The organism is Streptomyces sp. NPDC001292, assembly GCF_042896465.1.
In the GTDB taxonomy this organism is placed as follows: Bacteria; Actinomycetota; Actinomycetes; order Streptomycetales; family Streptomycetaceae; genus Streptomyces.
The window spans coordinates 167,423-223,629 of the sequence record NZ_JBIAXG010000003.1; the positions used below are offsets into that span (position 1 = coordinate 167,423).

Genomic DNA, 56,207 nt, shown 5'->3' on the forward strand with positions numbered 1-56,207 from the left:
GCCCCCCCCCCGGGGCCCCTCGCCTGGCACTGAGCCTTTCCAGGATTTAGTGTTCCTTTCCGCCCCCCCCCCGGGGCCCCGGGGGGCCCCCCCCCCCCCCCCCCCCCCCCCGGCCTTTTCCACGTCAGGGACGATCGGGATAATGATCGTCCTGTTGTCGGTGCGGCCCGGTACGCTCGAAAGCACGATGACAGAGGACCTCTCACCGGCCGAGCGGTACACGGCAGCGCGCAGGCGAGCTGCCGAGCAGGCCACCGCGCTCGCGGGTTTCCGCGAGATGTACGACTTCGGCCTCGACCCGTTCCAGATCGAGGCCTGCCAGGCGCTCGAGGCGGGCAAGGGCGTACTGGTCGCCGCGCCCACCGGCTCCGGCAAGACGATCGTGGGCGAGTTCGCCGTCCACCTCGCCCTCCAGCAGGGCAGGAAGTGCTTCTACACGACGCCGATCAAGGCGCTGTCGAACCAGAAGTACGCCGACCTGTGCCGCCGCTACGGCAGCGGCAAGGTCGGCCTCCTGACCGGCGACAACAGCCTCAACTCCGAGGCCCCGGTGGTCGTGATGACCACCGAGGTGCTGCGGAACATGCTCTACGCCGGCTCCCAGACCCTGCTCGGCCTCGGCTATGTGGTCATGGACGAGGTGCACTACCTCTCCGATCGCTTCCGCGGCGCCGTGTGGGAGGAAGTGATCATCCATCTGCCCGAGTCGGTGACCCTGGTGTCCCTGTCGGCGACCGTGTCCAACGCCGAGGAGTTCGGCGACTGGCTGGACACCGTCCGCGGGGACACCGAGGTGATCGTCTCCGAGCACCGGCCCGTGCCGCTGTTCCAGCACGTGCTGGCCGGGCGCCGGATGTACGACCTGTTCGAGGAGGGCGAGGGCCACCGGAAGGCCGTCAACCCCGACCTCACGCGCATGGCCCGCCTGGAGGCCAGCCGCCCTTCGTTGCAGGACCGCCGGCGCGGCCGCGCGATGCGTGAGGCCGACCGCGAGCGGGAGCGCAGACAGCGCTCCCGGGTCTGGACCCCGGGCCGTCCCGAAGTCATCGAGCGCCTCGACGCCGAGGGCCTGCTGCCCGCGATCACCTTCATCTTCAGCCGTGCCGCCTGCGAGGCCGCCGTCCAGCAGTGCTTGTACGCGGGCCTGAGACTCAACGACGAGCAGGCGCGGGAGCGGGTCCGCGCCCTGGTCGAGGAGCGCACCGCCGCCATCCCGGCCGAGGACCTGCACGTCCTCGGTTACTACGAGTGGCTGGAGGGCCTGGAGCGCGGTATCGCCGCCCACCACGCGGGCATGCTGCCGACCTTCAAGGAGGTCGTCGAGGAGTTGTTCGTGCAGGGTCTGGTCAAGGCGGTCTTCGCCACCGAGACCCTCGCCCTCGGCATCAACATGCCGGCCCGCTCGGTGGTGCTGGAAAAGCTCGTGAAGTGGAACGGCGAGCAGCACGCCGACATCACCCCTGGCGAGTACACCCAGCTCACCGGCCGCGCCGGCCGCCGCGGCATCGACGTCGAGGGCCACGCGGTGGTGCTGTGGCAGCGCGGCATGAGCCCCGAACACCTGGCGGGCCTGGCCGGCACCCGCACCTACCCGCTGCGTTCCAGCTTCAAGCCGTCGTACAACATGGCGGTCAACCTGGTCGAGCAGTTCGGCCGGCACCGCTCGCGCGAGCTGCTGGAGACCTCCTTCGCGCAGTTCCAGGCGGACAAGTCGGTCGTCGGGATCTCCCGGCAGGTGCAGCGCAACGAGGAGGGCCTCGAGGGCTACAAGGCCTCCATGACCTGCCACCTCGGCGACTTCACCGAGTACGCGCGGCTGCGCCGGGAACTGAAGGACCGCGAGACCGAGCTGGCCCGGCAGGGCACGGCCCAGCGGCGTGCCGAGGCCGCCGTCGCCCTGGAGAAGCTCAAGCCGGGCGACGTCATCCACGTCCCCACCGGGAAGTTCGCGGGTCTGGCCCTGGTGCTGGACCCGGGCCTGCCCGCGGGCCGTTCCAACGGCCACCGCGGCCTGGAGTACCACGACGGCCCGCGCCCGCTGGTGCTGACGGCCGAGCGCCAGGTCAAGCGGCTTGCGGCCATCGACTTCCCGGTGCCCGTGGAGCCGCTGGAGCGGATGCGGATCCCGAAGTCGTTCAACCCGCGCTCCCCGCAGTCCCGCCGTGACCTCGCCTCCGCGCTGCGCACCAAGGCTGGGCACATCCCGGCGGAGCGGCACCGCAAGCGGCGCTCTCAGGCGGCCGACGACCGCGAGATCGCCCGGCTGCGCGCCGCGCTCCGCGCCCACCCCTGCCACGGGTGCGACGACCGTGAGGACCACGCCCGTTGGGCCGAGCGGTACCACCGGCTGATGCGCGACACCAAGCAGTTGGAGCACCGCATCGAGGGCCGTACGAACACCATCGCGCGCACCTTCGACCGGATCGTCGCGCTGCTGACCGAGCTCGACTACCTGCGCGGCGACGAGGTCACCGAGCACGGCAAGCGGCTCGCCCGGCTGTACGGCGAACTCGACCTGCTGGCCAGCGAATGCCTGCGCGAGCGTGTCTGGGAGGGCCTGAGCCCGGCCGAACTCGCCGCCTGTGTCTCGGCGTTGGTGTACGAGGCGCGGGTCGGCGACGACGCCATGGCGCCCAAGCTCCCCTCGGGGAAGGCGAAGGCGGCGCTCGGCGAGATGGTGCGGATCTGGGGCCGGCTGGACGCCCTGGAGGAGGACTTCCGCATCAACCAGACCGAGGGGGTGGGTCAGCGCGAGCCCGACCTCGGCTTCGCCTGGGCCGCGTACATGTGGGCCTCCGGCAAGGGCCTGGACGAGGTGCTGCGCGAGGCGGAGATGCCGGCGGGCGACTTCGTGCGCTGGTGCAAGCAGGTGATCGACGTGCTGGGCCAGATCTCGGCGGCGGCGCCGGTGGAAGGCTCCTCGGTGGCCAGGAACGCGCGCAAGGCGGTGGACGGGCTGCTGCGGGGGGTCGTGGCCTATTCCTCGGTCGGGTAGGCCGAGTCGGACGATCACATCGATCACATGGTCCCGGTGGACGTTGCCGGGGCCATGTGATTTTCGTATGCCCGTACTGCGTCACTGTACGTGTTCGAATCGAGCCGGGATGCGCAAAGCCTCGAGCGTACTCCTGCCGTACGCCCCGTTTCAGGCCCTTGCCGAATATGACATGGCGATGATCCGACCGGATTATGCTCGCCCGCGGCGCAGCGAGTTGAGGTTGTTCGTGAGCTTGCTCCCAAGCGTCCTCAAACATGCTGAAATTCCCGTCGGTTTCATGACACACCCCCACTGGAAGCTGCCCGAACCCAGCCGATTCTTCTCAGAGGGCTTACATGGTGAGTGTTCAATCGCCCCCCGGTGGCCGTGAACTTCCCTACGCGCGCGTGCTGTTGCTGCCCACCATGGTGATGGCGGCGGCCACCGGGGCCGCCGTCGCCCTGGTGACGGACTCGGCCCGCCTCGCCGTCGTCTGCTGCGGCGCCGTCGCCACCCTGCTGGTGCTCACCACGGGCGCCGAAGCGGTGCGCCGCGGACGCATCATCCGGGACCAGCGCGCGGAGCACGTCCGGCGCACCGCGGACCTGGAGGGGCGCCTGGCCGCCCACGACCGGGAGATCCACCGCCTCGCCTCGGACATCCTCCCCGCCGCCATCGACCACCTGCGCGGCAGCCACACACCTGCCGAGGTGATGCGCGGCGTCGTCGACGGCCACCCCGAGTGGCGTGCGATCCCCGAGTCGCAGCGCGCGGTGGTGCGCATGATCCTCAAGATCGTGGACGACGAGGAGAACATCCGCGACTCCAGCCAGCGAGCCTTCGTCAGCATCGCCCGGCGCGTCCAGGCGATCGTGCACCAACAGGCCAGGGAACTGAGGGAGATGGAGGAGGACCACGGCCGCAGCCCCGAGGTCTTCGACGACCTGCTGCGCATCGACCACGGTACCGCGCTGATCGGCCGCCTGGCCGACTCCGTCTCCGTCATCGGGGGCGGTCGCCCCGGCCGCCAGTGGCCCAACCCGGTCACGCTCTACAGCGTGCTGCGCGGCGCCATGTCCCGGATCCTGGAGTACCGGCGCATCGAGCTGCACTCCATCGCCAAGGTCAACATCAAGGGCATCGACGTCGAGCCCGTCATCCACGCCGCGGCCGAACTCCTCGACAACGCCACCCGCTACTCGCCGCCGCAGACCAAGGTGCACGTCACGGCCGTCGAGGTGCAGACCGGCGTCGCCATCGAGATCGAGGACGGCGGCGTCAGCCTGAACGAGGAGACCCGCGCCCGACTCGAGCGGCTGCTCGAGGCGGCCAAGGCCGGGGTCGACCCGCTGGACCTCAGCGACACTCCCCGCCTGGGCCTCGCGGTCGTAGGACGCCTGTGCGCGAAGCACAGGATGCAGGTCTCCCTGCGGGCCTCCGCGTACGGCGGTGTTCGCGCGGTCCTCGTGGTGCCCAGCGACATGACGACCACCGATCCCGCTCCGGGACTCGCCCACGGCATCGGCGCCACCTCCGTTCCGGCTCCGGGTGAGGACGCGCTGGCGGGCCCCGAGCGCGCCCCGAAGAGGCGCCGCCCCACCAGCCCCCGCGTCCCCGCCGCGGTGTCCCTGGTGGACGACGAGGTCCCCGAGGTCACCGAGTGGACGGCGGGCGGCCTGCCGCAGCGCCGCAGCCGGGCCAGGACCCCGCTGAGCCGGCGCATCGCCGAGCAGGCCGCCGCCGAGCGCGCCGAGCGCGCCGAGCGCGCCGAGCGCGCCGAGCGGGAGGGCGGGACGGTGCGGGCCGTGTCCGGACCCGGGCCCGCGCCCACGAGTGAGGATCCCGAACCGGGCCTGTGGGTCGAGGCCTTCTGGGACGGGCTGAAGAAGGACAACCCGGGCCCGGACCCGACCGCGTTCACACAGGATCCGACCGCGTATATCCACCTGATCGAGGAGCCGGCCCGAGCCGAGGCCGACGTCCGGGCCGACGACGAGGGGGACCTCAAGTGATCCAGCAGCGAGCCAACTTCGACTGGATGCTCAAGGAGCTCGACGACAGCGTGCCGGGCATCGAGATGATCGTGGTGCTCTCGGCCGACGGCCTGCGCATCGCCCGCTACGGCGGAGACGCCGACGCCGCCGACCGGGTCGCCGCGGCCTGTGCCGGACTGCAGAGCCTCGCGAGCGCCGTCGCCGTGGAGATCCCGAACAGCGACGGCCGGATGAAGCTGGTCGTCATCGAGATCGACGGCGGCTACTTCTACCTCATGTCCACGGGGGCCAACGCCTATCTCGCGGTGCTCGCCGACATCCGCACCGAACCCGGCCTCATGAGCGCCCGCATGCGCGACCTCGTGGTTCGCATCGGCGCCCACCTGACCAGTCCGCCGCGGCGGGGCGGGCAGACCGTATGACTCCTCCGCGACGGCAGAGGCTTTCCGCCCGGCACGAACCGCCACCGCCCCCCGAACCCGCCGCCGGGAAGGGCGAGGAGAAGAACCCCGAACGGCTGTACGTGGTCGCCGGGGCGGGCGAGGACGGCGCCCGCGCGGCCGTCGACCTGGTGACACTGATCGTGGCGCGCACCGAGCCGCCGCCGTCCGCCGCCCCGGAGCAGGCCGCGCTGGTGCGGCTGTGCACCGCCCCGCTGTCCGTGGCCGAGCTGTCGGCCTACCTCAACCTGCCGTTCAGCGCGACGACGGCCCTGATCACCGAGCTGCTCGCGGCCGGACTGGTGCAGGCCCGCGCGCCGATCGTCCGCCGGGCGGTCCCCGATCGTTCCCTCCTCGAAGCGGTGATGCATGGACTTCAAAGGCTCTGACACCCTCCCCGGCCCGCGCACCGAGGACCATCTGCCGCACACGGTCCAGACCGCGGCGAAGATCGTGATCGTCGGTGGTTTCGGGGTCGGCAAGACGACCATGGTGGGCTCGGTCAGCGAGATCAGGCCGCTCACCACCGAGGAGACGATGACCCAGGCCGGTATCGGCGTCGACGACGACTACGGCTCCGAGTCCAAGACGGCCACCACCGTGGCCATGGACTTCGGGCGCATCACCATCACGGACCAACTGGTGCTCTACCTCTTCGGCACCCCCGGCCAGCAGCGCTTCTGGTTCCTGTGGAACGGGCTGTTCGAGGGCGCGCTCGGCGCGGTGGTGCTGGCCGACACCCGTCGGCTGGAGGTCAGCTTCGACGTCATGGGCCGCCTGGAGGAGCGCGGCGTGCCCTTCGTCGTCGCCGTCAACTCCTTCCCGGACGCCCCCCGTCACCCGATCCCGGAGCTGCGCGCCGCGCTCGACCTGCCCGAGGAGATCCCGATCGTCGAGTGCGACGCGCGGCTCCGCGCCTCCAGCCGCGATGTGCTGATGACGCTGGTGCGCTTCCTGCACTCCCTCGCCGTGACGGGCTCGTTCACCTGATCCGCGCCGGTCGGCCCGTCCCGCACCCACACCTCTTCCGTTTTCCGAAAGCGACCGCTGTGACGCCTGAACCCCATTCCCCGACCGGTCCGGACGACTTCGCCCTCGACCCGCCCCCCGGCTGCCCCGCGCACGGTACCGGGCCCGGAGGGCTGCACCGGCTCCACGAGGCGCGGGACCTGAGAGCGCTCTACGAGCAACTCCGCGAGCAGTACGGCCCGGTGGCGCCCGTACTGCTCCACGACGACGTGCCGATGTGGGTGGTCCTCGGCCACGCCGAGAACCTGCGCATGGTGACCACCCCCTCGCAGTTCACCAAGGACAGCCGTATATGGACGCCGCTCAAGGACGGCAGCGTCAAGCCCGATCACCCGCTCATGCCGCACATCGCCTGGCAGCCGATCTGCGCGCACGCCGAGGGCGAGGAACTCAAGCGGCTGCGCGGCGCCGTCCAGGGCGCCCTGGAGTTCATCGACTTCCGCGCCCTGCGCCGCCACATCGGCCGGGCCACCCAGCGCCTGGTCAACCGGTTCTGCGAGACGGGCCGCGCCGACCTCGTCGCCCAGTTCACCGAGCACCTGCCCATGGCGGTGATGTGCCAGGTCCTCGGCATGCCGGAGGAGTACAACGACCGGATCGTGCAGGCCGCCCGCGACATGCTCAAGGGCACCGGGACCGCGATCGCCAGCAATGAGTACATCATGGGCTGTCTGCTGCGGCTCACCGCCCGCCGCCGGGCCCGGCCCGAGGACGACCTCACCAGCCACCTCATCGACCAGCCGGCGGGCCTGACCGACGAGGAGGTCGGCCAGCACCTGCGCGTCGTGCTCATCGGCACCTACGAGGCCACCGCCAACCTGCTGGCCAACACCGTGCGCCGGGTCCTGACCGAGCCCGGCTTCCGGGCCCAGCTCAACGGCGGTCAGATGACGGTGCCGGAGGCGGTCGAGCAGTCGCTGTGGGACGAGCCGCCCTTCAGCACCATCTTCGGCTACTTCGCCAAGCGGGAGACGGAACTCGGTGGCCGGCGCATCCGCCGGGGCGACGGGCTGCTGCTGGGCATCGCGCCGGGCAACGTCGATCCCCGGGTGCGGCCGGGCCCGACGGCGGACATGCAGGGCAACCGCTCCCACCTCGCCTTCGGCGGCGGCCCGCACGAGTGCCCCGGTCAGGACGTCGGGCGCGCCATCGCAGACGTCGGCGTCGACATGCTGCTGACCCGGCTGCCGGACGTCGGGCTCGACTGCGACGAGGCGGAGCTGCGCTGGACGGAGTCGATCGCCTCCCGCCATCTGCTGGAGCTGCCGGTGCGGTTCACCCCGCGGCCGCAGCAGGACGAGAGATCCAAGCCGAGCCACACCCCGCACCCGCTTCAGCCGGCGCGCCCGGCCTGGGAGGTCGGCACCGCGACCGCGCGGCAGCGGCCGGAGCCGTCCCCCGAGCCGTCGCCCGAGCCCCCGGCGGCGCCGGAGCCGGCGGGCGCCGGGGAGCCGGACACCGCACCGGCCGCCGGTGCGGTCCGCCCCCGGGGAGCCTGGCAGCGTTTCCTGCGCTGGTGGCGCGGCTACTGACCGGCCCACCCCGTGACGTCGGACCAGGCCCGGAGTACCCGCCCGCTGGTGAACCGGTGCTCCGCCCCCGTGACCGGATCCGTGAACTCCAGTGTCCGTGCGAGCAGTTGCAGGGGGCGCCGGAAGTCACCGGCCGGCACGGGGTCGGTCACCACCGGGTAGAGCGGGTCGCCCAGGATCGGCACGCCCAGCGCGTTCATGTGCACCCGCAGCTGGTGCGTCTGTCCGGTGGCGGGCACCAGCCGGTACCGCCCGAGTCCGTCGGCGCGGTGCTCGGCCAGCTCCACGCGCGTGACGGCGTTGGCCTCGCCCGCCACTTCACGGGCGGCCTGCACCCCGCGCTCCTTCACGATCCGGCTGCGCACGGTCCGTGGCAGAACCAGTGCCGGGTCGTACGGTGCCACCGCCTCGTACTCCTTGCGTACCAGCCGGTCGCGGAACAGCGTCTGGTAGGCGCCGCGCTCCTCGGGCCGCACCGTGAACAGCACCAGTCCGGCGGTGAGCCGGTCCAGGCGGTGCGCGGCGCTCAGAGTGGGGATCCCCAATTCCCGCCGCAGCCGTGCCAGCGCCGTCTCGGTGATGTGCGCGCCGCGCGGGGTGGTGGCGAGGAAGTGCGGCTTGTCGACGACGACGAGGTGCTCGTCGCGGTGCACGACCCGAAGCGGGAACGGCACCGGCACCTCCTCGGGCAGCTCCCGGTGGAACCACACGTACATCCCGGGCTCGTACGGCGCATCGGGCGCCACCGACCGTCCGTCGGCCCCGACGACCAGGCCCGCGTCGACCATGGCCCCGACCATTCCGGGCCCCGCCCCCGACAGCCGCTCCACCAGATACGCCCGCACGGTGGCCCACGCCCCCGCGGCGGGCAGCCGCACCCGCACCGGGTCCACCCCCTGGCGCTGCGGCAGGGGAGAGGGCGGGGTACGGGTCTTGCGTCGCATCGACCGAAGCCTACGAGGCCGCCCACGGCCCGGGAAAACCACTGCGCGGCGGCCCGTGCGTGGGCAGGATACGGGCCATGCCTCTTCTTACCAGCCCGGTACTTCCCGCCGGCACCTTCGCGCGCACCGCGCAGCCCACCCTGTCCACCGGCGACGGTCTCCTCCTGCGGCCCTGGACGCCCGAGGACGCGCCCGTCGTCCACGACGTCTTCCAGGACCCGGTCATGCACCAGTGGCACGCCAGGGCCGCCGAGTCCGAGGCCGAGGCGGCCGGCTGGATCGAGGAGTGGCGCGCCGCCTGGTCGGCGGACCGGGAGGCCCAGTGGGCGGTGGCCGACGCGGACACCGGCCGTCCGGTGGGGCGGGTCGCGCTGCGCGAGGTGCGGTTCGAGGACGGCGCGGCGGAGGTGGCGTACTGGACCGCTCCGGTGGCCCGTGGCCGGGGCGTGGCCTCGCGCGCCACCGCGGTGCTCGTGCACTGGGCGTTCGAGGACACCGGGTTCCACCGCCTGGAGCTCCTGCACTCCGTGCACAACGGGGCGTCCTGCCGTGTCGCCTCCAGGGCCGGCTTCGCCCTGGAGGGCACCAAGCGCAGTTCCGGCCTCCACGCGGACGGCTGGCACGACATGCATCTGCACGCCCGCGTCCGGGGGGATTGAGTGCGGAGAACCAGCTCGCCGGACCACGATATATCGCGTCTATTGACGTGGGTGCGGAGTCGCGATATGTTCGTCTCCGGATATTCGGAAGCGAGGTGATCGGGTATGGTCGGCGGGCGCGCCAAGTTGAGCAATCCGCTCGCGCTGACCGTGATGACCACGCTCTGGCAGAAGCCCATGCATCCCTACGAGATCGCGCAGACCCTGCGCCGCCAGGGCAAGGACGCCAGCACCAAGATCAACTACGGCTCGCTCTACACGGTCGTGCAGAACCTCGAGAAGCGCGGCTTCGTCGAGGTGGTCGACGTGGAGCGGCGGGGCAACCGCCCCGAGCGCACGATCTACGCGCTCACCGAGTCCGGCCGCGAGGAGATGACGCGGTGGCTGTCGGACCTCGTCGCCGTACCGGCCAAGGAGTACCCGATCTTCGAGACCGCGCTCTCGCTGCTGGGGGCCTTGCCCCCGGACGACGTCGTGCGGCTGCTGGAGGAGCGGCTGACCGCCCTGGAGATGCGAGTGGCGAGCGGACGGGCGGTGCTGGACAAGCTCTACGAGACGCTGCCGCGCCTCTTCCTCGTCGAGGTCGAGTACCACCAGCACATGGCCGAGGCGGAGACGGAGTGGGTCCGCGGCTTCGCCCGCGAGATCCGCGAGGGCTCGCTGCCGGGCGTCGAGAGCTGGCGCCGGTTCCACGAGACGGGGGAGATCCCCACGGAGTTCAAGGAAGCCGAGGAACGCCACTACCAGAAGTGAACCCCCGATGAAACAGACCCCGACAGGGCTGTTGCAGCAGCCCCGCCAGGGTCTCGAACCCCGAGCCGAATCCACCGTGAGGTTTCTCCGGGCGATCGAGGTGCGGCACACCCAGGATAGCCCGGCGCTCTCACGTGGATCACTCGGCGATCTTCGCCATCCATCCACTCCTCACTCATCCAGGAGAGCTCCGCCATGAGTCCCACCCGTGCACCCGCAGTCGAGTCGCGCCGGCTGACCAAGACCTATCCCGGCGAGGTGACCGCCCTGAACGGCATGGACATCACCGTCGAGCCGGGCACCGTCTTCGGTCTCCTCGGCCCGAACGGCGCCGGCAAGTCCACCACCGTCAAGATCCTCACCACCCTGGCCCGCCCCGACTCCGGCGAGGCGACCGTGGCCGGCCACGACGTGCTGCGCCACCCGGACCGGGTGCGGCGCGCCATCGGCGTGGTCGCGCAGGGCTCGGGCGCCGACCCGGTCGCCACCGGCCGCGAGAACCTCCGGCTCCAGGGCAGGCTCTACGGTCTGAAGGGCGCCGACCTGGACCGGCGGGTCGACGCACTGCTGGAGCGGTTCAGCCTCGCCGACGCCGCCCGCCGCCCGGTCAAGGGCTACTCCGGCGGTATGCGGCGGCGCCTGGACGTGGCGCTCGGACTGGTGCACCGGCCCGAGGTCCTCTTCCTCGACGAGCCCACCACCGGCCTCGACCCGGAGGCCCGTGCGGCGATGTGGGAAGAGATCGGCCGCCTGGCCGGCGAGGAGGGCCTGACCATCCTGCTCACGACGCACTACCTGGAGGAGGCCGACCGGCTTGCCGAGCGCATCGCCATCGTCGACCGCGGCCGGGTCGTCGTCGAGGGCACCCCGGACTCCCTCAAGGGCGAACTGCGCGGCGACGCGGTCCACGTGGAACTGCGCGAGGCGGCCGGCGAGGCCGGGCGTACGGTGCTCGCCGGCACCCTGGGCGCCCTGCCCGGTGTGCACGAGGTGCTGATCGACGGGCGCCGGATCAGCGCCCGCGCCGATGACGGAGCCGCCGCCGTGCCCGCGCTCCTCGCGGGGCTGGAGCGCGCCGGGGTCACCGTGACCGCGGCGACCGTGGCCCGTCCCTCCCTCGACGACGTCTACCTCCGCTACGCGGGCCGCCGTTACGCCGAGGCGGAAGCCGAGAGCGGAGCCGCCGGCACCGAGGCCCTGGCCTTCGCCGGAGGTGCGCGATGAGCACCGCGATCTCCCAGACCTGGTACATGACACAGCGTCAGCTGATGGTGTTCGCGCGCCAGCCGGCCTACGCGGTCATCACCCTGATCCAGCCGGTGATCTGGTTGTTCCTGTTCGGCGACCTCTTCAGGAAGGTCGTCGAGCTCGGCGGCTTCGGCACCACCTCGTACCTGGACTACCTGGTGCCGGGCGTGGTGGTGATGAGCGCGCTCAGCTCCAACATGTGGGCCGGCATGGGCACGTTGGAGGAGATCCAGCGCGGCACGCTCAACCGGTTCCTGACCACCCCGGTCAGCCGGGCCGCCCTGATGAACGGCAACGTGGTCCACAACGGCCTGGTCACCGCCCTTCAGTCGGTCGTCATCGTGCTGCTCGGCCTGCTGGGCGGAGCCGATTACCCCGGCGGCGTCGGCGGCGTCCTGGTCCTGGTGCTCGCTTCAGTGCTGCTGGGCACGGTCTTCGGGGCACTGTCCAACGCGCTGGGAATGCTGGTGCGGGAGCGGGAGTCCATCATCGGCATCAACACCTTCCTGCTGCTGCCGCTGACGTTCCTGTCCTCCGCCTTCATGGCCCCCGCGCAGATGCCCGCCTGGATGCGCCACATCGCCGACTTCAACCCACTCAACTGGGCGATGGTGGCGGGCCGTTCCGCGATGTCCGCGCATCCCGACTGGAGCGTCGTGGGAAGCCGGGGCAGTGCGCTGCTGGCCCTCGCGGTGGCCGCGGTGTGGCTGTCGATACGGACGTTCCGCTCCTACCAGCGGTCGGTCTGAGCCACGCGAAAGCGGCGGTACCGACCCGGGTACCGCCGCTTTGCGCATGGCTCACGTGGCCGGCGCCGCACCCTCCTGCTCCGCCTCGATCCGGGCGTTCCAGTCCCGCTTGGAGGCCTGCCAGCCGTCCTCGTCGTGGCCGAGCCGCCAGTAGCCGGAGATCGACAGGTCCTCGCGGGGAACGGCGTGCTCGACGCGCAGCAGCCGGCGCAGCTCCTTCACGAACCCGGCCTCACCGTGCACGAACGCGTGCACCCGGCCCTCGGGGAACCGCAGCGCCCGTATGGCCTCGACCAGCGCCCGGCCGACGGGCCGCTCGCCGCGGTGCAGCCAGACCACCTCCACGTCGGAGTCGATCTTCTGCTCCTCCTCGGGGCCCGCGACCTCAATGAAGGCGTGGGCCGTCGCACCCTCGGGCAGTGCCTCCAGGGAGCGCGCGATCGCCGGCAGGGCGCTCTCGTCACCGGCCAGCAGATGCCAGTCGGCACTCGCGTCCGGGGCGTAGGCGCCGCCGGGGCCCAGGAAGCGCACGGTCTCGCCCGGTCGCGCCAGCAGGGACCAGGGGCCGGCCAGCCCCTCGTCGCCGTGGATGACGAAGTCCAGGGTCAGCTCGCGGTGGCCGGGGTCCCAGGCGCGCACCGTGTACGTCCGGGTCACCGGCCACTGCTCGCGCGGGAACTCCTCACGGATCCGCTGCATGTCGAAGGGCTCGGGATAGGTGACCCCGTCGGGCGGGAACAGCAGCTTGACGTAGTGGTCCGTGCAGGTGTCCGCCGAGAAGCCGGCCAGGCCGTCCCCGCCGAGCACCACGCGCTGCATGCGCGGGGTCAGCCGTTCGGTCCGGACGACCTGCGCGGAGTGGGCCCTGCGCGGCTTGCGCGCCGGACGTTCTGCCATGACGGCCTCCCAGTTACCCTTGCTTAGGTTTACCTAAGCTAACATCTCGCCCCGGTGGGGCACCTCCCCCGTCCGGACTCCGGCAGTGCGCGTCGCCACGGCCGTCACGCCGACAAGGTGGCGAGCAGCCGCTGAAGGGAACCTCCCAGGCCCCAGCGGGCCGCCAGCTCCTCGAGCGCCGCCGGATCGCGAGGGGCGCGCGGCAGCGCCGTGTCCACGTCCGGCAGCGGGACGTCGGCGGCGACGCGCACGACCTTCGGCGCCACCGCGAGATACGGCCGCGCTCCGTCCAGCCGCCCGCGCTGCGACGGCGTGAGCTTCGTCTTCGGGTCGTCGACGGCCGCCATGATCCCGGCCAGGTCGCCGAACTCGGCGAGCAGCCTGGCCGCCGTCTTCTCCCCGATGCCGGGTACGCCCGGCAGCCCGTCGCTCGGATCGCCGCGCAACAGCGCCAGATCCGCGTACCCCCGGCCGTCGACCCCGTACTTCTCCCGCAGGGCGGCCTCGTCGGTGGCCTGGAGCGTGCCGACGCCCTTGACCGGGTACAGCACTCGCACCCCGCGGGCGTCGTCCACCAGCTGGTACAGGTCCCGGTCTCCGGTGACGATGTCGACCGGGCCCGTCGCCCGCGCGGTGAACGTGCCGATCACGTCGTCCGCCTCGTACCCCGCGACGCCCACGCGCGCGATGCCCACCGCGTCCAGGACGGACTCGATCACCGGGACCTGCGGGGACAGGGTGTCCGGCACCTCCTCCTCGTCCGGACCGCTGGTGTGCTCCACGGCCACCCGGTGCGCCTTGTAGGAGGGGATGAGGTCCACCCGCCAGGCCGGCCGCCAGTCGGCGTCCATGCAGGCCACCAGGTGATCGGGCCGGTGGTCCTTGACCAGCCGGTCGATGAAGTCGAGCAGCCCGCGCACGGCGTTCACCGGCGTGCCGTCCGGGGCCTTGATCGACTCCGGGACGCCGAAATAGGCGCGGAAGTACAGGGAGGCGGTGTCGAGGAGCATCAGTCGTCCGGTCACGCCTCGCATCATGCCGTACGGCACCGACAGTCACCGGACAGCCGGAAACCGTGGACATCGGGTGGACGGAAGGCGAGGGCAATGTGAAGCAGGCCACGTTCGGTTTGAGTCAAACGGGTCTGGGCAGGCGCGCCTCGGATGAAGGTGGTTGCTTTCTTCAACTGTTAGCGGCCCTCCCTATCCCGTCCCTGGCCCCGAGACAAGAGGTACGCGTGTCTTCAAGACTTCAGGCCCAGCACCTGTTCAAGGTGTTCGGCCGACGACCGGACGAGGCAGTGGAAAAGCTACGGCAGGGTGCCGACCGCGAGGATCTGCGCGCCGACGGCACCACCGCCGCCGTCATCGACGCCTCCTTCAGCGTCGACCCCGGCCAGATCTTCGTGGTCATGGGCCTGTCCGGATCCGGCAAGTCCACGCTCCTGCGGATGCTCAACGGGCTGCTGGAGCCGACCGCCGGCAGCGTCAGCTTCGACGGCCAGGACCTGACCGCGCTCAGCGACCGCGAGCTGCGCGAGGTCCGCTCCAAGAAGATCAGCATGGTCTTCCAGCACTTCGCGCTCTTCCCGCACCGCAGCGTCCGTGAGAACGCCGCCTACGGTCTGGAAGTGCAGGGCGTGCCCCGCGCCGAGCGCGAACGCCGCGCCGACGAGGCGCTCGCCCTGTGCGGTCTGGCCGGCTGGGAGTCCTCCTGGCCCGACGAGCTCTCCGGCGGCATGCAGCAGCGTGTGGGCCTGGCCCGCGCCCTGGCCACCGACGCCGACCTGCTGCTGATGGACGAGTCCTTCAGCGCACTGGACCCGCTGATCCGGCGCGACATGCAGGACCAGCTGCTCCAGCTCCAGAAGACGCTCAAGAAGACGATCGTCTTCATCACGCACGACCTCAACGAGGCCATGCGCCTGGGCGACCGGATCGCCGTCATGCGCGACGGCCGCATCGTGCAGACCGGCACCGCCGAGGACATCCTGCTGCGCCCCGCCGACGACTACGTCGCCTCCTTCACCCAGGACGTCGACCGGTCCCGGGTGCTGACCGCGGAGTCGGTCATGGACCGCGACGTGCGCGGCGACGAGGCGGACTGCGGCTGCGACACCGCGACCCCGCACACCCCGTTCACCGAACTGTGCGCGATCAGCGCCCGCGTGCCCCACCCGGTCGCCGTGCTGGACGAGCACCGCGACCTCGTCGGCATCGTCCCGCGCCAGCGCCTCGTCGGCTTCCTGGGTGACGAGCAGAGCAGCCAGGTGAGGTGCGACGCGCCACGGGACAAGGGCGGCGACAAGGCGGTGGCCCGTGCCTAGGATCCCGCTCGGCGACTGGGTCAACTCCGCGGTCGACTGGCTGCTCGGCCACATGTCCTGGCTCTTCGACTTCCTCAAGGCCGTCTTCACCGGCACCTACGACGGGATCAACGCCGTCCTCCAGGCGCCGCAGCCGCTGTTGCTCGCGGGCATCTTCGCCGTGCTCGCCTGGTGGCTGCGCGGCGCCTTCGCCGGAGTGCTCACCTTCGTGGGGTTCGCGTTCATCGACTCCATGGAGCTGTGGTCGGACGCGATGGTGACCTTGTCGCTGGTACTCGTCGCCACGATCATCGCGCTGGTGATCTCGGTGCCGGTCGGCATCTGGGCGGCCCGCTCGGACCGGGTCAGCGCCTTCGTCCGGCCGGTCCTGGACTTCATGCAGACGCTGCCCGCGATGATCTACCTCATCCCGGCCATCCTGTTCTTCGGCACGGGCGCCTCCGCGGGCATCGTCGCCACCCTGATCTTCGCCCTCGCGCCCGGTGTGCGCATGACCGAGCTGGGCATCCGCCAGGTCGACAAGGAACTGGTCGAGGCGGCCGAGGCGTTCGGCACCACGCCCCGCAACACGCTGCTGCGCGTCCAGCTGCCGCTGGCGCTGCCCACCGTGATGGCCGGCGTCAACCAGGTGATCATGCTCGGTCTGTCCATGGCCGCGATCGCCGGCATGGTCGGCACCGGCGGCCTCGGCGGCGACGTCAACGAGGCCATCGGCCAGCTCAACGTCGGCCTCGGCTCCGAGTCCGGCATAGCCATCGTGATCCTCGCGATCTACCTCGACCGCATGACCAGCGCCCTGGGCACCGAGGTCTCGCCGCTCGGCCGGCGCGCCGCCGCCAAGGCGCGGGCCGCCAAGGGCCTGAAGATCTGGTCGTACCGGCCGCAGCCGCAGATCGCCGTGATCGGCGTGGTGGTCCTCGCCCTGGTCGCGGGTGGCATGGGCCTCTTCGCGCGAGGCGGCGGCAGTGCGACCGCCGCCGGCGACGGCAGCGACGTCGGCCGCGGCAAGAAGATCACCATCGGATACATCCCGTGGGACGAGGGCGTCGCGTCCACCTTCCTGTGGAAGGAGATCCTCGAACAGCGCGGCTACCAGGTCGACGCCCGCCAGTTCGACGCCGGACCGCTCTACACCGCGCTCGCCCAGGGCAACGTCGACTTCGAGACGGACTCCTGGCTCCCGACGACCCACGCCCAGTACTGGAAGAAGTACGGCAGCCGGCTCGACGACCTCGGCTCCTGGTACGGCCCGACGTCCCTGGAGCTCACCGTCCCCTCGTACATGAAGGACGTGAACTCGCTCGACGACCTCAAGGGCAAGGCGGGCCTGTTCGGCGGGAAGATCACCGGCATCGAGTCCAGCGCCGGCATGATGGGCCTGCTCAAGAGCAAGGTCCTCAAGGACTACGGCCTGGACAAGGAGTACAAGGTCGTCGACAGCTCCACGCCCGCCATGCTGGCCGAGCTCAAGCGCGCCTACAGCAAGAAGGAACCGATCGTCGTCACGCTCTGGTCACCGCACTGGGCGTACAGCGACTTCGACCTGAAGAAGCTGAAGGACCCCAAGGGCTCCTGGGGCAAGGGCGACGGCGTGCACACGCTGGCCCGCAAGGGCTTCGCGGACGACGACCCGGTCGTCGGCACGTGGCTGAAGAACTTCAAGCTGACCGAGAAGCAGCTCACCAGCCTCGAGGCCGAGATCAACAAGGCGGGCAAGGGCCGCCAGCAGGACGCCGTGCGCACCTGGCTGAAGGACAACCCGGGCGTCGTCGACAAGCTCGCCCCGCTGCCCGGGGGCTCCACCGCCAAGCCGGCGGAGGCCAAGCGCACCCTGAACGTCGCCTGGTTCCCGTGGGACGAGGACATCGCCGTCACCCACCTGTGGAAGAACGTCCTGGAGCGCCGCGGCTACCGGATGAACCTGAAGCAGATGGACGTGGGCCCGGTCTACACCGGCCTGGCCGGCGGCGACATCGACCTCAACTTCGACGCCTGGCTGCCCTACGCCCAGAAGAACTACTGGGACAAGAACAAGGACAGACTCAGGGACCTCGGCACCTGGTACGAGCCGACCTCACTGGAGATCGCCGTGCCGTCCTACGTCAAGGACGTGAAGTCCCTGGAGGACCTCAAGGGCAAGGCGTCCACCTTCGGCGGGAAGATCATCGGCATCGAGCCGGGCACCGGCGAGATGACCCTGCTGAAGGACAAGGTCCTGCCCGGCTACGGCCTGGACAAGGAGTACAAGGTCGTCGACGGTTCCACGCCCGCGATGCTCGCCGAGCTCAAGCGCGCGTACGCCAAGAAGCAGCCCGTGGCCGTGGTGCTGTGGTCGCCGCACTGGGCGTACAGCCGCTACGACCTCACCAAGCTCGCCGACGACAAGAAGCTGTTCGGCGAGGGCAACACCGTGCGCACCATCTCCAGCTCCAAGTTCCCCGAGCAGTACCCGCAGCTCACCAAGTGGATCAAGAACTTCAGGATGAGCGAGGACGAGCTCGGCAGCCTCGAGAGCGAGATCAACCAGCGCGGTCAGGGCCACGAGGACGAGGCCGTCACCGCCTGGCTGAAGCAGCACCCCGACGTCCCGGCGCGGATGACCGCGCAGTAGCCGCCGCTCCGGACACCGCCGAGGGGCGGGCCCGCCCCGCATCGCCTGCGATGCGTGGGACGGGCCCGCCCCCGCGCGCTTGTCCACAGGAGGAATCCGGCCAACCACGCGGAGCAACCCCCACGCGCCCCGGGCCCGCGCGATCCTTACAGGGATGTGACGACGGCAGGAAACTGTTTGCCGAACATGCGTAGGGTGCAGAGAGGTCTTCAGAAGGAGTGCGCCCGGAACCGGGCCCGCGGGCAGCGGCCCCACGAGCAGCGGACCGACGAGCGAAGGAGGGAGCCGGAGCGATGGGCGACAACAAAGAGCGGCCCCTTCGAGTGGGCGCGGCCGTCCGGCGGCGCCGCCGCGCGCTGGGGCTCACCCTCGCCGTGGTGGCCGACCGCAGCGGTCTGTCGGTTCCCTTCCTGAGCCAGATCGAGAACGACCGGGCCCGGCCCAGCCAGACCTCCCTGGAGAAGGTCGCCGACGCCCTGCGCACCACCGCCGTGGAACTGCTGGCGGCGGCCGACCCGGCGTGCAGCGTCGACGTCGTGCGCGCCGAGGTCACCGAGCTGGAACCCGAACCCCGGGTGCGCTCCCTGGTGCGCGGCCACCACCAGCTGCACGCCTCGGAGTTCACCGGAGACCACGACGTCGGCCGCGAATTCCAGCACCGCAACGACGAGTTGATGTATGTCGCCGACGGCGCGGTGGAGATCGAGGCGGAGGGCCGGGCCTACCGGCTGGTGCGCGGCGACACGATGTACCTCACCGGCGGGGTGCGCCACCGCTGGCGGGCGACCGTGCCCGACACCCGGGTGATCGTGGTCGCGGTCGCCGAGCACATCGAGGCGGTACAGGACCGGTCGCGCTGATGCGGGTCGTCTCGCTCGTTCCCTCGCTCACCGAGGCGGTGGCCGTGTCCCTGCCCGGCGTACTCGTCGGCGCCACCGACTGGTGCACGCATCCGGCGGACCTCGACGTCATCCGGGTCGGCGGCACCAAGAACCCCAAGGTGGACCGGATCGCCGCCCTCGCCCCCGACCTGGTGATCGCCAACGAGGAGGAGAACCGGGCGCCGGACCTCGACGCCCTGCGCGCGGCGGGCATCGAGGTCCTGGTGACCGAGATCAGGGACCTGCCGCAGGCCTTCCGGGAACTGGCGCGGGTGCTGCGCGCGTGCGGCGGGAGCCGGCCCCGGTGGCTGGACGAGGCCGAGGCGGCCTGGTCGTCGCCGCCCGTGGCCCCGCGCCGCACGACGGCCGTCGTACCGGTCTGGCGGCGGCCCTGGATGGTGCTGGGCCGGGACACCTTCGCGGGTGACGTCCTGGCCCGCCTGGGCGTCGACCACCTCTACGCCGGGCACGCCGAACGCTATCCGCGCGTCCCGCTGGAGGAGCTGCGCGCGGCCGCCCCGGACGTCGTCGTGCTGCCGGACGAGCCGTACCTCTTCACCGCCGACGACGGTCCCGAGGCCTTCCCCGGGCTGCCCTGCGCGCTGGTCAGCGGGCGGTACCTGACGTGGTACGGGCCGTCACTGGCGCGGGCTCCACGGGTGCTGGGCGGGGCGCTGCGAGCAGCGCGCCACTGATCAGCCCGCGGGCGGTGTGCACGCCCGCAGCGGCCCAGGCGGTGACGAGGACGGCGTACAGACCGACCGCGAGGGCGCTGTAGGCGGCGAGGTGGGTGTGCCGGGCGAGGGCCGCGGCGCCGGTGACGCAGGTGCCCACCGGGAAGGTGAACGACCACCAGGTCATCGCGAAGCCCATGCCCTGGCGGGCGGCGCGCAGCACATGGGCGGCGGCGAAGGCGAACCACATCAGCGCGAAGCCCGTGACCGGGACGCCGTACAGGACGGCGAGCACGGCGAAGCCGCCGGCGTACGGGGCCGGTACGACACCGTGCGCCGTGTCCGCGAAGGCGCCGACGGCGGTGGTGGACTGCCCGAGCGGGCCGAGGACCAGGAACAGCGTCGGGGTGAGCGCGAGCGGCAGCGGGCCCGCCGTGAGCAGCCGGCCGAAGATCACCGGCAGTACGACCAGGGTCGCGAGCAGGCTGAGCCCGAACATCGCCACACACGCCAGGAGCAGGGTCGCCCGGGCCTGCCCGGCCGGCAGGTACGGCACGAGGGCGGGCCCCAGGGCGGCGGACACCATGGGCGCGACCAGCGGCAGCAGCCACACGGGCGTCGCCTGGTGCGGCTCGATCCGATGGTGCACGACCATCAGGTACGGCACGGCGACGGCGGCCACGAGCCCGACGGCCGTACCGGCGGTGAACAGCACGGCGTCCAGGGCGACCGCGGCCGGGGTGCCGATCCAGTCCCGCCCGACGGACAGGGTGCCGCCGCCGACCGCCAGCAGGGCCATGGACAGACAGCCGTAGAACGGCGCCGCCGTCGCGTCCAGCAGATGGGCGCGGGCCTGGTCGCGGTGGTGGGTCCAGTGCAGGGTGCGGGCGGCCAGCAGCGCCACGAGCACGACGAGGGAGAGGGCCCACACGGCGGTGCACACGGTGCGCAGTCCCGGGATGTGCGGCGGCAGCGCGGCGCCCGCCGTGCCGACGGCGGCGGTGCCCATGGCGGAGGCGTACCAGTTGGGGCCCAGATGGCGGACGGCGGGGACGTGGGGCCGGGCTGCGGCCTGCCGGGGCAGGGAGTGGGCTGCGATGACCATGACTCAAGGTTTTCCCGGTCCATACGCTCCCACCAGGGGGTTTGTGTCTATCACGACATAAGCTGGTCTTATGAGCAGCACCGAGAGGACCGAGGTGAACGGAGGAGACGGCGTGGGACGGCGGCCGGGGACCTCGCTGGCGCACCGGGTGCCCGACCTGGGCGCGCTGGAACTGCTGCTGGCGGTGGCGCGGCTGGGCAGCCTCGGCGGGGCGGCGCGGGAGCTGGGCATCACCCAGCCGGCGGCGAGCAGCCGGATCCGTTCCATGGAACGGCAGTTGGGCGTGGCGCTGGTGGACCGCTCGCCGCGCGGATCGCGGCTGACGGACGCCGGAGCCCTGGTCACCGACTGGGCGCGGCGGGTCGTGGAGGCGGCGGAGGCCTTCGACGCGGGCGCGCAGGCGCTGCGGGACCGGCGGGACTCGCGACTGCGGGTGGCGGCCAGCATGACGATCGCGGAGTACCTGCTGCCGGGATGGCTGATCGCGTTGCGCGCCCGGCGGCCGGACACGGCGGTGTCCCTGCTCGCCGGGAACTCGGCGGTGGTGGCGGAACGGCTGCTGGGGGACGAGGCGGACCTCGGTTTCGTGGAGGGCGTGTCGGTGCCGTCCGGTCTCGACTCCGTCGTGATCGGCCGCGACCGCCTGATCGTGGTGACCGCCCCGGCCCACCCGTGGGCCCGCCGCCGACGGCCGCTGTCCGCGGAGGAACTGGCCACCACGCCGCTGATCCTGCGCGAGAAGGGTTCCGGCACCCGGCAGGTGCTGGACGCGGCGCTGGGCGGCCTGGCGCGCCCGCTGATCGAGCTGTCCTCCACGACGGCGGTGAAGGCCTCCGCGGTGAGCGGAGCGGGACCGGCGGTGCTCAGCGAACTCGCGGTGGGCGAGGAGCTGTCCCTGCGCCGGCTCGTTCCCGTGCCCGTGGACGGCGTCACCCTCGAGCGCGCCCTGCGGGCGGTCTGGCCCACCGGCCACCGCCCGGTGGGCCCGGCCCGCGAGCTGCTGTCCCTGACACGGTCGTGAAGCGGGCTCGGAAAACGGACGAGGCCGGGAACCGGCTGAGACCAGGTGCCGCCGAACACGCCGACCACTTCCGCCTGCCCGTCGAGGTGCTGGACCAGCGTGCCGGCTCCCCGGGGCCGGTCACCAGCCGCTGGACCAGTTCCCCGGCGCGCTCGACGGGGTTGCGCGCGAGCCGGTCGCGGAGGAAGGCGTAGCGCTCACCGGAGTCGGGCTGGTAGAGCCAGGTCTTCTCGTGCCGGGAGGGGACGGCGGTGAGGAAGTGGTTGGTGCGCAGATGCGTTCCCTGCGCGACCTCGGGCACCTCGAAGACCCCCACCGGGCTGAGGTCGAGGAGCACGGCGCGGTCGGTGCGGAGGTCACGAGGCGCATTCCTGGGGCGTGTGCTGGAGGACGGAGCCGCCGACGACCGTGGCGAGGACGGGGTTGGCGGTCTGCTGTTCGGGGGTCAGGTCGAGGGGGTCGTGGGCGAACACGGCGAGGTCGGCCAGGTAGCCCGGCGCGATCCGGCCGAGCCGGTCGGCGGCGCCCGCCGCGACGGCCGGGGCACGGGTCATCCCGGCGTAGGCCTCCCGGGCGCTGATCCGCTGGCCGGGTTGCACGGGGGCGGCCTTCCGCTGTTCGACGGGCCGGCGCAACTGGGCGTCGGCGAGGGCGGTGCGAGGGTCCGCGATGCCGATGGGCCAGTCCGAACCGAGTGCCACCACGGCGCCGTGGTCCAGCAGGTCGCGGGTGCGCCAGCCGTGGGCGACCCGCTGCGGCCCGATCCGGCGGGACCAGTTGTCCTTCTGGTCGGCCCTGGTCATGCGGGTCGCGTGGACGGGCTGGAGCCCGGCGACGACGCCGAGTGCGGCGAAGCGGGGGAGCAGGTCGTCGGGGATCGACTCGATGTGCTCGATCCGGTGCGGGGCGGACGCGGCGTGGCCGGCCTCCTCGATCACGTCGAGCGCGGTGCGCACCGCCCGGTCGCCGATGGCGTGGGTGGCCGTGGGGACGCCGCGCTCGGTGAAGAACCGGACGGCCTCGCGGTAGCCCTCCACGTCCTTCCACAGCGGCCGGCGGTTCTGACCGAGGACGTCGGGGTGCTCGAACCAGGCGGAGCCGTTGTCGGCGGTGCCGTCCAGCATGAGCTTGGCGCCCGCGACGTGCCAGCGGCGCCCGGCGAGCCCCTGCTGGGCGGCGACGGCCTCCCAGACGTCCCGACCCGAGTCGGCGGGCACGAGCGGTGAGCAGCGCACCCGCAGAGGAAGGTCACCGTGCCTCTCGATCTCCCGGTAGACGTCCTCGGAGGGCGCGGTGAAGTCCAGCGCGTGCAGGCCGGTGAGGCCGGTCGAGGCGAACTCGCGCAGCCGGTCGGCGACATGGCCGGCCGCGACCGGGAGCGGTACCTCGGGACAGTGGTCGAGGACGAGGTCCATGGCCTGGAGTTCGACGATGAAGCCGGTGGGCCGGCCGTCGGGTCCGACGACGATCTCGGAGGCGTCGTCGAAGGTTTCCGCACCGGTCAGACCGACGCGGGCGACCACGGCCGGACTGACCACGAGGGAGTGCGCGTCGCGGGTCATGAGCGAGATCGGCACGCCGGGGAAGCGCCGCCCCAGCGGATGGCCGGTGGGCTCCCCGTCGAAGACGTTGATGTCGAGGTCGAACCCGGTCACCCACGCCTCGCGGCCCTGCTCAGCGATGCGGTCCTCGATGCGGGAGACCACCGCGTCGAGCGTGGTCAGGCCGCCGAGGTCCAGGCCGGTGCCCACCTCGATCGCCCCCCACACCGGATGGGCGTGGGCGTCGGTCAGTCCCGGGGTGAGGGTCGCCCCGGGGAATTCCAGCACGTCGGTGGCGGCGCCCGTCCAGTGGCGCAGGAGGTCGTCCCCGCCGACGGCGACGATCCGGCCGTCCTGGACGGCCACCACGGTGTCCGTGGTCGGGCCGGGCGTGGGGTCGAAGTTCTCGATCCGTGCCGCGCGCACGATGAGGTCGGCGTTCATGGTCGTTCTTTCAGTGCTGGGCGGTCGTGGGGGAAGCCGCTGTGGGAACGGTGCGGAAGGCGCGGGACAGTGCCCAGTACAGGGCCGCCGAGCCGAGGACGCCGACGGGTATGGCGAGGTTGAGGCCGTCCATGGCCGCGGAGACCGGGCCGGCCCAGAACGTGGAGCTGGCGCACAGCGTCGCCGCGGCGGCGCCGCCCAGGGTGGCGAGCACACCGGCCCAGTTGACGCCCCCGCGGTACCAGAAGGGGCTCGTACGGCTCTGGTCGTGGAGCAGTTCGCCGTCGTAGCGGTTGCGGCGCAGGACGATGTCGGTGGCGTAGACGGTCATGCACGGGCCGGTGATGATCACGACCAGCTCCATCATGGCGTTGACGGCGGTGAGGAAGTCGAAGACCAGGAGCGCGAACAGCGTCATGGTGGTGCCGATCACGCCGACGACCAGGACGGCGATCACCCGGGGCAGCCGCACGCCGATCGACTGCATCGACAGTCCGGAGCTGTAGGCGGTGATGCCGTTGTTCGCCACGGTGTTCACCACCACCGCGATGACGAAGACGGGCACGAACCAGTGCGGCATGACGCTCTCCAGCGCCGCCTGCGGATCGCTCATGTCGAGCGTGGTGGCCGCGAGGGCCCCGATCGTCGTGAACACGACGCTCGGCAGGAAGGCGCCGCACGCGGTCCACAGCGTGATGGCCCGCCCGCTGGTGTGCCGCGGCAGGTAGCGGGAGAGGTCCGGGCTGTTGGAGTACGACAGCGGGGCCGAGGCGACGATGGTGAAGCCGGAGGCCAGGACGACCAGGTGGCCGAGCCCGGTGAGCGGCTGGGCGGGCGTGTACGACCAGTCCGTGTCCCCGAGCACCATCACGCTCAGGGCGAGGAAGACCAGCGTGAGGACGATGGTCAGCGCCGTGTACAGGCGGACGATCGTCGCGTGCCCGTAGATCGCGACGAGGATGGTGGCTCCGGCGATCACGCAGACCACCGCGGCGTCCAGGGCGGCCGAGTCCGGCAGGCCGAGCCGTCCCGCCAGGCCGAGACCGGCCACGGAGGCCGCCGACCAGTTCAGCGCGAGGTAGAGCGAGGAGATCAGCCACCCGGTGAGGGCGACGACGGCCTTGTTGCCGACGACGCCGTACATGGCCCGGGAGACGACGGAGCCCGAGGTTCCCGCGGCGGGGCCGCTGACGGCGATGAACCCGGTCAGGAGCCAGAAGAGGTTGCCGGTGACGATGACGGCAAGCGACTCCGTCAGTGACAGCCCCATCAGGACGAGGGTCCCCCCGACCACGAAGCTGAGGTAGCTCACGTTCGGCGCGGCCCAGACGGAGAACAGCTCACGCGCCGTGCCGTGCCGCTCCGAGTCGGGCACGCAGTCGATGCCCCGGCTCTCGACCAGTCCGGCCCGGTCACGTCCGGGGGCGCAGGCGGCCACGTCGGGGCCCGCCGGGGAACGCGGGGAACGCTGCATGGGTGGTTCCTTCGAAGAGACGAAAAGACGGCACTGTCCTCGCCACCGAGGTGTCCGGGGGGTGCGGCCAAGGCGGAGCAGCCTTGTTGGTGTCGGCACCAATAGACTGTTGGTGCGCCATCCAATAGTGTGATCGGCATGACGTCAACCCCCCGGGCCACGCGGACGCGGAAAACGGCGGCCGAGCGACGGACCGAGATCCTGCAGACGGCCGCCCGCCTCGCGCTTGAGCGGGGCCTGGAGCGTGTGACGATGCAGCTCGTCGCCGACGAGCTGGGGGTACGCCCCGGCCTGATCAGCCACTACTTCGCGACCATCGACGACCTGCTGTGCGACGCGTTCGTCCGCGCGGTCACCCGCGAACGCGAGGCCCTGCTGCCGGAAGCCGAGGCCGCGCTGCCGCCGGCCCGGCGGCTGAGCCGCCTGCTGCGCCGTCTCAACGGCCAGGACTTCGTCGACCTCGGCCGGCTCTGGCTCAACGCCCGCCACCTCTCCCGCTACCGCCCGAACCTCCGGCACGTCGTCGCCGAGCAGGAGGCGATCATGCGGGACGCCCTGACGGCCGTGATCGAGGACGGTGTGCGCAGGGGGGACTTCACCACCGCCGACGCCCTCGGGGCGTGCGTGGTCATCCTCGTGGCGATCGACGGCCTCGGCGCCTACGCCAACGACGACACGCTGTTCACCCACCCCACGCTCGACACCCTGCTGTTCACCACGGCGGAGCGCGAACTCGGGCTTGCGCCGGGCACGTTGCGCGAGGACGACTGACGCGGCGGACCGCGCACACGGCCACGGCGCCCCGGACCGGCGACCGTTCGGGCCACCGTTCAGGCCACCGGGCCGACGAATCCGACGGGGCGGGTGCATAGAGTGCCGGGGTGAGCATGACGCCCCCACCCGGCTGGTACCGCGACCCCAACGCCCCCCACCTGGAACGCTGGTGGGACGGCACGGCCTGGACCGAGCACCGGCGCGCCCCCGGGATGCCCGGGCAGCCGTCCGTGTCACCGCCCACCGGCGCGAGCCCGTCCCGGACCAAGGTCGTGGCCCTCACCACCGCGGGTGCCGTCCTGGTCGCCGCGGTCGTCACGGGCGCGGTCCTGCTGGGCCGCGACGGCGGGGGCGGCGGCGCGGCGGACACGGCCACCGGCGCACGGTCCGCCCCGCCCACGAGCGCCCCCGCCACTGGGTCGCCGTCCCCGTCCGCCTCCGCCGACGACCCTTCCGCCGCCGACGACCCTTCCGCCGCCGACGATCCATCCGTCGCCGTCGACCAGCTCAACGGCATCACCCTGCCGCTGCCGGAGGGCTGGGAGAAACCGGAGAACCTCGCCCAGGACGACGTCGTCATGACCACCCACGGCGTCTACGACTGCCCCGCCGGGGTGGGGCTGTGCCGGCACGGCCTGGTCATCACCCGCACGGCGACCGCGGCCGAGGGCACCTCCTCAGAGACCCTGGCCAGGCGGGACATCCAGGACGCGGCCGACGAGGCGTACGAACGGAACGCGATCGGCCAGCGCCTCTACGGCGGGATCACCTCCCAGCGGACCGTCGCGTCCGGACAGGTCGCGGTCGCGGGCCGGGCCGGCTACTTCGTGCGCCGGCTGGTCAGAACCGCCAAGGGGCCCGGCGGCTACGTCGAGTCGCTCGCCTTCACGTCCAGCACCGGCACCCAGGCGCCGGTCCTCGTCCGCTTCGTCTTCGACGCCGGCCCGGACGGCCCGCCGCTGGCCGACATGGACAGGATCACCAAGGGCATCCGGCCCATCGGCGACGCTGCGACCGGCGGCGGCGTGGGCAGCAGCATCGGCCCTTCGAACTGAGCCGGAGACGGCGGGGCCGGGGCTGCAGGAAGGAGACCGCGGCTGCAGGAAGGAGACCGGCGCTGCAGGAAGGAGACCGCGGCTACAGGAAGGTGTGCCCCTCGCCCCGGTACGTCGGCACGGCCGCCGTCACGCGATCCCCCTCGACGAGGTGCAGCGTGTCGAACCGTTCGCACAACTCGCCCGCTTTGGCGTGCCGGAACCACACCTTGTCGCCGATCAGCAGGTCGTCGGCGGGGGAGCCGAGCAGGGGGGTCTGCACCTCGCCCGCGCCCTCCTGGGAGTCGTAGCGCAACCCCTTGGGCAGGTACGGCACCGGGAGCCGGTCCGCGCCGCCCGCGCCGGAGGCCGGGTAGCCGCCGCCCAGGACCGTGACGACCCCGACCCCCGGGCGCCGGACGACGGGCAGGGCGAACAGCGCCGCCGGACGGCCCCGGAACGACGTGTAGTTGTCGAAGAGCCGTGGGACGTACAGCCCGGAGCCCGCGGCGACCTCGGTGACGGCGTCCTCCGCCGCCGTGTGCTGCACACTGCCGGTGCCGCCGCCGTTGACGAACTCCAGGTCCGGCGCCACGGCCCGTACCGTCCGCACCACGGCGGCACGCCGCTCGGCGAGTTCCCTGCGTGCCGCGGCCTGCATCAGCCGGATCGCGCGCGACCGCAGCGGCCGTCCCGCGACCGCGTCGCCCACGCCCGCGACATGGCCCTCGTACGCCATGATCCCCACGAGCGCGAAGCCCGGTCGCCGGGCCACCGTACGGGCCATGTCGGCGACCTGGGCGGGGGAGTGCAGCGGGGAGCGGCGCGCGCCGACCCGCACGCGCCCGCCGAGCAGCTTCAGCGACGTGTCCAACTCCAGGCAGACCCGGACGACTTCACGTCCGCCCTCGCGTGCGGCGTCGATCAGGTCCAACTGCGCCGGGTCGTCGACCATCACCGTGACGGCGCGGGCGAGTTTGGGGTCGGCGGTGAGTTCGGCGCAGGCGGCGCGGTCGGCGGACGGGTAGGCGAGCAGCACGTCGTCGAAGCCGGAGCGGGCCAGCCACAGGGACTCGGCGAGGGTGAACGCCATGATGCCCGCGAAGCCGTCCTTCGCCAGGGCGCGTTCGAGCAGGGCCCGGCAGCGCACGGACTTGCTTGCCACCCGGATCGGCTTGCCGCCGGCCCTGCGGACGAGGTCGTCCGCGTTGGCGTCGAAGGCGTCCAGGTCCACGATCGCGACAGGGGCGGCGAGTTGGGCGGTGGCCCGGTCGTAACGGGCCCGGTCGGCGGCGCGCGCAGTCATGGACGCAGCCTGCCAGACCTGATTACCGCAGGGTAGGGGGATGTTCCGGGCAGATCCCCCTGCGCTCGTGGACTGGTTCCCGCCGGGCCCGGGCCAGCCCGTAGAGTGACGCGCACGTACGGCGGAGCCGAGGAGCGATTCCGGCCGCAGGGTTGAGCCGGGATGGCGGTTCGCTCGTACGGGTATGCGTGTCCGGTGACGGCGAGTCCGCCGGGCGGGGCGACGAGGACGGCCGTGCCCGGCGAGACGGCACGGGCACGAGGAAACGGGGGGTGCATGAGCACGGAAGCGCGCCACGCCCCCGTCCCCCCACGGCCCGTCGGGCCCGCAGGGGGCGACGGCGACTCGGACGCGACGGCACGCGCCACCGACGGCCTGCCCACCGGGGCGGTGCCCGGCGCGGACGGGGGCACGACACGGACGGTGCCCGACGGCGGTACGGCCGCGGAGGCGTGCGGCGCTTCGGCGGGCACCGGCTTCCCGCCGCCTCGTACCGGTTCCGCCACCGACGACTCCCGGACCACCCCCGCTTCCCGCCCCCGCTTCCCGGACTTCCGTCCCCCTTCCCGCCGCACCACGCCCCCCACGACACCGCCCCCGCCCCCCGCCACGGCCGGCTTCCCGGACACTACGCCGACGGTCGGCCAGGAGGCACCGCGCCGACCAGGCCCCGGCCGGGCGGGGGACCTCCCGCTCGGCACGCCGTCGGCTGAGAGACGCGCGGCGTCCGGCGACGGGCACTCGCGGGCCTCGGGCCGCCTTTCCGGCGCGCGGCCGGACTTCGGGCGTGAGGCGTCCGGAGCCGCTGCGGCGCCTGGGGCGTCCGCCGACACCCACGGTGGGGTTCCAGAGCGTTCTGCGGTGGCTGGGCGTGCGGCTCCCGGTGGTCGGGGTTCTGCCGACGGTGCGCCAGGGGGTGCCGCGTCCCGGGACGGGAGGGACGCAACTCGCTTCCCCGGTGAGTCGGCACAGGTGGGCCGGAGCGAGCGCGGAAACATACCCCCGCGTCCGGGGCACAGCCCCTCAACGGCGGCACGCGGTGGCGGCGCGCCGGCCGAGACCGCGTCGGAGACGACCGCGCGCCTGCGCCCCGCCCCCGTCCAGAGCCCCCCGGCGCCGAGCGCCCCGCCCCACCCGACGACCCCGCCCTCCACGCGCGACCCCAGGTCGGACGCAGCGAAGGGCCCCGCCACCGCCCCGGACGCCCGGGCCGAGCCCGCCCTCGGCGCCGACGCCGCGACCGGTCCCGTCGGCCCGGCTCGCCGCCCGAGCGCGCTGGGCCCGACCGGACGACCCGGCAGCCCCGGCAGCCCGGGCGAGGCCCAGAACCGTCCCCGCCCCACCGACCGGCCCCAGCGGCCGACCGAGTCGGCGTGGACCGCCGTCCCGCCGCGTCCGTCCTTCGACGCCTCGAGGCTCGTCGGGGCGGCGGGGACGAGCCAGAAGCAGCCGTCCGGCGCCTCCCCGGCTGCTCCCGTCGCCTCCGCCGGGACCCCACCGCGTGCGACGAGTGCTGCCGCGGCGCCTGACCCGGCGCTGTCCTGGAGCGCGGCCACGGCGCCGGGGACGGGGCTCGGCATGGGGTTCGGGGAGCCGGAAGGGTACGACCGGCGGGCGCGCGGTGCGCTGGTGCGGCCGCGGGTCGCCGTGGCGGCCGTCAGCATGGTGCTCGGGCTCGGGCTCATAGGCGGCGCCGTGACCGGCAGCTGGCTCACCGGGGAGCCGGGGAAGCCCGGTGCGGCGGGCGGCTTCGCCACGGCCGGCGCCATGTGGCACAGCGTCCCCGTCGATCAGCTCTTCCCGCCCACCGTGGACGGCCGCGGTGCCGGCCCCGGCGGAGCCGACCGCACCTGGACCCGCGTCGCGGTCGCCCCGGACAGCGACTGCGCGGGCGCCTTCGACCCGCTGCTGCGCAAGGTCCTCGCCCCCGTCGGCTGCGCCCGCCTGCTGCGCGCGACCTACACGGACGCCACCCAGAGCTACGTCACCACCGTCGGCCTGCTCTTCACCAAGGCCGACGCCTCCGCCATGACGTCCCTCGCCGCCCTCTTCGAGAACGAGGGGCTCGCCCGGCGCACCGACCTCGTGCCGCGCCCGTACGCGGCCAAGGGCACCGTCGCCGCGGCCTTCGGCGACGAGCAGCGCGCGTCGTGGACCGTCTCCGTGCTGACCGAGGCCCCGGTGGTCGTCTACGCCGTGTCCGGCTGGGCCGACGGCCGCGCGGCCGGCACCCCGCAGGCCGCCGCCGACGCGACGAAGTCCGGGGCCACCACCCCCGCCGCCCAGACAGGCCTCGGAAACGAGGCGCAGGGCCTCGCCGACCGCATCGAACGGGGCCTGCGCCAAACCGTCAAGTCCGCCACGGAGAAGCCGTCGTGACAGCCGCCGTGACGCCCGGGAACCGTACGCCGCGCAGGATGCTCGCCGTCGGCGTCCCGAGCCTGCTCCTCGCCGCCTGCATCGCCCTCGTGCCGTCCGCCGCCGCGCACGCCGACGGCATCCGCGCCCAGCAGTGGGCGCTCGACGCCATGCACACCCAGGAGGCCTGGCGCACCACCCAGGGCAAGGGCATCACCGTCGCCGTCCTCGACACCGGCGTCGACGACGACCACCCCGATCTGCGCGGCAGCGTCCTGCCCGGCAAGGACATGATCGGCTTCGGCGCGCGGCGCGGCGACCGCCCCTGGGCCCGCCACGGCACCGCCATGGCCGGCATCATCGCCGGTCACGGCCACGGCCCCGGCAACGCCGACGGCGTCATGGGCATCGCGCCCGAGGCCAGGATCCTGCCCGTGCGGGTGATCCTGGAGGAGGACGACTCCGCCCGCGGCAAGGCCCGTACCGCCCGCGGCGACGCCCTCGCCGACGGCATCCGCTGGGCCACCGACCACGGCGCCGACGTCATCAACCTCTCCCTCGGCGACGACTCGGACTCCGCGCACCCCGAGCCCGCCGAGGACGAGGCCGTCCAGTACGCGCTGAGCAAGGGCGCCGTCGTCGTCGCCTCGGCCGGCAACGGCGGCGAGAAGGGCGACCACATCTCCTACCCGGCGGCCTATCCGGGCGTGATCGCCGCGACCGCCGTGGACCGCTACGGCACCCGTGCCTCCTTCTCCACCCGCCGCTGGTACGCGACCGTCAGCGCGCCCGGCGTCGACGTCGTCATCGCCGACCCCGACCAGCGGTACTACGAGGGCTGGGGCACGAGCGCTGCCTCCGCGTTCGTCTCCGGCGCCGTCGCCCTCGTCAAGGCCGCCCACCCCGGCCTGACCCCCGCCCAGATCAAGAAGCTCCTGGAGGACACGGCCCGCAACGCCCCCGTCGGCGGCCGCGACGACTCCCGCGGCTTCGGCATGGTCGATCCCGCCGCCGCCATCAAGGCCGCGGGCCGCCTCAGGCCCGACGGTCTGACCGCGGCGTCCTACGGCGAGCGGTACTTCGGCCCCGGCCCCGACTCCGCCGAGGCGGCCGACACCGCCGCCGGCTGGGCGGGTCCCCTCGCGGGCGGTGCCGGGGGAGTGATGCTGGTCGTGGCGGTCGTCCTGTGGCGCGGCCGCCGCGAGGGCGGGGGCGACTTCCCGCTGTAGACCAGGGTCTTCCGGCCGTGGACCAGGGTCTTCCCGGCGTAGCCCGGGGCTTCCGGCCGTAGCCCGGATCGTCCGGTCGTAGCCCCCGATCACGCCTTCCGGCCGCACGCCGACACCGCCGCCCGGGCGGCCTCCTCCACCAGCGCGATGCCCCGCTCCTTCGTCGGGTTGCCGCTGGACAGGGCGGCCACCAGGTAGTCGTCGCCGCCGGCCGTCACCCGCCCGATGCTGTTGACGACCCACAGACCGGTCGTGCCGCGCGGCAGCCAGCCGTTCTTCAGGGCCCACCCGGGGCCGTCGGCGGCGGCCGACACCCCCCAGTCCTGGCCCGGGGCGATCCGCCCCATCAGCCTCTGAAGGTACGTCCGCGAGGCCTCGCTCAGCTCCGAGCGCTCCGAGGGGGCGCCGAACACCTGCCGGAGCAGGACGAGCTGATCGGCTGCCGTGGTCCGGGTCAGCCCCCACAGCGGACCGTCGCCGCCGGTCGTCTCCGTGAGTCCGAACCGCTCGTTCGCCGCGTCCAGGCCGTCGGCGCCGCCGATGACGCGCCACAGTGCCGACGCCGCGTCGTTGTCGCTGCTCTCGATCATCGCGGCGGCACACGTCCTCTCCAGTGCGGTCAGCCGCCGCCCCGCGTCCTGCGCCCGCAGCAGCAGGGCCGCCAGGATGTCGACCTTGACGATGCTCGCCGTGTCGAACACCGCGTCGCCGTACCCGGCGCTCGCCCCGGAGCCGAGGTGGCGGACCGCCACCGCCACGGTCGTACCCCCGGTCGCCGCCATCGGCCCTCCGCCCGCCGTCTCCACCGCCTCCCCGCTCGCGACCCCGTCCACCCGCCGCCTCCCAGCCCGCACCACGTCCGCCGCCGACGATACGGGGCCCGAACGTCCCGGGGGAGCCGTACCGGACGTGGGCCGGGGGACCCTGAGGAAGCGGGCACCGCCCCGGATAGGGTCGGCACCGTGGCGAAGAAGAACATTCCCGACTCCGGCTTCTCCGACGACGACGGCTCCGTCGACCCCGGGCTGAGCGCGGCGCTCACCGCCTGGGCCGGGGACCGCACCGTCGTGGGGCCCGTCCTGGAGGCGCTCGGGAGCGCACGGCTGCTCGTGCCCGTGGTGGCCGTCCTCGGCGAGGTGGAGGAGGACGAGAACGGGCTGCGCCGGGAGAAGACCAGCGAGATGGCCGTCCCCACCCTGAAGGCCGGTCACCGCACCGCCCTGCCCGCCTTCACCTCCACGGACTCCCTGGCCCGCTGGGACCCGGACGCCCGGCCCGTGGCCGTACGGCTGCACCAGGTCCTGGAGGCCGCCGCGCACGAGAAGGCGGACACGGTGGTGCTGGACGTGGCCGGACCGGTGCCGTTCGAGCTGACCGGGCCCGCCCTGCTCGCCCTCGCCGAGGGCCGTACGACGACCGACCCGCTGGCCGACCCGGCCGTCGTCACCGCCGTGCGGGAGGCCGTCGCCGCGGAGCCCGCCGTGCTGCGCGCCCACCTCGGGCGGGGTCAGGCCGACGGGACCCTGGCGCTGGTGCTCGACCCGTCCGTCTCCACCGCCCCGGCCGAGGCCGCCCGTGCCGTCGCCGAGCGGCTCGCCGCCAGCGAGACACTGAGGGCCCGCCTGGTGCGCGGCCTCGACCTGGCACTGCTGCCGGCCGGGGCGACGCCGCCGGGCGAGCCCTTGTACGTGAAGGAGCGGGGATCGGCTGCGTGACGCAGCGGTGATCGGCTGAGTCAGGAGACGGGATCGGCGGGGAGCGGCTCAGCCGTAGATCGGCCCGGTGTACTTCTCGCCCGGCCCCTGGCCCGGCTCGTCCGGGACGACCGAGGCCTCGCGGAAGGCCAACTGCAGCGACTTCAGGCCGTCGCGCAGCGGCGCCGCGTGGAAGGAGCTGATCTCGGTGGCGCTCGCGTCCAGCAGTCCGGCGAGCGCGCTCACCAGCTTGCGTGCCTCGTCCAGGTCCTTGTACTTGTCGCCCTCCTCGGTCAGACCGAGCTTCACGGCGGCGGCGCTCATCAGGTTGACGGCGACCGTGACGATCACCTCGACCGCCGGGACCTCCGCGATGTCGCGGGTCATGGCGTCGAAGTCGGGCTGCTCGGCGGGGCCGGAGGGGGAGGTCTCACTCATGCCCCACACGATAGGTGCAGGACGGGGCGCTCCCGCAGTGAGCCCTGGACAGCTTGAATTAGCCGTTCCCCATCGATGCTGCTAACCTTGTGTGACGACCGGCTGGACGCGTATGCCCAGGGCATACGGGCCCGGCCCACAAGTGGAGGCTTCGAACTCCCACCTGACCGCCCTCCGGGGCGGCGGGTCACCGGTCAGACGGATCCGCCCCAGCGGCGGCGATCCGTCCGAAAGTGCGCCCCGCGGTCACCGCGGCGGTCGCTCCGGTAGTTCGAGGAGCCCCGCCTGTGATCGTCCGGGGCATTTTTCGTGCTTCGGCGCGGTTAGGTCTGTCGAACACAGAGTACGCGGCTGTCCGCCAGACCGTCGCGTGGTGCTAACCGAGGAGGATCCATCAGCGCCGAGCCCCGCATCAACGACCGGATTCGCGTTCCCGAGGTGCGACTTGTCGGTCCCAGTGGCGAGCAGGTCGGCATCGTGCCGCTCGCGAAGGCACTGGAGCTTGCGCAGGAGTACGACCTGGACCTGGTCGAGGTCGCGGCGAACGCCCGTCCGCCCGTCTGCAAGCTCATGGACTACGGGAAGTTCAAGTACGAGTCGGCCATGAAGGCCCGTGAGGCGCGCAAGAACCAGGCGCACACGGTCATCAAGGAGATGAAGCTCCGGCCGAAGATCGACCCGCACGACTACGACACCAAGAAGGGTCACGTCGTCCGGTTCCTCAAGCAGGGCGACAAGGTCAAGATCACGATCATGTTCCGTGGTCGCGAGCAGTCCCGGCCCGAGCTGGGCTACCGGCTGCTGCAGCGGCTCGCGGAGGACGTCCAGGACCTCGGCTTCGTGGAGTCGAACCCGAAGCAGGACGGCCGCAACATGATCATGGTTCTCGGTCCGCACAAGAAGAAGACCGAGGCGATGGCCGAGGCCCGCCAGGCGCAGGAGGCCCGCAAGGCCGAGCGTCAGGGTCGTGGCGCGGCGGCCTCCCAGCAAGAGGCGCCGTCCGAGGAGCCTGCCGAGGCGTGATCCCGGGACCCCCGTCCCAGGATGTAACCGATACAAGAGCGACGCTCCACCGTGCCCGGTTCTCGCGACCGGGCATCGGAGCGCCACCTACGAGGAGAGAACGGCGCTATGCCGAAGAACAAGTCGCACAGCGGTGCCAGCAAGCGCTTCAAGGTCACCGGCTCCGGCAAGGTGCTCCGTGAGCGCGCCGGCAAGCGCCACCTGCTCGAGCACAAGTCGTCCCGTCTGACGCGTCGCCTCACCGGCAACGCCGAGATGGCCCCGGGCGACGCCAAGAAGATCAAGAAGCTTCTCGGCAAGTGACGCGGCGGCGCGTGATCGTCCGATCTCCGCGCGCCGTACGCCAGGACCGGGACCCAATCGTTTCCGGGCCGTGTGAGGACAACCACGGCCCCGCTACAAGGAGTTAATCAAGTGGCACGCGTCAAGCGGGCAGTCAACGCCCACAAGAAGCGCCGGGCGATCCTCGAGCAGGCCTCCGGCTACCGCGGTCAGCGCTCGCGCCTGTACCGCAAGGCCAAGGAGCAGGTCACCCACTCGCTGGTCTACAACTACAACGACCGCAAGAAGCGCAAGGGTGACTTCCGCCAGTTGTGGATCCAGCGCATCAACGCCGCTGCCCGCGCCAACGGCATCACGTACAACCGCTTCATCCAGGGTCTGAAGGCCGCGAACGTCGAGGTCGACCGCAAGATCCTGGCCGAGCTGGCCGTCAACGACGCCAGCGCGTTCGCCGCACTCGTCGAGGTCGCGCAGAAGGCCCTGCCGAGCGACGTCAACGCGCCCAAGGCAGCGTGACGCTGCGCCGGCCGGGCCGGCGCGATCCATACGGACCCGTGGGCTCTGCCTGCGGGTCCGTCGTATGTGCGCCGCGCGGTGCCCGAGGCGCGTCCGGCACCGCCCGGGACCGCCGGCTGATCGCCGTCGCGGCGGAACGTTCCTACCGAAGGTGAAGCTCTCCATGCCCCCCGCCACCCCTGACCTGATCTCCCCCCGCTCGCCCCGCGTCTCGGCAGCGCGGCGGCTGGCCAAGCGGAACTTCCGGGGCAAGGAGCGGCTGTTCCTCGCGGAGGGGCCGCAGGCCGTGCGGGAGGCGGCGACGCACCGGGCCGGCGACACGCCCACCCTCGTCGAACTGTTCGCCACGGTCGAGGCCGCCGAACGGTACGCCGACATCGTGGGGGAGGCCCGCGCCGCGGGGGCCAGGATCCACCTCGCCGCCGACGACGTCATCGCCGACATCTCCACCACCGTCACCCCGCAGGGGCTCGTCGGCGTCTGCCGGTTCCTCGACACCCCCTTCGACGACATCGTCGCGGCCCGGCCGAAGCTCGTCGCCGTCCTCGCCCACGTCCGCGACCCCGGCAACGCCGGCACCGTCCTGCGCTGCGCCGACGCCGCCGGAGCCGAAGCGGTCGTCCTCACGGACGCCTCCGTCGACCTCTACAACCCCAAGGCCGTCCGGGCCTCCGTCGGCTCCCTGTTCCACCTGCCCGTGGCCGTCGGCGTACCCGTCGGGCGGGCGGTCGCCGCGCTCAGGGACGCCGGGGTGCGCATCCTCGCCGCCGACGGCGCGGGCGAGCACGATCTGGACGACGAACTCGACCACGGCACCATGGGCGGCCCCACCGCCTGGGTGTTCGGCAACGAGGCGTGGGGCCTGCCGGAGGAGACCCGCGACCTCGCCGACGCCGTCGTACGCGTCCCCATCCACGGAAAGGCCGAGAGCCTGAACCTCGCGACCGCCGCCGCCGTATGTCTGTACGCGTCGGCCCGTGCGCAGCGCGGCTCCGGAGGATGCCGCTCCGCCGCCCGCAACCAGTAGGGTGACCAGCCCGGGGGCCTGCTGCACCGGCTGAGAGGTGGGGTGAGGGGATGAGTGTCGGCACCGGTCGCGCACCCGGAGCGCGGGACGCGCGACGACCACCCGCGGGCAGGGGCGGACACGCCGAGGGGTACGGGGCGCCCCGGCCGGACGATCCCGCCGAACTCGGCATCGACCCCGACGACCTGCCCGACGGCCTGGTGATCGCCGACGAGCACGGGCGGATCATCTGCTTCAACGCCGCCGCCGCCCGGATCAGCGCCGTACCCGCCGATCAGGCCCTGGGACAGCCCCTGGAGAAGGCCCTGCCGCTGGAGGACCTGGAGGGGCGCCGCTGGTGGCAGCTGACCGACCCCTACGGCGGCCTGGCCATCCGGGTGGGCCAGCCCGAACGCAACCTCCTGCTGCACGGCGGCCGGGAGGTCCTCGTCTCCGCGAAGTACGTCCGCGCCCACCCCACCGGCCCGGTCCGCCGCGTCGTCGTGTCCCTCCGCGACACCGAGGCCCGCCGCCGCACCGAGCGCAGCCACGCCGAGCTGATCGCCACCGTCGCACACGAGCTGCGCTCGCCCCTGACCTCCGTCAAGGGCTTCACGGCGACCCTGCTCGCAAAGTGGGAGCGGTTCACCGACGACCAGAAGCGGCTGATGCTGGAGACCGTCGACGCCGACGCCGACCGCGTCACCCGGCTCATCGCCGAACTGCTCGACATATCCCGCATCGACTCCGGCCGGCTGGAGGTGCGCCGCCAGCCCATCGACATGGGCGCCGCGGTCGGACGGCACGTCCAGGCGTACGTCGCCGCGGGCCAGCCCGCCGACCGGTTCCTGGTGCGCGTCGAGCAGCCGCTGCCCGAGCTGTGGGCCGACCCCGACAAGATCGACCAGGTGCTGAGCAACCTCGTGGAAAATGCCGTGCGCCACGGTGAGGGATCCGTCACCATCGATGTCACACCGGCGCCGTCCCCACGGGAAGGGGACGACGCGGGGAACACCGCCACGTCGGTCACGGTGAGCGACGAGGGGCCCGGCATTCCGGAGGAGTCCATGAACCGTGTCTTCACTCGCTTCTGGCGGGGCAGCAAGCGCGGCGGCACCGGGCTCGGGCTCTACATCGTCAAGGGCATCGTCGAGGCCCACGGCGGCACCATCACGGTCGGCCGCGCCCGAGGGGGCGGCGCGGAGATCCGATTCTCCCTGCCCGTGGGCACCCCGGCACACCTGCTCTGAGCACCCGCCGAGGACCCACGGGCGCATTCGCTTTCCCCGGCCCCGTTAGACTCGGCCTTTGGCACCTTTGTGTCCCGAAAACCGTGACGATCTGTCCGCGAGTCGGTGACGGGGACCTCCAGCCAGCCAATCGGAAGCACGGGAAGAGATGTCGGCACCCAATAAGTCGTACGACCCTGTCGAGGTCGAGGCGTTGAAACCGGAAGAGATCGAGCGCATGCGGGACGAGGCGCTCGCCGCCTTCGCCGCCGCGGACTCCCTCGACGCGCTCCACGAGGCCAAGGTCGCCCACACCGGCCCCGCCTCACCGCTGGCCCTCGCCAACCGCGAGATCGGCGCCCTGCCCCCGCACGCCAAGGCCGACGCCGGCAAGCGGGTCGGCATGGCCCGCGGCGCGGTGAACAAGGCCCTCGCCGCCCGCCAGGCCGAGCTCGAGGCGGAGCGGGACGCCCGTGTGCTGGTCGAGGAGGACGTCGATGTCACGCTGCCGTACGACCGCGTGCCGGCCGGCGCCCGCCACCCGCTGACCACGCTCTCGGAACGCATCGAGGACGTCTTCGTGGCCATGGGCTACGAGGTCGCCGAGGGTCCGCAGGCCGAGGCCGAGTGGTTCAACTTCGACGCCCTGAACATCGGCCCGGACCACCCGGCCCGAGGCGAGGCCGACACCTTCTTCGTGCAGGGCCCCGAAGGCGGCAGCGAGTCCGGCGTCGTCCTGCGCACCCACACCTCGCCGGTGCAGATCCGCTCCCTGCTCGAGCGCGAGCTGCCGGTCTACGTGATCTGCCCCGGCCGCGTCTACCGCACCGACGAGCTGGACGCCACCCACACGCCCGTCTTCCACCAGGTCGAGCTGCTCGCCGTGGACGAGGGCCTGACCATGGCCGACCTCAAGGGCACCCTGGACCACATGGTGCAGTCCCTGTTCGGCGAGGGCATGAAGACCCGGCTGCGGCCGAACTTCTTCCCCTTCACCGAGCCGTCCGCCGAGATGGACATGGTGTGCTACGTCTGCCGCGGCGAGTCCGTCGGCAACCCCGACCGGCCCTGCCGCACCTGCTCCTCCGAGGGCTGGATCGAACTCGGCGGCTGCGGCATGGTCAACCCGCGGGTGCTCACCGCCTGCGGCGTCGACCCGGAGAAGTACAGCGGCTTCGCCTTCGGGTTCGGCATCGAGCGGATGCTGATGTTCCGCCACAACGTCGAAGACATGCGAGACATGGTCGAGGGTGACGTCCGGTTCACCCGGCCGTTCGGGATGGAGATCTGATGCGGATCCCGCTTTCTTGGCTGCGGGAGTACGTCGACCTGCCGGCGACGGTGACCGGGCGCGACGTCCAGGCCAAGCTCATTTCGGCCGGCCTCGAGGTCGAGACCGTCGAACAGCTCGGCGCCGACCTCAAGGGGCCGCTCGTCGTCGGTCAGGTGCTGACCATCGAGGAGCTGGAGGGCTTCAAGAAGCCGATCCGCTTCTGCACCGTCGACGTCGGCCAGGCCAACGGCACCGGCGAGCCGCAGGAGATCGTCTGCGGTGCCCGCAACTTCGCCGCCGGCGACAAGGTCGTCGTGGTCCTCCCGGGCGCCGTGCTGTCCGGCGGCTTCGCGATCAGCGCCCGCAAGACCTACGGCAAGACCTCCCACGGCATGATCTGCTCCAGCGACGAGCTGGGCATCGGCGACGACGGCAGCCAGGGCATCATCGTGCTGCCGCCGGAGACCGAGGTCGGCAGGGACGCCATCGAGCTGCTGGAGCTGGTCGACGAGGTCCTCGACATCGCCGTCACCGCCAACCGCGGCGACTGCCTGTCCCTGCGCGGCGTCGCCCGCGAGACCGCCATCGCCTACGGCCTGCCGCTGCGCGACCCCGCCCTGCTCGACGTACCGGCGCCGAACGCGTTCGGCTACCCGGTGCGGATCGACGAGCCGCACGGCTGCGACCGCTTCACCGCGCGCACCGTCTTGGGCCTCGACCCCGAGGCGCGCTCCCCGATCTGGCTTCAGCGCCGCCTCCAGAAGGCCGGGATGCGCCCGATCTCGCTCGCCGTCGACATCACCAACTACGTGATGCTGGAGCTCGGCCAGCCGCTGCACGCCTACGACCGCAAGCTGGTCCAGGGCACGATCGGCGTGCGCCGGGCCGAGGAGGGCGAGGAGTTCACCACCCTCGACGGCGTCAAGCGCACGCTGCACGCCGAGGACCTGGTCATCACCGACGAGCGCGGCCCCATCGGCCTCGCGGGCGTCATGGGCGGCGCCAACACCGAGATCGCCGACCACGACGACACGGAGAACGCCACCACCGAGGTCGTCATCGAGGCCGCGCACTTCGACCAGGTCTCCATCGCGCGCACCGCCCGCCGTCACAAGCTGTCCTCGGAGGCCTCCCGCCGCTTCGAGCGGGGCGTCGACCCGCAGGCCGCCTCCGCCGCGGCCCAGCGCACGGTGGACCTGCTGGTCCTGCTCGCGGGCGGCACGGCCGACGCCGGTGTCACCGAGGTCGCCGCGCCCGCGGCTCCGCGCACGATCACCGTTCCTGCCGACCACCCGGACAAGGTCGCGGGCGTCGTCTACGGCCGTGAGACCGTCGTCCGCCGGCTCCAGCAGATCGGCTGCCAGGTGGAGGGGCAGGACGAGCTGGTCGTCACCGTCCCGTCCTGGCGGCCCGACCTGACGGACCCCAACGACCTGGCCGAAGAGGTCATCCGCCTGGAGGGCTACGAGAACCTGCCCTCCACGTTGCCCAGGCTCCCCTCGGGCCGCGGCCTCACCCACCGCCAGCGGCTGCACCGCCGGGTCGGCCGCGCGCTGGCCGGCGCGGGGTACGTCGAGGCGCCGACCTACCCGTTCGTCGGCGAGCAGGTCTTCGACCAGCTCGGCCTGGAGCCCGGCGACCCCGCGCGCCGCGTGGTCCGGCTGGTCAACCCGCTCAGCGACGAGGAGCCCGCGCTGCGTACCACGCTGCTGCCGGGCCTGCTCGGCGCGCTGCGCCGCAACGACGGCCGCGGCAGCCACGATCTCGCCCTGTTCGAGACCGGCCTGGTCTTCCTTCCCCGAGCTCTCGGCTCCGCTCGAGCAGGGGAGACCCCATTGCGCGAGGAGCAGCAGGTCGCCGCCCGGCCCCCCGTCGACCGGCGACCCACCGACGAGGAGCTCGCCGAGCTGGACGCCGCGCTGCCCGAGCAGCCGCGCCATGTGGCCGTGGTCCTCGCGGGCGCCCGTGAGCAGGCCGGCTGGTGGGGCAAGGGCCGCCCGGCCGACTGGACCGACGCGGTCCAGGCCGCGCGGACCGTGGCCGGCGAGACCGGGGCCGAACTGATCGTCCGCAAGGGCCAGTACGGGCCGTGGCACCCGGGCCGCTGCGCCGAACTCGCGGTCGCCGTGGACGGTGCCGAGCGGGTCGTGGGCCACGCGGGCGAACTGCACCCGCGCGTGCTCAAGGCGCTGGGCCTGCCCGAGCGCACCTGCGCGATGGAGCTGAACCTGGACGTGCTGGAGCAGGTCGGCGACGACACCCCGCGGGCGCCGGGCATCTCCACCTTCCCGGTCGCCACGCAGGACGTCGCCCTCGTCGTCGACAAGCCGGTCCCGGCCGCCGACGTCGAGGCCGCACTGCGCGAGGGCGCCGGTGAACTCCTGGAGTCCATCCGGCTGTTCGACCTCTACGAGAACGCCGAACAGCTCGGTGAGGGCCGCAAGTCGCTCGCCTACGCGCTGCGCTTCCGCGCGCCGGACCGCACCCTGACCGTGGACGAGGCGTCCGCGGCCCGCGACGCGGCGGTGGCGCTGGCCGCTGAGCGCACGGGGGCGGAGCTGCGTAGCTAGTTCCTGCGGAGCTGGTTCCTGCGGAGCCGGTTCCGGGGGAGCGTCGGGGGCTGCGAGTCCGTTGCCGACCGCGGGCAGTCGGTGGCCGGTCGCGCAGTTCCCCGCGCCCCTTTTCTCGAGCCGGCCTGCGTCGACGAGGCCGGCCTCGCCGACCGGAGCCGGGTCGCGCCCCCAACGGGCGTCTGCCGATACGCGGGTCCGCCGCGTGGGGCGATCAGCCCCACCGGCCCGCGGTCGGCAAACCACGCGCAGCCCCGAGCCATTGGCCGTGCCTGCACTCAGCGGAGCGTCGCCGTGCCGGGCCGCCATGCTTTACGAGGGGGAGCCGGCGGCCCGGACGGCCTCTTGGAGGAGGCGGTTCAGTCAACCGGCTGGGGACTCTCCGCGACAGCGCGCGTACAGCCCGGATCCGCGTGCTCCGTTCACACCCCGTGTGAAGGCGAACGCACTACGCTGTCGCCACCGAGCCACCGGGGGGCACCCATGCAGCCCAACACACTGCTCGACGCGATCCTGGACGAGGCCGGGATCTCGCACGCGGGCCTGGCAGCGCACGTCAACCAGGAGGGGCGGGCCCGCGGACTCGCGCTCCGGTACGAACACACCGCCGTGGCCCGGTGGTTGAAGGGCCAGCGGCCACGCGGCCAGGTGCCCGACCTGATCTGCGAGGTGCTGGCCAACCGGCTGCACCGGCCCGTCACGCTCGACGACATCGGCCTCGGCGTCCCCGGCGAGCCCTCCGCGCCGCACGGCACCTCGCTGTCCGGCTTCGTGGAGCGCGCCACCGCCCTGTGGCGCTCCGACGAGCAGCAGCGCCCGCACCTCCTCGGAGCCCCCGCCGTGACCGGCACGCCCGCCGTCATGCCGGTGTGGGAGTGGGAGAACCCGCCCGAGGACGTGGACGTCTCCCGCGGTGGCCGGCACCGGGTCACCCCGTCCGACATCGAGATGCTGCGCGCCGCCCGCACGCACTACGAGCAGATGTACCGCAAGGCCGGAGGCATCGCGACCCGCGGCCGTGTCGTGGGCTTCCTCAACGCCGAGGCCGCCCCACTGCTGCGCGGCAGCTACACCGACGCCACCGGCCGCCAACTGCACCGCGCCACCGGCGGGTTGCTGGCGATCGTGGGCATCTGCGCCTACGACTCCGACGCGCACGGCCTGGCTCAGCGCTACTTCCACCAGGCGCTGAGGCTCGCCAAGGCCAGCGGGGACCGGGGACTTGGCGCGTATGTGATCGCGCTGCTGGTCAACCAGTCGCTCTTCATGCGGGAGTACCGCCAGGCCGTCGCCTTCGCCGAGGCGGCGCTGCGCGCCGCCGGCCAGCACATCACCCCCGCCCTCGCCTCCGACCTGTACGCGATGCAGGCCAAGGCCTACGCCCACCTCGGCGACGGCACGAGCGCCCTGGCCTGCATCCGGCGCGCCGAGTCCGCCGCCGAACGCATCCGGCGCGGGTACGAACCCGACGAGACGGGCTACGTCCAACCGGGCCTGGTCAACGTGCAGGTGGCGGAGGCCCTGCTCAGCCTCGGCGAGCTGGCCGCCGCCGAGGAGCACGCCGCGGCCGCCGTCGACAACCCCGCGCACGACCGGGGCAGGGTGCACCGGCTGGCCATGCTCAGCACGATCGAACTGCGCCGGGGCAACGCCGACAAGGCGGTGGCCACGGCGGTGCGGATGGCCGAACAGGCCCGCGGGATGGAGTCGCAGCGGCTGCGGGACCGACTGCGTGCGGTGCGCGAGCACCTGGTGCGCAGCGACTGCGCCGGCACGGCGGAGGCGGCCGAACTGATCGACGGGGCCCTGCGCGTACCCCTGTGACGGCGGCGCGGTGCTCCCGGCGGCGCGCCGTACGCCTGCTGCCGGACCGTTCCGGCTGCGATATTGCCACTGACCCGACGGAAGGTGGCAGAACCGTGCAGTGGACGAAACAGAACGAACGAACTGTGTACGCAAACCGCTGGTTCACCGTCAACCTCGCGGATGTCGAGCTGCCGAACGGCCGGCACCTCGACCATTTCCTGATACGGCTGCGGCCCGTTGCCGTGGCCACGGTGGTGAACGAGGCGGGCGAGGTCCTCCTCCTGTGGCGCCACCGCTTCATCACCGACAGCTGGGGCTGGGAGCTCGCGGCGGGCGTCGTGGAGGACGGCGAGGACATCACGGCGGCCGCCGCCAGGGAACTCGAGGAGGAGACCGGCTGGCGGCCGGGACCCCTGCGCCACCTCATGAGCGTGGAGCCGTCCAACGGACTCACCGACGCCCGGCACCACATCTACTGGTCGGACGAGGGCGAGTACGTCGGACACCCGGCGGACGACTTCGAGTCCGACCGCCGGGAATGGGTCCCCCTCAAACTCGTTCCCGACATGGTCGCCCGCGGCGAGGTCCCGGCCGCCAACATGGCGGCCGCGTTACTGCTCCTGCACCACCTCAGGCTCGGGCAGGACACCCTGCCGTGATGCCTAACGGCCGAAGGACTGCCAGACCGCCACGACGAGGGAGCCCAGGGCCGTGAGGGTGGCGACCGCGGGCAGCGGCCAGCGCGAGTGTTCCAGTGCGACGAGCCGGGTGCTCACCTCGTCCAGCTCCTTGGCGGCCTCCTCGGTGCGGTGGCTGAGCAGCGCCAGCCCGCCCTCGACGCGGGCACAGGCCACGTCCAGCCGGCGCCGTAACTCTGCGAGTTCTCCGGGAACGACGGGATGCTCGGGATCGGCGGTCACAGGCCGCTCCTTTCCGTAGTCGTCTCACATCCCTTGCATGCGCATCAGGAGTCAACTCCCCTGGTGGCCCCCTGGGGAGCGTGTGTGAGCGGCATATGCGGGCCCGGAGCGCACACGGCGTGTGAATGACACGGGCCCGGCACCACCCCGGTGCCGGGCCCGCTGACCGTCGCTCTTCGTGGTCAGCCGTAGGTGTAGAAGCCGGAGCCGGACTTCCGGCCGAGCCGGCCGGCGTCCACCATGCGCTGGAGCAGCGGGGGAGCGGCGTACAGCGGCTCCTTGTACTCCTCGTACATCGAATGGGCGACGGAGGCCACCGTGTCCAGACCGATCAGGTCGGACAGCTTCAGCGGGCCCATCGGGTGGGCGCAGCCCAGCTCCATGCCGTTGTCGATGTCCTCGCGGCTGGCGATGCCCGACTCGAACATCCGGATCGCCGAGAGCAGGTAGGGGATCAGCAGCGCGTTCACCACGAACCCCGAGCGGTCCTGGGCGCGGATCGCGTGCTTGCCGAGCGCCTTCTCGGTGAACAGCTGCGCCCGGCTCAGCGTGCCCTCGGAGGTGGTGAGTGCCGGGATCAGCTCGACCAGCTGCTGCACCGGGGCGGGGTTGAAGAAGTGGATGCCGATCACCTGGTCGGGCCGCGCGGTGGCGACCGCCAGCCTCACCAGCGGGATGGAGGAGGTGTTGGAGGCCAGGATGGCGTCCGGCCGGGTCACCACCTGGTCCAGAACCTGGAAGATCTCGGTCTTGACCTGCTCGTTCTCCACCACGGCCTCGATCACCAGGTCGCGGTCGGCGAACTCCCCCAGGTCGGTGGTGAAGCTCAGCCGGGCCTGCGTCGCGTCCCGCTCCGCCTCGCTGATCTTGCCGCGCTCGGCCGCCTTGGCCAGGGAGTTGAACAGCCGGGTACGGCCTATCTCCAGGGCCTCGCCGGTGGTCTCGGCGACCTTCACCTCCAGGCCGGCCCGGGCGCACACCTCGGCGATGCCCGCACCCATCTGGCCGCAGCCCACCACTCCGACGCGTGCAATGTCTCCCGAAATGCCGGTCACATCGTCCCTTTCGCAGTTCCTACGGCTGTGGCAGGCGGCCTGTTGTGCGGTGCCTGCTCCGATCGTGCACGTTACCCCCGTGGTGGCCCTGATCGGTCGCCCGGGTCGTGCATGCTGGCCCCGAGAACGATCCGTGACCATACGGATCCACGGCGTACTGGGAGACCCCGGATGGCCCGAGTGACACGACGGTCGTTCACCGTGGCGGCGCTGTCGACCCTGGCGGTGACCGGCGACGCGGCCACCGCGGCGGGCGGCACCGGCACGGACAGGCGGGGCCGTGCCACGGTCACCGAGATGCGCGGCATGTGGCTGGCGACCGTGCGGAACCGCGACTGGCCCTCCCGCACCGGGCTGAGCGTGGCCCGGCAGCGCGGCGAGCTGACGGCCCTGCTCGACGTGGCGGTGCGCCGCCGGCTCAACACGGTGATCCTCCAGGTGCGCCCGGCGGCCGACGCGCTGTGGCCCTCGCCCCACGAGCCGTGGTCGCAGTGCCTCACCGGCACACAGGGCCGGGACCCCGGCTGGGACCCGCTGGGCACGGCCCTGGCGGAGGCGCACGCCCGCGGACTGCGGCTGCACGCCTGGTTCAACCCCTACCGGGTCGCCCTGCGCGACGACCCGGCCCTGCTGGCCGCCTCGCATCCGGCCCGCAGGCACCCCGACTGGGTGGTCCGCCACGGCGGGGGTCTCTACTACAACCCCGGTCTGCCCGAGGTCCGGGCCTTCGTGCTGCGGGCGATGCTCGACGCGGTGTCCCGGTACCCGGTGGACGGCGTCCACTTCGACGACTACTTCTACCCCTATCCGGTCGCGGGCCAGTCCTTCGACGACGACGCCGCCTACGACCGGTACGGCGGCGCCTTCGCGAGCCGGGCCGACTGGCGGCGCGACAACGTCGACCGGCTGGTCCGCGAGGCGGCCGCGGGCATCGCCGCCACCCGCCCCGGCACCCGGTTCGGGATCAGCCCCTTCGGGGTGTGGCGCAACGCCTCGGCCGACCCGCGCGGCTCGGACACCCGGGCCGGCGTGCAGACGTACGACGACCTGTACGCGGACACGCGCAAGTGGGTCATGGAGGGCTGGATCGACTACGTCGTCCCGCAGCTGTACTGGTCCATCGGCTTCGCCACCGCCGACTACGCCGCCCTGCTGCCCTGGTGGGCCGAGGCGGCACGGGGCAGCCGGACACAGCTGTACGTGGGGGAGGCGCTCTTCAAGGCCGGCGACCCCACGCAGGGGCCCGCCTGGCAGGACCCGGACGAGCTGTCCCGCCACCTCACCCTCGCGGCCGCGCACCCGGAGGTGCGCGGACACGTCCACTTCGCCGCCAAGGAGGTCGCGGCCGACCCGTCAGGGGCGATGGCGCGGGTCGTCGCCGACCACTACCGGCGGCCGGCGAGACCTCCGCGCTGACTCAGTGGTGTTCGTGCTCCTTCTTGTGGCGGACCTGGCAGTCGGGGCCCGGTGACATCACGGCCTCGTGCCCGTCCGGGAAGCGGACGCGGTAGGGCGGGTTGCCCTCCGTGCCCATGACCTCGACGATTTCGCTGATCTGGTCGTGCTGACCGACCACCCTGCCGTGCTGGACGAGCTGGTCGCCCACGGTTGCGCGCATCTGCGGGGCCTCCTGACCATGTGCGGGAGCAGCGGTCCTCGACTTCCGAGTCTACGGTGCGGAGCGCGGCCTGAACCGGTGAGCGGCCGGGCCGGTGTGCGGTCGGCACCGGTGTGAGCGCCGGTCAGCCGCGCGTCCGCTGGGTGACGGCGATGCAGACGAGCACGGCGACGGCCGTCACGGGGGCGGCCGTAGTGAGGTGCTCGCCGAGCAGCAGCACCGACCACACCAGTGTGAGCAGGGGTTGGGCCAGCTGCAACTGGCTCGCCTTGGGGATGCCGACGGCCGCCATGCCCCGGTACCAGACGACCAGCCCGAGGAACTGCGAGCCCGCCGCGACCCAGAGCAGCCCGGTCACGCTGTGGACGCCCGGATGCACGGGCTCGTGCGCCAGCGCGAGCGCGGCCGCGGGCACGGTGAGCGGCAGGCACGCCACCAGCGCCCAGCCGATGACCTGCCAGCCCGGCATGACGCGGGCCAGCCGGCCGCCCTCGGCGTAGCCGGCGGCGCACACCAGCAGGGCGCCGAACAGGTAGCCGTCGGCGGCGGTCAGCGCGCCGCCGCTCTGCTGCACGGTGAAGGCCACCACGGCCGCCGCGCCCGCCAGCGCCGCCGCCCAGAACGTGCGCGAGGGACGGATGCCGAAGCGCAGCGCGGAGAGCACCGCCGTGGTGAGCGGCAGCAGGCCCACGACGACGGCGGCGTGCGCGGTGGTGGAGGTCTCCAGGGCGAGCGTGGTGAGCAGCGGGAAGCCGAGGACCACTCCGGCGGCCACGACCGCGAGGCCGGGCCAGTGCCGGCGCGCGGGCGGCGGTACGCGCAGCGCCAGCAGGCAGCCGCCCGCGAGGACGGCGGCGAGCACACTGCGCACGGCCACCAGGGACCAGGGCCCGAAGCCCTCCAGGCCCCAGGCGGTGGCCGGGAAGGTCAGGGAGAAGGCGACCACGCCGAGGGCCGCCTGAAGGATGCCGGCGCGCGGGCGGGCCGGGGTGCCCACCGCTATCCGTGTCGGTGCGATAGCGCTACTCTGTGCTCTCATGCAACAGCGTAGCAGCGTCGCCGAACTCGCAGAACGTCTGCGGCGGGAACTGGACCGCTACTCACCCGGTGGAAAGCTCCCGTCGAGCCGGGTCCTCGTCGAGCGGTACCGGGTCAGTCCGGTGACCGTCTCGCGGGCCCTGTCGCAGTTGGCGGCCGAGGGACTGGTGGTCACCCGCCCCGGCGCCGGCGCCTTCCGCGCGCCGGCGCGCGGGACGGCCGCTCCCGCCGGCGACACCTCCTGGCAGGAGGTCGCGCTCAGCGCGGACGGCGCCGCCGACCTCGTACCCCGCACGGTGGACGCCTCCGGTGTCACGGTCTCACTGGCCGCCCCGCCGCCGGGCGTGATCGAGTTCAACGGGGGCTACCTGCACCCCTCGTTGCAGCCCGAGCGGGCCATGGCCGCCGCGCTGTCCCGGGCCGGCCGCCGTCCCGGGGCCTGGGGGCGGCCGCCGCTGGAGGGGCTGCCGGAGCTGCGCGAGTGGTTCGCGCGGGACATCGGCGGACCGGGCGGGACCGTCACCGCCGCCGAGGTCCTGATCGCCGCCGGTGGCCAGTCCGCGCTGACCACCGCCCTGCGCGCCCTGGCCCCGCCCGGCGCGCCGGTGCTGGTCGAGTCGCCCACCTATCCCGGCATGCTGGCCATCGCCCGGTCCTGCGGCCTGCGGCCCGTGCCCGTGCCCGTCGACGCGGACGGGGTGAGACCGGAACTGCTCGCCGACGCGTTCCGGGCCACCGGCGCCCGCGTGTTCGTCTGCCAGCCCCTGTTCCAGAACCCCACCGGCGCCGTCCTCGCCGCCGACCGGCGCGCGCGGGTGCTGCGGACGGCCCGCGAGGCCGGCGCCTTCGTCGTCGAGGACGACTTCGTACGGCGGCTCGCGCACGAGGACGCCGGAACCCTGCCGCCCCCGCTCGCCGCCGGCGACCCGGACGGGGTCGTGGTGCACGTCGGCTCACTGACCAAGGCCACCTCGCCCAGCTTCCGGGTGAGCGCGCTGGTCGCGCGCGGCCCGGTGCTGGAACGGCTGCGGGCCATCCAGGTCGTCGACACGTTCTTCGTGCCGCGGCCGTTGCAGGAGGCCGCCCTTGAACTGGTCGGCTCACCTGCCTGGCCGCGCCATCTGCGCGCGCTCGCCGCGGAGTTGAGGAGCCGCCGGGAGGCGCTGACCACCGCGCTGCGCGGGCACCTTCCCGAACTCGCCCTGCCGCACGTCCCGTTCGGCGGCTACCACCTGTGGCTGCGCCTGCCCGACGGCACTGGGGGCACCTCCCAGGCTTTCGGCTCTGGGGGAGAGGCCGCCCTGACCGCCGCCGCCCTGCGGGCGGGCGTCGCGATCAACCCCGGCCGCCCGTACTTCAGCGCCGAACCCCCGGCCGGCCACGTGCGGTTGAGCTTCGCCGCGGTCGGCGGCACGGCGGAGATCGCCGAGGGCGTGCGCCGCCTGCGGACGGCCTGCGCGGAGGTGCTGCCCTGAGATCCGGCCGGAGGCGCGGGCCGCTCGAACCCGCGGCGCGGCGTACCGGGGGCTCCGTGCTCGCGCGCGTAGTCCGTCGTCAGCAGCAGGCCCTTCGCGGGGCCGCCCACGCGCCACACCGTGCGCCAGCGGTCGGCGTCCAGGACGGTGAACTCGCCCCGGTAGAGGTCCGCCGCGCACGGATGCTCGGCCAGGTGCCACCCGGAGCGCAGGTCCAGGTCGTGGAAGGGCCGCCCGTCCGCGAAGCGCACGTCGGCCGTGCCCGGCACATTACCGGGCAGAAAGCGCAGCGTCCGCCCGGCGGGCCGGGCCACCCCCTGCCAGACGAACGTGCCGCACTCCCTGTGCAGCAGCCCGCCGCCGTCCGGGGCGCCGAAGGCCGTCGTACCGGTGAACTCCCCCGTCACGCCGCCCGCCAGGTCCCGCACCGACCGCCGGACCCGCCAGTTCCCGGCCAGGTACGCCAGCACGTCCGGCACCGGCAGGAACCCGTCCCGCCCCGCCCGCTCGACCTGTTCCACCCGCTCACCGTACGACGACCGGTCTCCATTCCGTTGCATAAACGTGCAGGAATACGTATAGTCATGCCATCAAGGAGGAGGGTTCATGGCTGTACGTGTGGCGGTCGCCGGAGCGAGTGGGTATGCGGGCGGAGAAGCGCTGCGCCTGCTGCTGGCGCACCCCGAGGCCGAGATCGGCGCACTGACCGGGAACTCCAACGCTGGCGAGCGGTTCGGCGCCTTGCAGCCGCACCTGCTGCCCCTCGCCGACCGCGTCCTGGAGGAGACCACCCCCGAAGTCCTCGCCGGGCACGACGTCGTCTTCCTCGCCCTGCCGCACGGCCGGTCCGCCGCCGTCGCCGAGCGACTGGGCCCCGACGTCCTCGTCATCGACATGGGCGCCGACTTCCGGCTGAAGGACCCCGCCGACTGGGAGCGCTTCTACGGCTCCCCGCACGCCGGCACCTGGCCCTACGGCCTTCCCGAACTTCCTGGTGGCCGCGCCGCGCTGGCGGGGGCCAGGCGCATCGCGGTGCCCGGCTGCTATCCGACCGCCGCCTCCCTCGCCCTCTTCCCCGCCTACGTGGCCGGACTCGCCGAGAACGAGGCCGTGATCGTCGCCGCCTCCGGCACCTCCGGCGCCGGCAAGGCGGCCAAGCCGCACCTGCTCGGCTCCGAGGTCATGGGATCCATGTCCCCCTACGGGGTCGGCGGCCTCCACCGCCACACCCCGGAGATGATCCAGAACCTCAGCGCCGCGGCGGGGGAGCGCGTCACCGTGTCCTTCACCCCCACCCTCGCGCCGATGCCCCGCGGCATCCTCGCCACGTGCAGCGCCAAGGCCCGGCCCGGGGTCACCGCCGACTCCGTGCGCGCCGCGTACGAGAAGGCTTACGCCGACGAGCCCTTCGTCCACCTCCTCCCCGAGGGGCGCTGGCCCGCCACCGCCTCCGTGTACGGCTCCAACGCCGTGCAGATCCAGGTGGCGTACGACCCCGCCGCGCACCGCGTCATCGCGATCAGCGCCATCGACAACCTGACCAAGGGCACCGCGGGCGGCGCGGTGCAGAGCATGAACATCGCCCTCGGCCTTCCCGAGGACCTCGGACTTTCCACGATCGGAGTCGCACCGTGAGCGACGCATGTGCAGCCACCGGGCCGCAGACGACCGGGGGTACCTCCCAGGCCGTCAAGGCACTGCGGGAGATGGCCGGACCGCTGCGCTGCACGGGCGGCAGTGACATCAGCCGCTACCGCGGCGGGGCGAACAAGGAGATGCAGTGAGCGTCACGGCAGCCAAGGGATTCCAGGCCGCGGGCATCGCCGCCGGGATCAAGGAGAACGGCAACCCGGACCTGGCCCTCGTGGTCAACACCGGGCCCCGCCGCGCCGCCGCGGGCGTCTTCACCTCCAACCGCGTCAAGGCCGCCCCGGTGCAGTGGTCCGAGCAGGTCCTCAAGGACGGCAGGCTCTCCACGGTCGTCCTCAACTCCGGGGGCGCCAACGCCTGCACCGGCCCCAAGGGCTTCCAGGACACCCACGCCACCGCAGAGAAGGCCGCCGACGTGCTCGGCGTCGGCGCCATCGAGGTCGCCGTCTGCTCCACTGGCCTGATCGGCGTCCTGCTGCCCATGGACAAGCTGCTGCCGGGCGTCGAGACGGCCGCCGCCCAGCTCTCCGAGCACGGCGGCGAGAAGGCCGCCATCGCCATCAAGACCACCGACACCGTCCACAAGACCTCCGTGGTGACCAAGGACGGCTGGACCGTCGGCGGCATGGCCAAGGGCGCCGGCATGCTCGCCCCGGGCCTGGCCACCATGCTCGTCGTGCTCACCACGGACGCCGACCTCGAGGCCGACGTGCTCGACCGGGCGCTGCGCGCTGCCACCAGGGTCACCTTCGACCGGGTCGACTCCGACGGCTGCATGTCCACCAACGACACCGTGCTGCTGCTCGCCTCCGGCGCCTCCGGGGCCACCCCGCAGTACGAGGAGTTCGCCGAGGCCGTACGGGCGGTCTGCGACGACCTCGGGCAGCAGCTCATCCGGGACGCCGAGGGCGCCAGCAAGGACATCAAGGTGGAGGTGGTGGGCGCCGCGACCGAGGAGGACGCCGTGGAGGTGGGCCGTTCCATCGCCCGCAACAACCTCCTCAAGTGCGCCATCCACGGCGAGGACCCCAACTGGGGCCGTGTCCTGTCCGCCATCGGCACCACCGGGGCCGCCTTCGAGCCCGACCGGCTGAACGTCGCCATCAACGGCGTCTGGGTCTGCAAGAACGGCGGCGTCGGCGAGGACCGCGGGAAGGTCGACATGCGCTACCGCGAGGTCCACATCGTGGCCGACCTTGCGGCAGGCACCGAGTCGGCGACGATCTGGACCAACGACCTCACGGCCGACTATGTCCACGAGAACAGCGCGTACTCCTCTTGACGTGCCCGCTTGGTTGTCGCGGGTCCTCGCCGTCGCCGGCGAGGGCCCCCGCCCCACAGGCGAGTGCTCGCCCCGGGATGTGCCCGGCACAAGTCTTACCTCGCCTCCGCAGGCCAGCACCGCCCGCCCGGCGGCTGATCCGAGATCTTCCCGAAAGTCGGTTATGACGGTCAATCACTCAGAAGAGGGAAAGTCCCCGACCCGTAAGCACACCGCCTTGCCCAAGGCGCAGATCCTCATCGAGGCGCTGCCCTGGCTGACCCGGCACCACGGCAAGATCGTCGTCATCAAGTTCGGCGGCAACGCCATGGTGGACGAGGAGCTGAAGGCCGCCTTCGCCCAGGACGTCGTCTTCCTGCGGCACGCCGGCCTCAGGCCCGTCGTCGTGCACGGCGGCGGCCCCCAGATCAGCGCCGCCCTCGACCGGCACGGCATCGTCAGCGAGTTCAAGGCGGGCCTGCGGGTCACCACCGAGGAGGCCATGGACGTCGTACGGATGGTGCTGGCCGGGCAGGTGCAACGGGAGCTGGTGGGCCTGCTCAACCAGCACGGCCCGTTCGCCGTCGGCCTCACCGGCGAGGACGCGCACACCATCACCGCCACCAGGCACACCCCCGAGATCGACGGCGAGCCGGTCGACATCGGGCGGGTGGGCGAGATCACCGAGATCGACACCGGCGCGATCCGGGCGCTGCTCGCCGACGGCCGCATCCCGGTCGTCTCCTCGATCGCCCGCTCCCAGGACGACGGACATGTCTACAACGTCAATGCTGATACGGCGGCTGCGGCACTCGCTGCGGCACTGGGCGCCGAGACCCTCATGGTCCTCACCGACGTCGAGGGCCTCTACGAGGACTGGCCGAACTCCGACGAGGTGATCAGCCGCCTGACCGCGAGCGAGCTGGAGAAGCTGCTGCCGGAGCTGTCCTCCGGCATGGTGCCGAAGATGCGGGGCTGCCTGCACGCGGTGCGCGGCGGCGTGACCACCGCCCGCGTCATCGACGGCCGGGTCCAGCACTCGATCCTGCTGGAGATCTTCACCGACGAGGGCATCGGCACGATGGTCGTGCCGGACGAACAGGGGGAGTCGTGAGCAACCAGGACCCGAACAACCAGGGCAACCGGGACATGGGCAACCAGGCACTGGCCGCGCGCTGGCAGGGCGCGCTCATGAACAACTACGGCACGCCGCGGCTCGCCCTCGTCCGCGGTGCGGGCGCGAGGCTGTGGGACGCCGACGGCCGGGAGTACGTCGACTTCGTCGGCGGCATCGCGGTCAACGCGCTCGGCCACGCCCACCCCGCCGTCGTCGAGGCGGTCGGCAGGCAGATCGCCTCCCTCGGCCACGTCTCCAACCTGTTCATCGCCGAACCGCCCGTCGCCCTGGCCGAACGGCTGCTCCAGCTCTTCGGCCGGGACGGCAAGGTGTTCTTCTGCAACTCCGGAGCCGAGGCCAACGAGGGCGCCTTCAAGATCGGCCGGCTGACGGGCCGGCCGCACATGGTCGCCACCGAGGGCGGCTTCCACGGCCGTACGATGGGCGCCCTCGCGCTCACCGGCCAGCCCGGCAAGCAGGAGCCGTTCCTGCCGCTGCCCGGCGAGGTCACCCACGTGCCCTACGGTGACGCGCGGGCACTGGCCGCCGCGGTCACCGAGGAGACCGCCCTCGTCGTCATCGAACCCATCCAGGGCGAGAACGGGGTCGTGGTGCCCCCGCCCGGCTATCTGAAGGCGGCCAGGGCCATCACGGCGGCCACCGGTTCGCTGCTGGTCCTCGACGAGGTGCAGACCGGAGTCGGGCGCACCGGGCACTGGTTCGAGTACCAGGCCCACGAGGGCGTCCTGCCCGACGTCGTCACGCTCGCCAAGGGCCTGGGCGGCGGGCTGCCGCTCGGCGCCACCGTCGCCTTCGGGCGCGCCGCCGACCTGCTCCAGCCCGGTCAGCACGGTACGACCTTCGGCGGCAACCCGGTCGCCTGCGCCGCCGGTCTCGCGGTCCTGGACACGATCGCGGGCGAGGGGCTGCTGGAGAACGTCAAGCGGCAGAGCGAGAAGCTGCGCGACGGGATCGAGTCACTGGACCACCCGCTGGTCGCCCACGTCCGGGGCGCGGGCCTGCTGCTGGGTATCGTGCTCACCGAGCCGCGCGCGCCCCAGGTGCAGCAGGCGGCTCAGGAGGCCGGTTTCCTGGTGAACGCGCCCGCCCCCGACGTCGTACGGCTGATGCCGCCGCTGAACCTGGGCGACGACGAGGTGGACGCCTTCCTCGGGGCGCTGCCCGGCGTCCTGGACGTGGCAAACGGGGACGGATGATCCGGAGATTGAGACGACGATGAGTCAGGCGCAGAACGGTCAGACCGAGGCCGGGCCGGCGGTGCCGCAGACCCGCACCGCACGCCACCGCCGGATCGTGGACATCCTCAACCGGCAACCGGTGCGCTCGCAGAGCCAGTTGGCGAAGCTGCTGGCCGACGACGGGCTGAGCGTCACCCAGGCGACGCTCTCCCGCGACCTGGACGAGCTGAACGCGGTGAAGATCCGCAATACCGACGGCGACCTGATCTACGCGGTGCCCAGCGAGGGCGGTTTCCGCACCCCGCGCGCACCGCTGGGGGAGTCGGTGAAGGAGGAGCGGATGCGGCGGCTCTCGCAGGAGTTGCTGATCTCCGCGGAGTCCTCCGCGAACCTCGTGGTCCTGCGCACGCCTCCGGGGGCGGCGCAGTTCCTCGCCTCGGCCATCGACCAGGCCGAACTGCACGACATCCTGGGGACCATCGCCGGCGACGACACACTGCTGCTGATCAGCCGGGACCCCAGCGGGGGACAGGCGCTGGCGGACCACCTGCTGAGGCTGGCGCAGAACGGCCAGTGACCCCGGCGCGGCGTCGGCCGGCCCTCAGCCCAGCCGGGCGGCGAGCCCGTGCGTGCACCTGACCTCGTCGCCCGCCGTGATCAGCAGCGCCTCCACGCCGGGCAACGACTCCAGCCAGGCCAGGCCCTCGCGGGAGCCCATGGCGAACGCGGCTGTCGCCCAGCAGTCCGCCCAGGTCAGGCTGGGGGCGACCACGGTCACCGCGACCAGGTCGGTGATCGCGGACCTGCCGGTGCGCGGGTCGACGATGTGGGCGCCGCGCTCGGCCGTGCCCGACGTCGCCACCGCCAGCTCGCCCGCACCCGCGGCGGAGACCACCGCCGCGAGTCCGCCGGGGCGCAGGGGGTCCGACACACCCACGCGCCAGGGCCGCTGCGCGTCGGGGGAGCCGGACAACTGCACGTCTCCGCCGCCGTTCACGCCGACCCCGCTCACCCCGGCCGCCGCGATCCGCCGGGCG

At 72.7% G+C, this 56,207-nt stretch carries 51 protein-coding genes and 1 pseudogene (1 of these 52 cut by a window edge); 37 read left to right on the forward strand and 15 right to left on the reverse strand.

What is annotated here, in order from left to right; genetic code table 11:
- Positions 1-142: 142 nt before the first annotated feature.
- From ACFY4A_RS05645 to ACFY4A_RS05670, 6 genes are all read left to right on the forward strand, one after another.
- Complete coding sequence (locus ACFY4A_RS05645) at positions 143-2,995, forward strand: DEAD/DEAH box helicase (protein ID WP_390828111.1); 2,853 nt, start codon at positions 143-145, stop codon at positions 2,993-2,995.
- Between the two features lie 338 nt (positions 2,996-3,333).
- A complete protein-coding gene (locus ACFY4A_RS05650; RefSeq protein ID WP_390828112.1) occupies positions 3,334-4,989 on the forward strand; it encodes an ATP-binding protein in 1,656 nt (551 codons plus the stop codon).
- Positions 4,986-5,393 carry a roadblock/LC7 domain-containing protein gene (locus tag ACFY4A_RS05655; RefSeq protein ID WP_390828113.1) on the forward strand — a complete coding sequence of 136 codons (408 nt, stop codon included), beginning with the start codon at positions 4,986-4,988 and terminating at the stop codon, positions 5,391-5,393. The genes ACFY4A_RS05650 and ACFY4A_RS05655 overlap by 4 nt, the downstream gene beginning before the upstream one ends.
- Positions 5,390-5,800 carry a DUF742 domain-containing protein gene (locus tag ACFY4A_RS05660; protein WP_390828114.1) on the forward strand — a complete coding sequence of 137 codons (411 nt, stop codon included), beginning with the start codon at positions 5,390-5,392 and terminating at the stop codon, positions 5,798-5,800. The genes ACFY4A_RS05655 and ACFY4A_RS05660 overlap by 4 nt, the downstream gene beginning before the upstream one ends.
- Positions 5,781-6,401, forward strand: coding sequence for an ATP/GTP-binding protein (locus tag ACFY4A_RS05665; protein WP_390828115.1), 621 nt, complete (start codon positions 5,781-5,783; stop codon positions 6,399-6,401). The genes ACFY4A_RS05660 and ACFY4A_RS05665 overlap by 20 nt, the downstream gene beginning before the upstream one ends.
- A 59-nt stretch (positions 6,402-6,460) precedes the next feature.
- Positions 6,461-7,972 carry a cytochrome P450 gene (locus ACFY4A_RS05670; protein ID WP_390828116.1) on the forward strand — a complete coding sequence of 504 codons (1,512 nt, stop codon included), beginning with the start codon at positions 6,461-6,463 and terminating at the stop codon, positions 7,970-7,972.
- On the opposite strand, the gene ACFY4A_RS05675 is transcribed toward ACFY4A_RS05670, so the two are convergent.
- Positions 7,966-8,916 carry an RluA family pseudouridine synthase gene (locus ACFY4A_RS05675; RefSeq protein WP_390828117.1) on the reverse strand — a complete coding sequence of 317 codons (951 nt, stop codon included), beginning with the start codon at positions 8,914-8,916 and terminating at the stop codon, positions 7,966-7,968. The two genes, ACFY4A_RS05670 and ACFY4A_RS05675, sit on opposite strands and share 7 nt — an antisense overlap.
- Positions 8,917-8,993: 77 nt before the next feature.
- Between ACFY4A_RS05675 and ACFY4A_RS05680 the strand changes: the two genes are divergently transcribed.
- The 4 genes from ACFY4A_RS05680 (at position 8,994) to ACFY4A_RS05695 (ending at position 12,325) form a co-directional block, all read left to right on the forward strand.
- Entirely contained in the window at positions 8,994-9,575 is a 582-nt protein-coding gene (locus ACFY4A_RS05680) for a GNAT family N-acetyltransferase (protein WP_390828118.1), read from the forward strand.
- Between the two features lie 105 nt (positions 9,576-9,680).
- Entirely contained in the window at positions 9,681-10,328 is a 648-nt protein-coding gene (locus ACFY4A_RS05685) for a PadR family transcriptional regulator (protein ID WP_390828120.1), read from the forward strand.
- A gap of 195 nt (positions 10,329-10,523) precedes the next feature.
- Positions 10,524-11,552: an ATP-binding cassette domain-containing protein gene (locus tag ACFY4A_RS05690; protein ID WP_390828121.1), complete on the forward strand. Its 1,029-nt coding sequence runs from the start codon at positions 10,524-10,526 to the stop codon at positions 11,550-11,552.
- Positions 11,549-12,325: an ABC transporter permease gene (locus ACFY4A_RS05695; RefSeq protein WP_390828122.1), complete on the forward strand. Its 777-nt coding sequence runs from the start codon at positions 11,549-11,551 to the stop codon at positions 12,323-12,325. Before ACFY4A_RS05690 ends, ACFY4A_RS05695 begins: the two co-directional genes overlap by 4 nt.
- A gap of 51 nt (positions 12,326-12,376) precedes the next feature.
- Here ACFY4A_RS05695 and ACFY4A_RS05700 read toward each other — a convergent pair whose 3' ends face one another.
- Both ACFY4A_RS05700 and ACFY4A_RS05705 read right to left on the reverse strand, forming a co-directional pair.
- On the reverse strand, positions 12,377-13,222 hold the full coding sequence (locus tag ACFY4A_RS05700; RefSeq protein ID WP_390828124.1) for a siderophore-interacting protein: 846 nt from the start codon (positions 13,220-13,222) through the stop codon (positions 12,377-12,379).
- 104 nt (positions 13,223-13,326) lie between these two features.
- Positions 13,327-14,256: a 5'-3' exonuclease H3TH domain-containing protein gene (locus ACFY4A_RS05705; RefSeq protein ID WP_390828265.1), complete on the reverse strand. Its 930-nt coding sequence runs from the start codon at positions 14,254-14,256 to the stop codon at positions 13,327-13,329.
- A gap of 203 nt (positions 14,257-14,459) precedes the next feature.
- On the opposite strand from ACFY4A_RS05705, the gene ACFY4A_RS05710 reads away from it, so the two are divergent.
- The 4 genes from ACFY4A_RS05710 (at position 14,460) to ACFY4A_RS05725 (ending at position 19,735) form a co-directional block, all read left to right on the forward strand.
- Complete coding sequence (locus ACFY4A_RS05710) at positions 14,460-15,548, forward strand: glycine betaine/L-proline ABC transporter ATP-binding protein (RefSeq protein WP_390828125.1); 1,089 nt, start codon at positions 14,460-14,462, stop codon at positions 15,546-15,548.
- Positions 15,541-18,159 carry an ABC transporter permease/substrate binding protein gene (locus ACFY4A_RS05715; protein WP_390828126.1) on the forward strand — a complete coding sequence of 873 codons (2,619 nt, stop codon included), beginning with the start codon at positions 15,541-15,543 and terminating at the stop codon, positions 18,157-18,159. The genes ACFY4A_RS05710 and ACFY4A_RS05715 overlap by 8 nt, the downstream gene beginning before the upstream one ends.
- A 293-nt stretch (positions 18,160-18,452) precedes the next feature.
- The gene (locus ACFY4A_RS05720; protein WP_390828127.1) at positions 18,453-19,019 is read left to right on the forward strand and encodes a helix-turn-helix domain-containing protein; all 567 of its coding nucleotides are present in this window, start codon (positions 18,453-18,455) and stop codon (positions 19,017-19,019) included.
- Positions 19,019-19,735, forward strand: coding sequence for a helical backbone metal receptor (locus tag ACFY4A_RS05725; protein ID WP_390828128.1), 717 nt, complete (start codon positions 19,019-19,021; stop codon positions 19,733-19,735). Before ACFY4A_RS05720 ends, ACFY4A_RS05725 begins: the two co-directional genes overlap by 1 nt.
- Here the strand turns inward: ACFY4A_RS05725 and ACFY4A_RS05730 are convergent.
- A complete protein-coding gene (locus ACFY4A_RS05730) occupies positions 19,647-20,819 on the reverse strand; it encodes a TDT family transporter (protein WP_390828129.1) in 1,173 nt (390 codons plus the stop codon). The genes ACFY4A_RS05725 and ACFY4A_RS05730 overlap by 89 nt on opposite strands.
- Before the next feature lie 70 nt (positions 20,820-20,889).
- Here ACFY4A_RS05730 and ACFY4A_RS05735 point away from each other — a divergent pair, with 70 nt between their 5' ends.
- Positions 20,890-21,840, forward strand: coding sequence for a LysR family transcriptional regulator (locus ACFY4A_RS05735; protein ID WP_390828130.1), 951 nt, complete (start codon positions 20,890-20,892; stop codon positions 21,838-21,840).
- A 356-nt stretch (positions 21,841-22,196) separates the two neighbouring features.
- Here ACFY4A_RS05735 and ACFY4A_RS05740 read toward each other — a convergent pair whose 3' ends face one another.
- On the reverse strand, positions 22,197-23,825 hold the full coding sequence (locus tag ACFY4A_RS05740) for an amidohydrolase (protein WP_390828131.1): 1,629 nt from the start codon (positions 23,823-23,825) through the stop codon (positions 22,197-22,199).
- 10 nt (positions 23,826-23,835) lie between these two features.
- Complete coding sequence (locus tag ACFY4A_RS05745; protein WP_390828132.1) at positions 23,836-25,299, reverse strand: purine-cytosine permease family protein; 1,464 nt, start codon at positions 25,297-25,299, stop codon at positions 23,836-23,838.
- A gap of 138 nt (positions 25,300-25,437) precedes the next feature.
- On the opposite strand from ACFY4A_RS05745, the gene ACFY4A_RS05750 reads away from it, so the two are divergent.
- Both ACFY4A_RS05750 and ACFY4A_RS05755 read left to right on the forward strand, forming a co-directional pair.
- The gene (locus ACFY4A_RS05750; RefSeq protein ID WP_390828133.1) at positions 25,438-26,070 is read left to right on the forward strand and encodes a TetR/AcrR family transcriptional regulator; all 633 of its coding nucleotides are present in this window, start codon (positions 25,438-25,440) and stop codon (positions 26,068-26,070) included.
- 116 nt (positions 26,071-26,186) lie between these two features.
- Positions 26,187-27,128, forward strand: a complete 942-nt coding sequence (locus ACFY4A_RS05755; RefSeq protein WP_390828266.1) for a DUF2510 domain-containing protein — start codon at positions 26,187-26,189, stop codon at positions 27,126-27,128.
- 82 nt (positions 27,129-27,210) lie between these two features.
- Here ACFY4A_RS05755 and ACFY4A_RS05760 read toward each other — a convergent pair whose 3' ends face one another.
- Positions 27,211-28,413, reverse strand: coding sequence for an amino acid deaminase/aldolase (locus ACFY4A_RS05760; RefSeq protein ID WP_390828134.1), 1,203 nt, complete (start codon positions 28,411-28,413; stop codon positions 27,211-27,213).
- Between the two features lie 972 nt (positions 28,414-29,385).
- Here ACFY4A_RS05760 and ACFY4A_RS05765 point away from each other — a divergent pair.
- Positions 29,386-30,792 carry a hypothetical protein gene (locus ACFY4A_RS05765; RefSeq protein WP_390828135.1) on the forward strand — a complete coding sequence of 469 codons (1,407 nt, stop codon included), beginning with the start codon at positions 29,386-29,388 and terminating at the stop codon, positions 30,790-30,792.
- Between the two features lie 38 nt (positions 30,793-30,830).
- Positions 30,831-32,000 (forward strand): type VII secretion-associated serine protease mycosin, encoded by a 1,170-nt coding sequence (gene mycP, locus ACFY4A_RS05770; protein ID WP_390828267.1) that lies wholly within the window; start codon positions 30,831-30,833, stop codon positions 31,998-32,000.
- 89 nt (positions 32,001-32,089) lie between these two features.
- Here mycP and ACFY4A_RS05775 read toward each other — a convergent pair whose 3' ends face one another.
- Positions 32,090-32,806, reverse strand: a complete 717-nt coding sequence (locus tag ACFY4A_RS05775; RefSeq protein ID WP_390828268.1) for a serine hydrolase — start codon at positions 32,804-32,806, stop codon at positions 32,090-32,092.
- Positions 32,807-32,962: 156 nt separating this feature from the next.
- On the opposite strand from ACFY4A_RS05775, the gene ACFY4A_RS05780 reads away from it, so the two are divergent.
- Positions 32,963-33,715, forward strand: coding sequence for an SseB family protein (locus tag ACFY4A_RS05780; RefSeq protein ID WP_390828136.1), 753 nt, complete (start codon positions 32,963-32,965; stop codon positions 33,713-33,715).
- Between the two features lie 48 nt (positions 33,716-33,763).
- Here the strand turns inward: ACFY4A_RS05780 and ACFY4A_RS05785 are convergent, their stop codons facing one another.
- Positions 33,764-34,132 carry a DUF1844 domain-containing protein gene (locus ACFY4A_RS05785; protein WP_390828137.1) on the reverse strand — a complete coding sequence of 123 codons (369 nt, stop codon included), beginning with the start codon at positions 34,130-34,132 and terminating at the stop codon, positions 33,764-33,766.
- Positions 34,133-34,525: 393 nt separating this feature from the next.
- Between ACFY4A_RS05785 and infC the strand changes: the two genes are divergently transcribed.
- The 9 genes from infC to ACFY4A_RS05830 all read left to right on the forward strand — a co-directional run bounded on the left by infC (position 34,526) and on the right by ACFY4A_RS05830 (position 44,496).
- Positions 34,526-35,155: a translation initiation factor IF-3 gene (gene infC / locus ACFY4A_RS05790; RefSeq protein WP_390828269.1), complete on the forward strand. Its 630-nt coding sequence runs from the start codon at positions 34,526-34,528 to the stop codon at positions 35,153-35,155.
- A 108-nt stretch (positions 35,156-35,263) separates the two neighbouring features.
- On the forward strand, positions 35,264-35,458 hold the full coding sequence (rpmI, locus tag ACFY4A_RS05795) for a 50S ribosomal protein L35 (protein ID WP_007829094.1): 195 nt from the start codon (positions 35,264-35,266) through the stop codon (positions 35,456-35,458).
- 111 nt (positions 35,459-35,569) lie between these two features.
- Positions 35,570-35,953, forward strand: coding sequence for a 50S ribosomal protein L20 (rplT, locus tag ACFY4A_RS05800; RefSeq protein WP_014671645.1), 384 nt, complete (start codon positions 35,570-35,572; stop codon positions 35,951-35,953).
- A gap of 163 nt (positions 35,954-36,116) precedes the next feature.
- A complete protein-coding gene (locus ACFY4A_RS05805) occupies positions 36,117-36,980 on the forward strand; it encodes a TrmH family RNA methyltransferase (protein WP_390828138.1) in 864 nt (287 codons plus the stop codon).
- A 50-nt stretch (positions 36,981-37,030) separates the two neighbouring features.
- Positions 37,031-38,209, forward strand: coding sequence for an ATP-binding protein (locus ACFY4A_RS05810; protein WP_390828139.1), 1,179 nt, complete (start codon positions 37,031-37,033; stop codon positions 38,207-38,209).
- A gap of 148 nt (positions 38,210-38,357) precedes the next feature.
- Entirely contained in the window at positions 38,358-39,479 is a 1,122-nt protein-coding gene (gene pheS / locus ACFY4A_RS05815; protein WP_390828140.1) for a phenylalanine--tRNA ligase subunit alpha, read from the forward strand.
- A complete protein-coding gene (gene pheT, locus ACFY4A_RS05820; RefSeq protein WP_390828142.1) occupies positions 39,479-42,031 on the forward strand; it encodes a phenylalanine--tRNA ligase subunit beta in 2,553 nt (850 codons plus the stop codon). The genes pheS and pheT overlap by 1 nt, the downstream gene beginning before the upstream one ends.
- 483 nt (positions 42,032-42,514) lie before the next feature.
- The gene (locus ACFY4A_RS05825) at positions 42,515-43,855 is read left to right on the forward strand and encodes a transcriptional regulator (RefSeq protein ID WP_390828143.1); all 1,341 of its coding nucleotides are present in this window, start codon (positions 42,515-42,517) and stop codon (positions 43,853-43,855) included.
- A 95-nt stretch (positions 43,856-43,950) separates the two neighbouring features.
- On the forward strand, positions 43,951-44,496 hold the full coding sequence (locus tag ACFY4A_RS05830) for an NUDIX domain-containing protein (protein ID WP_390828144.1): 546 nt from the start codon (positions 43,951-43,953) through the stop codon (positions 44,494-44,496).
- A gap of 3 nt (positions 44,497-44,499) precedes the next feature.
- On the opposite strand, the gene ACFY4A_RS05835 is transcribed toward ACFY4A_RS05830, so the two are convergent.
- Complete coding sequence (locus ACFY4A_RS05835; protein ID WP_390828145.1) at positions 44,500-44,757, reverse strand: hypothetical protein; 258 nt, start codon at positions 44,755-44,757, stop codon at positions 44,500-44,502.
- A 182-nt stretch (positions 44,758-44,939) separates the two neighbouring features.
- Positions 44,940-45,812, reverse strand: a complete 873-nt coding sequence (locus ACFY4A_RS05840) for a 3-hydroxybutyryl-CoA dehydrogenase (protein ID WP_390828146.1) — start codon at positions 45,810-45,812, stop codon at positions 44,940-44,942.
- Positions 45,813-45,983: 171 nt separating this feature from the next.
- On the opposite strand from ACFY4A_RS05840, the gene ACFY4A_RS05845 reads away from it, so the two are divergent.
- Positions 45,984-47,228, forward strand: coding sequence for a glycoside hydrolase family 10 protein (locus ACFY4A_RS05845; protein WP_390828147.1), 1,245 nt, complete (start codon positions 45,984-45,986; stop codon positions 47,226-47,228).
- Position 47,229: 1 nt separating this feature from the next.
- Here the strand turns inward: ACFY4A_RS05845 and ACFY4A_RS05850 are convergent, their stop codons facing one another.
- A complete protein-coding gene (locus tag ACFY4A_RS05850; RefSeq protein WP_141362616.1) occupies positions 47,230-47,430 on the reverse strand; it encodes a DUF1918 domain-containing protein in 201 nt (66 codons plus the stop codon).
- A 124-nt stretch (positions 47,431-47,554) separates the two neighbouring features.
- Positions 47,555-48,469 carry a DMT family transporter gene (locus ACFY4A_RS05855; RefSeq protein WP_390828148.1) on the reverse strand — a complete coding sequence of 305 codons (915 nt, stop codon included), beginning with the start codon at positions 48,467-48,469 and terminating at the stop codon, positions 47,555-47,557.
- On the opposite strand from ACFY4A_RS05855, the gene ACFY4A_RS05860 reads away from it, so the two are divergent.
- The gene (locus ACFY4A_RS05860; RefSeq protein ID WP_390828149.1) at positions 48,468-49,943 is read left to right on the forward strand and encodes a PLP-dependent aminotransferase family protein; all 1,476 of its coding nucleotides are present in this window, start codon (positions 48,468-48,470) and stop codon (positions 49,941-49,943) included. The two genes, ACFY4A_RS05855 and ACFY4A_RS05860, sit on opposite strands and share 2 nt — an antisense overlap.
- Positions 49,944-50,002: 59 nt before the next feature.
- On the opposite strand, the pseudogene ACFY4A_RS05865 reads toward ACFY4A_RS05860, so the two are convergent.
- Positions 50,003-50,422: pseudogene (locus ACFY4A_RS05865) on the reverse strand (DUF6314 family protein); the annotation flags it as partial.
- Positions 50,423-50,549: 127 nt separating this feature from the next.
- Between ACFY4A_RS05865 and argC the strand changes: the two are divergent.
- The 6 genes from argC (at position 50,550) to ACFY4A_RS05895 (ending at position 55,747) form a co-directional block, all read left to right on the forward strand.
- Complete coding sequence (gene argC, locus ACFY4A_RS05870; protein WP_390828150.1) at positions 50,550-51,578, forward strand: N-acetyl-gamma-glutamyl-phosphate reductase; 1,029 nt, start codon at positions 50,550-50,552, stop codon at positions 51,576-51,578.
- Entirely contained in the window at positions 51,575-51,727 is a 153-nt protein-coding gene (locus tag ACFY4A_RS05875; protein WP_390828151.1) for a hypothetical protein, read from the forward strand. Before argC ends, ACFY4A_RS05875 begins: the two co-directional genes overlap by 4 nt.
- Entirely contained in the window at positions 51,724-52,875 is a 1,152-nt protein-coding gene (gene argJ, locus ACFY4A_RS05880; RefSeq protein ID WP_390828152.1) for a bifunctional glutamate N-acetyltransferase/amino-acid acetyltransferase ArgJ, read from the forward strand. The genes ACFY4A_RS05875 and argJ overlap by 4 nt, the downstream gene beginning before the upstream one ends.
- Before the next feature lie 163 nt (positions 52,876-53,038).
- Positions 53,039-53,968, forward strand: a complete 930-nt coding sequence (gene argB, locus ACFY4A_RS05885; RefSeq protein ID WP_390828154.1) for an acetylglutamate kinase — start codon at positions 53,039-53,041, stop codon at positions 53,966-53,968.
- A gap of 35 nt (positions 53,969-54,003) precedes the next feature.
- The gene (locus ACFY4A_RS05890) at positions 54,004-55,188 is read left to right on the forward strand and encodes an acetylornithine transaminase (RefSeq protein WP_390828270.1); all 1,185 of its coding nucleotides are present in this window, start codon (positions 54,004-54,006) and stop codon (positions 55,186-55,188) included.
- Positions 55,189-55,207: 19 nt separating this feature from the next.
- On the forward strand, positions 55,208-55,747 hold the full coding sequence (locus ACFY4A_RS05895; RefSeq protein ID WP_390828155.1) for an arginine repressor: 540 nt from the start codon (positions 55,208-55,210) through the stop codon (positions 55,745-55,747).
- Between the two features lie 24 nt (positions 55,748-55,771).
- On the opposite strand, the gene ACFY4A_RS05900 is transcribed toward ACFY4A_RS05895, so the two are convergent.
- Positions 55,772-56,207: the 3' portion of an FAD:protein FMN transferase gene (locus tag ACFY4A_RS05900; protein ID WP_390828156.1), read on the reverse strand. 302 nt of this gene lie beyond the right edge of the window; 436 of the gene's 738 nt are visible here — the last part of the coding sequence; its start codon lies beyond the right edge, outside the window; it ends in the stop codon at positions 55,772-55,774.

Excerpts from the sequence above, each read along its gene's own strand:
- ACFY4A_RS05650 (WP_390828112.1), top strand. The coding sequence starts at position 3,334 with ATGGTGAGTGTTCAATCGCCCCCCGGTGGCCGTGAACTTCCCTACGCG.
- ACFY4A_RS05895 (WP_390828155.1), top strand. The coding sequence starts at position 55,208 with ATGAGTCAGGCGCAGAACGGTCAGACCGAGGCCGGGCCGGCGGTGCCG.
- ACFY4A_RS05760 (WP_390828134.1), bottom strand. The coding sequence starts at position 28,413 with ATGACTGCGCGCGCCGCCGACCGGGCCCGTTACGACCGGGCCACCGCC.
- ACFY4A_RS05785 (WP_390828137.1), bottom strand. The coding sequence starts at position 34,132 with ATGAGTGAGACCTCCCCCTCCGGCCCCGCCGAGCAGCCCGACTTCGAC.
- ACFY4A_RS05740 (WP_390828131.1), bottom strand. The coding sequence starts at position 23,825 with ATGAACGCCGACCTCATCGTGCGCGCGGCACGGATCGAGAACTTCGAC.
- ACFY4A_RS05680 (WP_390828118.1), top strand. The coding sequence starts at position 8,994 with ATGCCTCTTCTTACCAGCCCGGTACTTCCCGCCGGCACCTTCGCGCGC.
- ACFY4A_RS05755 (WP_390828266.1), top strand. The coding sequence starts at position 26,187 with ATGACGCCCCCACCCGGCTGGTACCGCGACCCCAACGCCCCCCACCTG.
- ACFY4A_RS05695 (WP_390828122.1), top strand. The coding sequence starts at position 11,549 with ATGAGCACCGCGATCTCCCAGACCTGGTACATGACACAGCGTCAGCTG.
- ACFY4A_RS05720 (WP_390828127.1), top strand. The coding sequence starts at position 18,453 with ATGGGCGACAACAAAGAGCGGCCCCTTCGAGTGGGCGCGGCCGTCCGG.
- ACFY4A_RS05725 (WP_390828128.1), top strand. The coding sequence starts at position 19,019 with ATGCGGGTCGTCTCGCTCGTTCCCTCGCTCACCGAGGCGGTGGCCGTG.
- ACFY4A_RS05845 (WP_390828147.1), top strand. The coding sequence starts at position 45,984 with ATGGCCCGAGTGACACGACGGTCGTTCACCGTGGCGGCGCTGTCGACC.
- ACFY4A_RS05700 (WP_390828124.1), bottom strand. The coding sequence starts at position 13,222 with ATGGCAGAACGTCCGGCGCGCAAGCCGCGCAGGGCCCACTCCGCGCAG.
- argC (WP_390828150.1), top strand. The coding sequence starts at position 50,550 with ATGGCTGTACGTGTGGCGGTCGCCGGAGCGAGTGGGTATGCGGGCGGA.
- mycP (WP_390828267.1), top strand. The coding sequence starts at position 30,831 with ATGCTCGCCGTCGGCGTCCCGAGCCTGCTCCTCGCCGCCTGCATCGCC.
- ACFY4A_RS05825 (WP_390828143.1), top strand. The coding sequence starts at position 42,515 with ATGCAGCCCAACACACTGCTCGACGCGATCCTGGACGAGGCCGGGATC.
- pheT (WP_390828142.1), top strand. The coding sequence starts at position 39,479 with ATGCGGATCCCGCTTTCTTGGCTGCGGGAGTACGTCGACCTGCCGGCG.
- ACFY4A_RS05645 (WP_390828111.1), top strand. The coding sequence starts at position 143 with ATGATCGTCCTGTTGTCGGTGCGGCCCGGTACGCTCGAAAGCACGATG.
- ACFY4A_RS05750 (WP_390828133.1), top strand. The coding sequence starts at position 25,438 with ATGACGTCAACCCCCCGGGCCACGCGGACGCGGAAAACGGCGGCCGAG.
- argB (WP_390828154.1), top strand. The coding sequence starts at position 53,039 with ATGACGGTCAATCACTCAGAAGAGGGAAAGTCCCCGACCCGTAAGCAC.
- ACFY4A_RS05850 (WP_141362616.1), bottom strand. The coding sequence starts at position 47,430 with ATGCGCGCAACCGTGGGCGACCAGCTCGTCCAGCACGGCAGGGTGGTC.
- ACFY4A_RS05805 (WP_390828138.1), top strand. The coding sequence starts at position 36,117 with ATGCCCCCCGCCACCCCTGACCTGATCTCCCCCCGCTCGCCCCGCGTC.
- ACFY4A_RS05855 (WP_390828148.1), bottom strand. The coding sequence starts at position 48,469 with ATGAGAGCACAGAGTAGCGCTATCGCACCGACACGGATAGCGGTGGGC.
- pheS (WP_390828140.1), top strand. The coding sequence starts at position 38,358 with ATGTCGGCACCCAATAAGTCGTACGACCCTGTCGAGGTCGAGGCGTTG.
- ACFY4A_RS05810 (WP_390828139.1), top strand. The coding sequence starts at position 37,031 with ATGAGTGTCGGCACCGGTCGCGCACCCGGAGCGCGGGACGCGCGACGA.
- ACFY4A_RS05745 (WP_390828132.1), bottom strand. The coding sequence starts at position 25,299 with ATGCAGCGTTCCCCGCGTTCCCCGGCGGGCCCCGACGTGGCCGCCTGC.
- ACFY4A_RS05660 (WP_390828114.1), top strand. The coding sequence starts at position 5,390 with ATGACTCCTCCGCGACGGCAGAGGCTTTCCGCCCGGCACGAACCGCCA.
- ACFY4A_RS05685 (WP_390828120.1), top strand. The coding sequence starts at position 9,681 with ATGGTCGGCGGGCGCGCCAAGTTGAGCAATCCGCTCGCGCTGACCGTG.
- ACFY4A_RS05735 (WP_390828130.1), top strand. The coding sequence starts at position 20,890 with ATGAGCAGCACCGAGAGGACCGAGGTGAACGGAGGAGACGGCGTGGGA.
- rpmI (WP_007829094.1), top strand. The coding sequence starts at position 35,264 with ATGCCGAAGAACAAGTCGCACAGCGGTGCCAGCAAGCGCTTCAAGGTC.
- ACFY4A_RS05860 (WP_390828149.1), top strand. The coding sequence starts at position 48,468 with ATGCAACAGCGTAGCAGCGTCGCCGAACTCGCAGAACGTCTGCGGCGG.
- ACFY4A_RS05730 (WP_390828129.1), bottom strand. The coding sequence starts at position 20,819 with ATGGTCATCGCAGCCCACTCCCTGCCCCGGCAGGCCGCAGCCCGGCCC.
- ACFY4A_RS05890 (WP_390828270.1), top strand. The coding sequence starts at position 54,004 with ATGGGCAACCAGGCACTGGCCGCGCGCTGGCAGGGCGCGCTCATGAAC.
- ACFY4A_RS05690 (WP_390828121.1), top strand. The coding sequence starts at position 10,524 with ATGAGTCCCACCCGTGCACCCGCAGTCGAGTCGCGCCGGCTGACCAAG.
- ACFY4A_RS05675 (WP_390828117.1), bottom strand. The coding sequence starts at position 8,916 with ATGCGACGCAAGACCCGTACCCCGCCCTCTCCCCTGCCGCAGCGCCAG.
- ACFY4A_RS05705 (WP_390828265.1), bottom strand. The coding sequence starts at position 14,256 with ATGCGAGGCGTGACCGGACGACTGATGCTCCTCGACACCGCCTCCCTG.
- ACFY4A_RS05665 (WP_390828115.1), top strand. The coding sequence starts at position 5,781 with ATGGACTTCAAAGGCTCTGACACCCTCCCCGGCCCGCGCACCGAGGAC.